The 56,467-nt window shown below is 60.1% G+C and carries 55 protein-coding genes and 1 pseudogene (2 of these 56 only partly in view); 20 read left to right on the forward strand and 36 right to left on the reverse strand.

Translation table 11 applies throughout. The features are described 5' to 3' along the window. The 3 genes from ACQY1J_RS02285 to ACQY1J_RS02295 all read right to left on the reverse strand — a co-directional run. Window positions 1-743: the beginning of a tripartite tricarboxylate transporter permease gene (locus ACQY1J_RS02285; RefSeq protein ID WP_430249974.1), read on the reverse strand. Its footprint begins 757 nt before the window's first position; the window shows 743 of its 1,500 coding nt (coding positions 1-743); the start codon lies at window positions 741-743; the stop codon falls past the left edge of the window. Window positions 744-794: 51 nt separating this feature from the next. Beyond that, a complete protein-coding gene (locus ACQY1J_RS02290) occupies window positions 795-1,274 on the reverse strand; it encodes a tripartite tricarboxylate transporter TctB family protein (RefSeq protein WP_430249198.1) in 480 nt (159 codons plus the stop codon). Between the two features lie 62 nt (window positions 1,275-1,336). Next, window positions 1,337-2,317 carry a Bug family tripartite tricarboxylate transporter substrate binding protein gene (locus tag ACQY1J_RS02295; protein ID WP_430249199.1) on the reverse strand — a complete coding sequence of 327 codons (981 nt, stop codon included), beginning with the start codon at window positions 2,315-2,317 and terminating at the stop codon, window positions 1,337-1,339. 240 nt (window positions 2,318-2,557) lie between these two features. Here ACQY1J_RS02295 and ACQY1J_RS02300 point away from each other — a divergent pair, with 240 nt between their 5' ends. Next, window positions 2,558-3,583 carry a LacI family DNA-binding transcriptional regulator gene (locus ACQY1J_RS02300; protein WP_062577739.1) on the forward strand — a complete coding sequence of 342 codons (1,026 nt, stop codon included), beginning with the start codon at window positions 2,558-2,560 and terminating at the stop codon, window positions 3,581-3,583. A gap of 11 nt (window positions 3,584-3,594) precedes the next feature. On the opposite strand, the gene ACQY1J_RS02305 is transcribed toward ACQY1J_RS02300, so the two are convergent. After that, entirely contained in the window at window positions 3,595-4,767 is a 1,173-nt protein-coding gene (locus ACQY1J_RS02305) for an L-talarate/galactarate dehydratase (protein WP_430249200.1), read from the reverse strand. A 115-nt stretch (window positions 4,768-4,882) separates the two neighbouring features. On the opposite strand from ACQY1J_RS02305, the gene ACQY1J_RS02310 reads away from it, so the two are divergent. Continuing rightward, window positions 4,883-5,782, forward strand: a complete 900-nt coding sequence (locus ACQY1J_RS02310) for a LysR family transcriptional regulator (RefSeq protein WP_430249201.1) — start codon at window positions 4,883-4,885, stop codon at window positions 5,780-5,782. Between the two features lie 210 nt (window positions 5,783-5,992). On the opposite strand, the gene ACQY1J_RS02315 is transcribed toward ACQY1J_RS02310, so the two are convergent. The 5 genes from ACQY1J_RS02315 to ACQY1J_RS02335 form a co-directional block, all read right to left on the reverse strand. Beyond that, window positions 5,993-6,874, reverse strand: coding sequence for a dihydrodipicolinate synthase family protein (locus ACQY1J_RS02315; RefSeq protein WP_430249203.1), 882 nt, complete (start codon window positions 6,872-6,874; stop codon window positions 5,993-5,995). A gap of 15 nt (window positions 6,875-6,889) precedes the next feature. Beyond that, a complete protein-coding gene (locus ACQY1J_RS02320; RefSeq protein ID WP_430249204.1) occupies window positions 6,890-8,515 on the reverse strand; it encodes an ABC transporter ATP-binding protein in 1,626 nt (541 codons plus the stop codon). Further along, window positions 8,508-9,437: an ABC transporter permease gene (locus ACQY1J_RS02325; RefSeq protein ID WP_209899967.1), complete on the reverse strand. Its 930-nt coding sequence runs from the start codon at window positions 9,435-9,437 to the stop codon at window positions 8,508-8,510. The genes ACQY1J_RS02320 and ACQY1J_RS02325 overlap by 8 nt, the downstream gene beginning before the upstream one ends. A gap of 14 nt (window positions 9,438-9,451) precedes the next feature. Continuing rightward, window positions 9,452-10,366, reverse strand: a complete 915-nt coding sequence (locus ACQY1J_RS02330) for an ABC transporter permease (protein WP_092663432.1) — start codon at window positions 10,364-10,366, stop codon at window positions 9,452-9,454. Window positions 10,367-10,463: 97 nt separating this feature from the next. Further along, a complete protein-coding gene (locus ACQY1J_RS02335; protein ID WP_430249205.1) occupies window positions 10,464-11,981 on the reverse strand; it encodes an ABC transporter substrate-binding protein in 1,518 nt (505 codons plus the stop codon). Between the two features lie 348 nt (window positions 11,982-12,329). Between ACQY1J_RS02335 and ACQY1J_RS02340 the strand changes: the two genes are divergently transcribed. From ACQY1J_RS02340 to ACQY1J_RS02350, 3 genes are read left to right on the forward strand one after another with little or no spacing between them, the layout of a single operon-like run. Continuing rightward, window positions 12,330-13,526: a sialidase family protein gene (locus tag ACQY1J_RS02340; RefSeq protein ID WP_430249206.1), complete on the forward strand. Its 1,197-nt coding sequence runs from the start codon at window positions 12,330-12,332 to the stop codon at window positions 13,524-13,526. Beyond that, window positions 13,523-14,482, forward strand: coding sequence for a 4-hydroxythreonine-4-phosphate dehydrogenase PdxA (pdxA, locus tag ACQY1J_RS02345; RefSeq protein WP_062459984.1), 960 nt, complete (start codon window positions 13,523-13,525; stop codon window positions 14,480-14,482). The genes ACQY1J_RS02340 and pdxA overlap by 4 nt, the downstream gene beginning before the upstream one ends. Further along, on the forward strand, window positions 14,479-15,600 hold the full coding sequence (locus ACQY1J_RS02350) for an iron-containing alcohol dehydrogenase (RefSeq protein WP_430249208.1): 1,122 nt from the start codon (window positions 14,479-14,481) through the stop codon (window positions 15,598-15,600). Before pdxA ends, ACQY1J_RS02350 begins: the two co-directional genes overlap by 4 nt. A 93-nt stretch (window positions 15,601-15,693) precedes the next feature. Here the strand turns inward: ACQY1J_RS02350 and ACQY1J_RS02355 are convergent, their stop codons facing one another. The 10 genes from ACQY1J_RS02355 to ACQY1J_RS02400 all read right to left on the reverse strand — a co-directional run bounded on the left by ACQY1J_RS02355 (window position 15,694) and on the right by ACQY1J_RS02400 (window position 25,633). Continuing rightward, entirely contained in the window at window positions 15,694-16,398 is a 705-nt protein-coding gene (locus ACQY1J_RS02355; protein WP_062577723.1) for a FadR/GntR family transcriptional regulator, read from the reverse strand. Window positions 16,399-16,400: 2 nt separating this feature from the next. Further along, window positions 16,401-17,429: a four-carbon acid sugar kinase family protein gene (locus ACQY1J_RS02360; protein ID WP_430249209.1), complete on the reverse strand. Its 1,029-nt coding sequence runs from the start codon at window positions 17,427-17,429 to the stop codon at window positions 16,401-16,403. A 256-nt stretch (window positions 17,430-17,685) separates the two neighbouring features. Then, window positions 17,686-17,874 carry a 4-hydroxythreonine-4-phosphate dehydrogenase PdxA gene (locus tag ACQY1J_RS02365; protein ID WP_192078556.1) on the reverse strand — a complete coding sequence of 63 codons (189 nt, stop codon included), beginning with the start codon at window positions 17,872-17,874 and terminating at the stop codon, window positions 17,686-17,688. A gap of 387 nt (window positions 17,875-18,261) precedes the next feature. Beyond that, a complete protein-coding gene (locus ACQY1J_RS02370) occupies window positions 18,262-19,314 on the reverse strand; it encodes an ABC transporter ATP-binding protein (protein ID WP_062577719.1) in 1,053 nt (350 codons plus the stop codon). Between the two features lie 63 nt (window positions 19,315-19,377). Then, the gene (locus ACQY1J_RS02375; RefSeq protein ID WP_430249211.1) at window positions 19,378-20,703 is read right to left on the reverse strand and encodes an alpha-glucosidase/alpha-galactosidase; all 1,326 of its coding nucleotides are present in this window, start codon (window positions 20,701-20,703) and stop codon (window positions 19,378-19,380) included. A gap of 58 nt (window positions 20,704-20,761) precedes the next feature. Next, entirely contained in the window at window positions 20,762-21,604 is an 843-nt protein-coding gene (locus ACQY1J_RS02380) for a carbohydrate ABC transporter permease (protein ID WP_430249213.1), read from the reverse strand. Window positions 21,605-21,616: 12 nt separating this feature from the next. Continuing rightward, window positions 21,617-22,525: a carbohydrate ABC transporter permease gene (locus ACQY1J_RS02385; RefSeq protein WP_062577712.1), complete on the reverse strand. Its 909-nt coding sequence runs from the start codon at window positions 22,523-22,525 to the stop codon at window positions 21,617-21,619. A gap of 78 nt (window positions 22,526-22,603) precedes the next feature. Continuing rightward, complete coding sequence (locus ACQY1J_RS02390) at window positions 22,604-23,890, reverse strand: extracellular solute-binding protein (RefSeq protein WP_192078334.1); 1,287 nt, start codon at window positions 23,888-23,890, stop codon at window positions 22,604-22,606. A 65-nt stretch (window positions 23,891-23,955) separates the two neighbouring features. After that, complete coding sequence (locus ACQY1J_RS02395) at window positions 23,956-25,032, reverse strand: LacI family DNA-binding transcriptional regulator (RefSeq protein WP_062577710.1); 1,077 nt, start codon at window positions 25,030-25,032, stop codon at window positions 23,956-23,958. Between the two features lie 439 nt (window positions 25,033-25,471). Next, entirely contained in the window at window positions 25,472-25,633 is a 162-nt protein-coding gene (locus ACQY1J_RS02400) for a DUF2256 domain-containing protein (RefSeq protein WP_082471754.1), read from the reverse strand. A gap of 221 nt (window positions 25,634-25,854) precedes the next feature. Here ACQY1J_RS02400 and ACQY1J_RS02405 point away from each other — a divergent pair, with 221 nt between their 5' ends. Further along, window positions 25,855-26,505 carry a DUF2461 family protein gene (locus tag ACQY1J_RS02405; protein WP_062577706.1) on the forward strand — a complete coding sequence of 217 codons (651 nt, stop codon included), beginning with the start codon at window positions 25,855-25,857 and terminating at the stop codon, window positions 26,503-26,505. 154 nt (window positions 26,506-26,659) lie between these two features. Here the strand turns inward: ACQY1J_RS02405 and ACQY1J_RS02410 are convergent, their stop codons facing one another. The 3 genes and pseudogenes from ACQY1J_RS02410 to ACQY1J_RS02420 form a co-directional block, all read right to left on the reverse strand. Beyond that, on the reverse strand, window positions 26,660-26,917 hold the full coding sequence (locus tag ACQY1J_RS02410) for a DUF3253 domain-containing protein (RefSeq protein ID WP_209899692.1): 258 nt from the start codon (window positions 26,915-26,917) through the stop codon (window positions 26,660-26,662). A 468-nt stretch (window positions 26,918-27,385) separates the two neighbouring features. Continuing rightward, window positions 27,386-27,570: pseudogene (locus ACQY1J_RS02415) on the reverse strand (ribokinase); the annotation flags it as partial. A 194-nt stretch (window positions 27,571-27,764) separates the two neighbouring features. Beyond that, a complete protein-coding gene (locus tag ACQY1J_RS02420; RefSeq protein WP_430249214.1) occupies window positions 27,765-28,787 on the reverse strand; it encodes a LacI family DNA-binding transcriptional regulator in 1,023 nt (340 codons plus the stop codon). A 314-nt stretch (window positions 28,788-29,101) separates the two neighbouring features. Here ACQY1J_RS02420 and ACQY1J_RS02425 point away from each other — a divergent pair, with 314 nt between their 5' ends. The 8 genes from ACQY1J_RS02425 to treS all read left to right on the forward strand — a co-directional run bounded on the left by ACQY1J_RS02425 (window position 29,102) and on the right by treS (window position 38,924). Continuing rightward, window positions 29,102-30,388 (forward strand): ABC transporter substrate-binding protein, encoded by a 1,287-nt coding sequence (locus tag ACQY1J_RS02425; protein ID WP_062460537.1) that lies wholly within the window; start codon window positions 29,102-29,104, stop codon window positions 30,386-30,388. Between the two features lie 211 nt (window positions 30,389-30,599). Next, on the forward strand, window positions 30,600-31,547 hold the full coding sequence (locus ACQY1J_RS02430) for a carbohydrate ABC transporter permease (protein ID WP_062460076.1): 948 nt from the start codon (window positions 30,600-30,602) through the stop codon (window positions 31,545-31,547). Beyond that, window positions 31,544-32,488, forward strand: a complete 945-nt coding sequence (locus ACQY1J_RS02435; RefSeq protein WP_062577702.1) for a carbohydrate ABC transporter permease — start codon at window positions 31,544-31,546, stop codon at window positions 32,486-32,488. Before ACQY1J_RS02430 ends, ACQY1J_RS02435 begins: the two co-directional genes overlap by 4 nt. After that, a complete protein-coding gene (locus ACQY1J_RS02440; RefSeq protein ID WP_174197835.1) occupies window positions 32,485-32,673 on the forward strand; it encodes a hypothetical protein in 189 nt (62 codons plus the stop codon). The genes ACQY1J_RS02435 and ACQY1J_RS02440 overlap by 4 nt, the downstream gene beginning before the upstream one ends. 3 nt (window positions 32,674-32,676) lie before the next feature. Next, window positions 32,677-33,774 carry an ABC transporter ATP-binding protein gene (locus ACQY1J_RS02445; RefSeq protein WP_062460083.1) on the forward strand — a complete coding sequence of 366 codons (1,098 nt, stop codon included), beginning with the start codon at window positions 32,677-32,679 and terminating at the stop codon, window positions 33,772-33,774. Then, complete coding sequence (locus ACQY1J_RS02450; protein ID WP_430249217.1) at window positions 33,767-34,762, forward strand: ABC transporter ATP-binding protein; 996 nt, start codon at window positions 33,767-33,769, stop codon at window positions 34,760-34,762. Before ACQY1J_RS02445 ends, ACQY1J_RS02450 begins: the two co-directional genes overlap by 8 nt. An 11-nt stretch (window positions 34,763-34,773) precedes the next feature. Beyond that, window positions 34,774-36,426: a dihydroxyacetone kinase subunit DhaK gene (locus ACQY1J_RS02455; RefSeq protein WP_430249219.1), complete on the forward strand. Its 1,653-nt coding sequence runs from the start codon at window positions 34,774-34,776 to the stop codon at window positions 36,424-36,426. A 431-nt stretch (window positions 36,427-36,857) separates the two neighbouring features. Beyond that, on the forward strand, window positions 36,858-38,924 hold the full coding sequence (gene treS, locus ACQY1J_RS02460) for a maltose alpha-D-glucosyltransferase (protein WP_113111334.1): 2,067 nt from the start codon (window positions 36,858-36,860) through the stop codon (window positions 38,922-38,924). A gap of 210 nt (window positions 38,925-39,134) precedes the next feature. Here the strand turns inward: treS and ACQY1J_RS02465 are convergent, their stop codons facing one another. The 7 genes from ACQY1J_RS02465 to ACQY1J_RS02495 all read right to left on the reverse strand — a co-directional run bounded on the left by ACQY1J_RS02465 (window position 39,135) and on the right by ACQY1J_RS02495 (window position 45,865). Further along, window positions 39,135-40,256: an ABC transporter ATP-binding protein gene (locus ACQY1J_RS02465; protein WP_430249220.1), complete on the reverse strand. Its 1,122-nt coding sequence runs from the start codon at window positions 40,254-40,256 to the stop codon at window positions 39,135-39,137. An 85-nt stretch (window positions 40,257-40,341) separates the two neighbouring features. Then, on the reverse strand, window positions 40,342-41,214 hold the full coding sequence (locus ACQY1J_RS02470) for a carbohydrate ABC transporter permease (protein WP_430249223.1): 873 nt from the start codon (window positions 41,212-41,214) through the stop codon (window positions 40,342-40,344). Continuing rightward, on the reverse strand, window positions 41,204-42,124 hold the full coding sequence (locus ACQY1J_RS02475) for a carbohydrate ABC transporter permease (protein ID WP_174197838.1): 921 nt from the start codon (window positions 42,122-42,124) through the stop codon (window positions 41,204-41,206). Before ACQY1J_RS02475 ends, ACQY1J_RS02470 begins: the two co-directional genes overlap by 11 nt. A 75-nt stretch (window positions 42,125-42,199) precedes the next feature. Then, window positions 42,200-42,919, reverse strand: coding sequence for a tyrosine-protein phosphatase (locus tag ACQY1J_RS02480; RefSeq protein ID WP_430245920.1), 720 nt, complete (start codon window positions 42,917-42,919; stop codon window positions 42,200-42,202). A gap of 89 nt (window positions 42,920-43,008) precedes the next feature. Further along, the gene (locus ACQY1J_RS02485; protein ID WP_184655510.1) at window positions 43,009-44,307 is read right to left on the reverse strand and encodes an ABC transporter substrate-binding protein; all 1,299 of its coding nucleotides are present in this window, start codon (window positions 44,305-44,307) and stop codon (window positions 43,009-43,011) included. Window positions 44,308-44,336: 29 nt separating this feature from the next. Further along, on the reverse strand, window positions 44,337-45,188 hold the full coding sequence (locus tag ACQY1J_RS02490; RefSeq protein WP_430249225.1) for a metallophosphoesterase: 852 nt from the start codon (window positions 45,186-45,188) through the stop codon (window positions 44,337-44,339). A 41-nt stretch (window positions 45,189-45,229) separates the two neighbouring features. After that, window positions 45,230-45,865 (reverse strand): TetR family transcriptional regulator, encoded by a 636-nt coding sequence (locus tag ACQY1J_RS02495; protein WP_430249227.1) that lies wholly within the window; start codon window positions 45,863-45,865, stop codon window positions 45,230-45,232. 1,733 nt (window positions 45,866-47,598) lie between these two features. On the opposite strand from ACQY1J_RS02495, the gene ACQY1J_RS02500 reads away from it, so the two are divergent. After that, a complete protein-coding gene (locus tag ACQY1J_RS02500; protein WP_430245997.1) occupies window positions 47,599-47,727 on the forward strand; it encodes a BA14K family protein in 129 nt (42 codons plus the stop codon). An 81-nt stretch (window positions 47,728-47,808) separates the two neighbouring features. Beyond that, complete coding sequence (locus ACQY1J_RS02505) at window positions 47,809-49,002, forward strand: patatin-like phospholipase family protein (RefSeq protein ID WP_430249229.1); 1,194 nt, start codon at window positions 47,809-47,811, stop codon at window positions 49,000-49,002. Here ACQY1J_RS02505 and ACQY1J_RS02510 read toward each other — a convergent pair. Both ACQY1J_RS02510 and ACQY1J_RS02515 read right to left on the reverse strand, forming a co-directional pair. Further along, the gene (locus ACQY1J_RS02510; protein WP_430249230.1) at window positions 48,983-49,405 is read right to left on the reverse strand and encodes a hypothetical protein; all 423 of its coding nucleotides are present in this window, start codon (window positions 49,403-49,405) and stop codon (window positions 48,983-48,985) included. The two genes, ACQY1J_RS02505 and ACQY1J_RS02510, sit on opposite strands and share 20 nt — an antisense overlap. 282 nt (window positions 49,406-49,687) lie before the next feature. After that, window positions 49,688-50,074: a hypothetical protein gene (locus tag ACQY1J_RS02515; RefSeq protein WP_062463197.1), complete on the reverse strand. Its 387-nt coding sequence runs from the start codon at window positions 50,072-50,074 to the stop codon at window positions 49,688-49,690. Between the two features lie 202 nt (window positions 50,075-50,276). Between ACQY1J_RS02515 and ACQY1J_RS02520 the strand changes: the two genes are divergently transcribed. After that, a complete protein-coding gene (locus ACQY1J_RS02520; protein WP_245341439.1) occupies window positions 50,277-50,591 on the forward strand; it encodes a hypothetical protein in 315 nt (104 codons plus the stop codon). After that, entirely contained in the window at window positions 50,588-51,211 is a 624-nt protein-coding gene (locus tag ACQY1J_RS02525; RefSeq protein ID WP_430249231.1) for an exopolysaccharide biosynthesis protein, read from the forward strand. The genes ACQY1J_RS02520 and ACQY1J_RS02525 overlap by 4 nt, the downstream gene beginning before the upstream one ends. Before the next feature lie 309 nt (window positions 51,212-51,520). On the opposite strand, the gene ACQY1J_RS02530 is transcribed toward ACQY1J_RS02525, so the two are convergent. Further along, on the reverse strand, window positions 51,521-51,838 hold the full coding sequence (locus ACQY1J_RS02530; RefSeq protein WP_430249232.1) for an FCD domain-containing protein: 318 nt from the start codon (window positions 51,836-51,838) through the stop codon (window positions 51,521-51,523). An 18-nt stretch (window positions 51,839-51,856) separates the two neighbouring features. Continuing rightward, window positions 51,857-52,195 carry a hypothetical protein gene (locus ACQY1J_RS02535; protein WP_342344782.1) on the reverse strand — a complete coding sequence of 113 codons (339 nt, stop codon included), beginning with the start codon at window positions 52,193-52,195 and terminating at the stop codon, window positions 51,857-51,859. 154 nt (window positions 52,196-52,349) lie between these two features. Between ACQY1J_RS02535 and ACQY1J_RS02540 the strand changes: the two genes are divergently transcribed. Then, window positions 52,350-53,003 carry an NAD(P)H-dependent oxidoreductase gene (locus ACQY1J_RS02540; protein WP_430249233.1) on the forward strand — a complete coding sequence of 218 codons (654 nt, stop codon included), beginning with the start codon at window positions 52,350-52,352 and terminating at the stop codon, window positions 53,001-53,003. 96 nt (window positions 53,004-53,099) lie between these two features. On the opposite strand, the gene ACQY1J_RS02545 is transcribed toward ACQY1J_RS02540, so the two are convergent. Further along, window positions 53,100-53,606, reverse strand: coding sequence for a DUF427 domain-containing protein (locus tag ACQY1J_RS02545; RefSeq protein ID WP_430249235.1), 507 nt, complete (start codon window positions 53,604-53,606; stop codon window positions 53,100-53,102). A 416-nt stretch (window positions 53,607-54,022) separates the two neighbouring features. Between ACQY1J_RS02545 and ACQY1J_RS02550 the strand changes: the two genes are divergently transcribed. After that, window positions 54,023-54,331: a hypothetical protein gene (locus ACQY1J_RS02550; RefSeq protein ID WP_192078321.1), complete on the forward strand. Its 309-nt coding sequence runs from the start codon at window positions 54,023-54,025 to the stop codon at window positions 54,329-54,331. Between the two features lie 134 nt (window positions 54,332-54,465). Here ACQY1J_RS02550 and ACQY1J_RS02555 read toward each other — a convergent pair whose 3' ends face one another. Beyond that, window positions 54,466-56,124 (reverse strand): ABC transporter ATP-binding protein, encoded by a 1,659-nt coding sequence (locus tag ACQY1J_RS02555; protein WP_430250005.1) that lies wholly within the window; start codon window positions 56,122-56,124, stop codon window positions 54,466-54,468. Between the two features lie 23 nt (window positions 56,125-56,147). Next, window positions 56,148-56,467 carry the 3' end of an acetamidase/formamidase family protein gene (locus ACQY1J_RS02560; protein WP_430249237.1) on the reverse strand. 625 nt of this gene lie beyond the right edge of the window, so only the last 320 of its 945 coding nucleotides appear in the window; its start codon lies beyond the right edge, outside the window; it ends in the stop codon at window positions 56,148-56,150.

Below are 56,467 nucleotides of genomic sequence, written 5' to 3' on the forward strand. Positions count from 1 at the left end.
CGCTTGAAATCCTCCTTGGTCAGCATCAGGCCGGTTACCTTCTTGATGCCGACCGAGCGTTCCTGCTCGCTTTCCAGATTGCGCAGGATTTCGCAGATGCCGAATATGCCCATGCTGACGGCGACGAAATTCAGTCCGTCATAGAGTTCCGGAATGTCGAAGACATAGCGCGGCGTTCCGCTCTCGACGTCTGTCCCGACCGTGCCGAGGATCAGTCCGAACACGATCATCGCGAATGCCTTGAGCAGCGATCCGCTGGCAAGCGCGACGGACGCGACGAGGCCGAGAACCATCAGCGAGAAATATTCCGCCGGCCCGAAATTGAGGGCGACGGCAGCAAGCGGCGGTGCTGCGACCGCAAGCAGGATCGTCGCGACCGTGCCGGCGAAGAAGGATCCGAGGGCCGCGGTTGCAAGCGCTGCTCCGGCGCGGCCGTTTCGGGCCATCTGGTAACCGTCGATGGCGGTGACGACGGACGAGCTTTCGCCGGGAAGGTTGATGAGCACAGCCGTCGTCGAGCCGCCATACTGGGCGCCGTAGAAGATTCCGGCCAGCATGATGAGGGCGGATTCGGGCGGCAGTCCGAAGGTGATCGGCAAAAGCATGGCGATCGTGGCCGTCGGCCCGAGACCGGGCAGCACGCCAATTGCGGTGCCCAAGAGACAGCCGACAAACCCGTAGAGCAGGTTCATCGGCATGAAGGCGGTCGAGGCGCCGAGCCAGAGGTTAGAAAAGAGATCCATATGCAATCCAATCCGGTTTCGTCGGCTGCCCTAAGGCTTCAGATGCGGGCGTCAGATGAGTTCGCCGATGAAGGGCACCCATGGGCCGAAGGCGCTGACAGGAAGCGAAAGGAGTTTTGTGAAAAGCAGAGACGAACAGACCGCGAGAAACAGCCCGAGCAGGATCGAGTGCCGCCAGTTTGCGTATCGGCTTGCGGTCGCGACCCCGACGATCATGAGGAACATCGTAGGCGCAAGACCAAGGCCCGAGAGCAACAGGCCGAAGCCGACCGGCGCCGCAATCACCAGGGCATAGGCCTTCCAGTTCCAGACCTCCGGCTCGCTCTCCTCGACGCCGACCATCATCGCCTGCACGCTGATCAGCCCACCGATCCCCATCAGGAGCAGGCTCAGCATGGTCGGGAAATAGCCGGGGCCCATCTGGAACGAGGTACCGACTGCGAGCTCGCGGCCGAACCAGATGAACAGAAGTCCGGCGCAAATCATCGTCACGCCGCCGACGAAGTCGCGGCCGTTTCTAATTTTCAGCATGGCTTGATACTCAGGTGTGAAAGATGTGCCGGCCGGAGACTAGACCCGGCCGGCAGATTGTCTCACTGCAAGGGCACGTTGGCGGTCTTGATGACTTCGGCCCACTTCGCCGTTTCCTTGTCGATGAAAGCCTGGAACTCGACCGACGTATTGCCGACAGGCGTCACGCCCATCGCTTCGAGCTTTGCCTTCATCGCGGGATCGGCAACGATCGCCTGCACTTCCTTGCTGAGCTTTTCGACGATTTCCGGCGGCGTGCCGGGAGGAGCAAAGAGCCCGTGCCACGAGGTAGCCTCGAAGCCGGGGATGACGCTTGCCATGGTCGGCACGTCAGCGAGCAGATTGGCCTTTTCCAGGCTGGTGACGGCCAACGCCTTCACCTTGCCGGCCTTTACCTGCTGTGCGGCAGTGGGAATATTGTCGAACATCATATCCACATGTCCGGCGACAACGTCCAGGATGGCCTGGCTGCTGCCCTTGTAGGGCACATGCGTGATCTTGATGCCGGTCTTTGTCGCGAGCAGCTCACCTGCAAGATGGATCGATGTGCCGACACCTGATGAAGCGTAGGTATGCTTGCCGGGCTCCGTTTTCAGGAACGCGACCAGTTCCTCGACAGTGTTCGCCTTGATCTTGTCCGGGTTGACGACGAGCACGTTTGGCAGGCTGGCGATCAGCGAAATCGGCGAAAAGCCCTTTTCCCGGTCGTAAGGAAGGTTTTTGTAAAGTGTCTGGTTGATCGCGTTTGAGCTCACTGTGCCCATGCCGATCGTGTAGCCATCGGGCTTGGAGCGGGCGAGATCGCCAAGGCCGATATTGCCTCCCGCACCTGGCTTGTTCTCAACGATGAAACGCTGGCCCAACCGCTTGTCGAGTTCTTCCGCGACGAGACGGCCGAATGTGTCAGTATTGCCGCCGGCCGCAAAGGGAACGACGACGGTCACGGTCTTTGTCGGATAGTCCTGTGCGCGGCTACCCGTCACGCCGGCCACAGATATCGCGGCCGTAGCGGCCGCCAGCGTCATCAAACGCTTGAGGTTCATAATACTTCCTCCACTTGTCCGGTATCTGGCCGGTCCCATTAAACCACTCTTCGAAATCCTCCTCCCGAAGAAATGGAAGCGCTTTCATTCTATCGTCAAAATCTCCAACCGCAACCTCGAAGAGCGAATTTTAAATTGTTTGGAATCAGATTGATACGCACCTGACAGTACAATTTATCCTATTCGCACTTGATTAGTTCTAAAATGAAAGCGTAACTCATTTTGAGAGGGACGTTCACGATGACAGACGATTTCAATAGCAAGCGCATGACGAGCAACAGCCCGGTGACACTTGCCGATATCGCGAAGCTCGCAGGGGTCTCGCCTGTCACTGTGTCCCGTGCCATCAACACGCCCGCTCTGGTCAAACCACGAACGCTGGAGGCGATCGAGAAAGTCATTGCGAGGACGGGCTATGTGCCCAATCTTCTCGCGGGCGGCCTTGCTTCCCGAAGGACCAGGCTCATCGCCGCGATCGTTCCCTCTGTGGCCAGCACCATCTTTGCCGAAACGATCGAGGGCCTCAATGCCGAACTGGTCTCTGCCGGTTATCAGCTTCTGCTCGGCCTCTCCGGCTATGAGCCAGCGCGCGAACTGGAACTGACCCGAGCCATTCTCGCTCGCCGGCCCGATGGCGTGATCCTTACCGGCATCACACATCTCAAGGAAACCCGGGCGATGCTGACGGGCGCCGGCCTACCAATCGTCGAGATCTGGGATTCGACACCCTCGCCGCTTGATACTGCCGTCGGGTTTTCGCATGCCGCTGTCGGCGCACTGGTTGCCGAGCATCTTCTCATCCGGGGATATGACCGTTACGCACAGGTCGGCGCCAACGATCCCCGCGCCGTCCAGCGCCGCGATGGTTTCGTCAGCCGCCTGAGAGGCGTCGCCGATGTCGAACTGCCGGACCTGGAAATGAATTCGCCCTCCACCTTCCGCGACGGAAGGCTGGCGATGGCGCAGCTTCTCGATCGCGGAAAGGGAACTCTCGGGGTCTTCTGCTCGTCGGACGTGGTTGCCCACGGGGCACTGGCGGAAGCTTACGCCCGCGGATGCCGCATGCCGGACGAACTTGCCATTGTCGGGTTCGGTGATTTCGACTTTGCGCCTCACACCCACCCGCCGCTGACCACCGTGCGCATCGATCGCCGCGATATCGGAACCAAAGCGGCCCAGTCGATCCTCAGAAAGATTGCTGGCGGCAAGGATGTGGAAGCGATGATCAATATCGATTTTCACATCGTTGTCCGTGGAACCGCCTGAGTCTCAGTGCCTCAGGCCCGCTTGCCGAACTCCGCCGTGCCGCGTGTCCAGTGGGCAGCCTGTTCCGAAAGCGTGATCCCGAGGCCCGGACGGTTTGGTACCAGCATGCGCCCATCTCTGATCTCGAGCCGTTCGTTGAACAGCGGATCGAGCCAGTCGAAATGCTCCACCCACGGCTCCAGCTCGTAGGCTGCGGCAAGATGCAGATGGATCTCCATGGCGAAATGCGGGGCGAGCTGGAGTTTCTTTGTCTCGGCCAGCGCACAGATCTTCAGAAACGGTGTGATGCCGCCCACTCGCGGGGCGTCCGGCTGGATGAAATCGACCGAATTGTTCTGGATCAGTGCCACATGCTCCAGCACACTTGTGAGCATCTCACCGGTGGCGATGGGCGTATCGAACTGGGCGGCAAGCGCGGCATGCCCCTCGACGTCATAGGCATCCAGCGGCTCCTCGATCCACGTCAGGTGATAGGGCTCCATCAGCCGGCCGAAGCGCATGGCGGTCGGGCGATCCCATTGCTGGTTGGCATCGACCATCATCGCCGCCCGCTCGCCGATACGCTCGTGCACGGCCGCCACACGTTTCAGATCGTTCGCCATATCCGGCTGGCCGACCTTGATCTTGATACCGCCGATACCCGCCGCGATCGACTGCTCGACATTCTCGAGAACCTCCTCGATCGGAGAAGAGAGAAATCCACCGGACGTATTGTAACACTGCACGCTATCGCGATGCGCTCCCAGCAGTTTTGCGAGGGGCAGTCCTGCGCGCTTGGCCTTGAGGTCCCACAGCGCCACATCAAAAGCCGCGATCGCCTGCACCGCAAGCCCGCTGCGCCCAACCGATGCCCCCGCCCAGCACAGCTTGTTCCACAGCTTGCCGATATCGTTCGGATCCTCGCCAATCAGCACATCGGCAATTTCCTTGGCATGCTCGTACTGGCCAGGTCCTCCGGCGCGCTTGGAATAGCTGAACCCTATACCGGAATGGCCATGCTTCGTCTCGATCTCGGCAAACAGGAACGCCACTTCGGTGAGCGGGCGTTGCCGCCCGGTCAGCACCTTCGCATCACTGATCGGTGTCTTCAGCGGCAGGAAGACCGAAGACAGCTTGATCCAGGCGATGCTATCCGCCTCAACGGCGGCCTGCGATGCAGTCTTCTTTTCCATTTGCGCGTCCATGTCTCCAACTCCTCCTGTCCTGCGCCCGCAAGGAGCGTCCTGCTTGACGAATACGCGTCCGATCCATTTAAGTCCAAACCGAAGATTGTCGCTCAGCGATACAGGAATTGAATAGATGCTCGATATGGTTCAGGTGAAATCCTTCGTCGCTGTCGCGTCGGAACTCAATTTCAGCCGCGCCGCGAGGCAGTTGAACATGACCCAGCCGCCACTCAGCCGGCAGATCAGGCTGCTGGAACAGCAACTCGACGTGACGCTCTTCGAGCGCAACAGCCGGCGCGTCACGCTGACCCCGGCGGGCCTCGCGTTTCTCGCCGAAGCGCAAAAGCTTCTGGCACAAGGTGATGCAGCAATAACGGCAACACGCCGCGCCGCCCGCGGCAGCGCCGGCTCCATCCGGATCGCTTTCGTCGGCGCCGCAACCTACGGCTTTCTGCCGCACTTCATATCAGCCGCCCGGACGCTTACGCCGCAGATCGAACTCGACCTGGTACAGATGGAAACGGCCGAACAGTTGCAGGCGATCAATCGCGGCGATGTCGACCTCGGCTTTTCCCGCCCGCTTTCCGGCACGCATCAATTGCAAAGCCTGTGCGTTGTGCGGGAACCGATGATGCTGGCCATCCCGCGGGCACACCCGCTGGCATCAAGGCGAAGGCCCACGCTGGAGGCGCTGAATGGCGAACCGATCATCATGTTCTCACCCCAGGCCCGCTATCTGCACGAAAAGCTCGCCGCATTGATGACCGACAACAACATCACGCCCCACATCGTCCAGAGCATGACCCATTCACAGGCCATCCTGTCGCTGGTCAGCGCCGGCATCGGCCTCGCCATCGTCCCCGCGGCAACCCGCCACGCATGCTTCGACAACGTCGTCTTCCGCCCGCTCGACCTCAGGCAGGAATGCATCGCGGAACTGCATGCCATATGGAGCAGCGAAAACCGCAATCCCCTATTGCCGGAGATTCGCGCTCTTGTTGGAAGCTCCGCAGTGCGTGATCTCTCCAGCTAGATCTGCAAAGGCAGTCGGTGCTCGATTTCAGGACCATCTCTCGCCAATCCAGTTCTCGGACGAGTCTTGGATGTTAATCGGGCCTCGTGCTGCCTGACTCCACTCTTCGTGGCCGAGTGCCCCAGAATAGCTGATCGCAGCATCAGGATCCGTCAGCGCTGCATGACTGCAGCACGGTTCGGTCCGGACCTTCAATATCTCAGTCGCTGCTTACAGCAGTCCGAACGTCTTCAGCGTTTCGCCGATGCGGGCATCCTGCTCGGCATTTGGCAGCAGCGCCGGCTGGCGGCTGGCGCCGACGGAGGGGTCCTGCAGGTAGAGCGCGCGCTTGACCATGGCCGGCGGGAAGCCGTGGGCGTAGAGAGCGGTGCGGAAAGCGGTGTAGATGTCCTGCTGACGTTCGGCTTCTGCGATATCGCCTGAATTGAATCCGCCGACGATGCCGGCAAGCACGTCAGGCATGGCGTTTCCGAGACCGGAAATGCAGCCCGCAGCGCCGTTCTGCAGCGCCCAGAGCACCAGATGGTCGGGTCCGGAATAGACTTCGAAACCCTCGACGTCCTTGGAGACCTGAAGATAGGCGGCGAGCGTCTCCTGCGCGCCACCGGAATCCTTGATGCCGGCGATGTTGCCGTGGGTCGCCAGTTTGCGGGCGGTTTCCGGCTCGATGTGGTTCTGGGTGCGGGCCGGGATATCGTAGAGATAGACCGGGGTGTCGACAGCGTCAGCCACCGTCGAGAAGTGGCGCACAAGGCCATCCTGCGTGCAGGCGATGAAGAAGGGCGTGATAACGGCGATGCCGGTCACGCCGATCCGGTCGAATTCCTTGGCAAGCTGCAGCGTTTCGAAAGTGGCCGGCATGCCGGCGTTCACGATGACATCGACCTTGCCTCCGACTTCATCGACCACTTCTTCGAGCAGCTTGATCTTTTCGCCGTGGGTGAGCGCCGAAAAATCACCATTGGTGCCGGCGCACATGATGTTGTTGCCGGCCGCGACCTGGCGGCGCACCTGAGCGCGAGTGGCCTCATAGTTGATCGTCTCGTCGTCGTTGAAGCACGTCACGATTGCGACGAAGGCTTTCTTGGTCATTATTCTACTCCGGGATCAAATCTGGGAAACATGTGCGAGGCGGGCGTTGCGGTTTGCGGCCTGCACATCCGGATCCGGATCGAGGCTCGCGGCAAGTAGCGCCTGCGTATAGGGCATTTGCGGATTGTCGAAGACCTGCGCGACAGTGCCGAACTCGACGACCTCGCCCTTCTGCATGACCATCACGTAATCGGCGAAATCGCGCACCAGAGGCAGGTCGTGCGCGATGAAGATGAAGGCGATGCCCATCTTCTTGCGCAACCCGTCGAGAAGCCGGATCACCTGCGCCTGGACAGAAACGTCGAGTGCCGACACGGCCTCGTCGCAGACGATCAGCTGCGGCTCGAGCGCAAGGGCGCGGGCAATGGCGATGCGCTGGCGCTGACCGCCGGAAAACTGGTGCGGATAGCGCCCCATATGCTCAGGCGACAGGCCGACCTGATCGAGCAGTTCGGCGGCACGCTCCCGCCATTTGGCTTTGGGCAGGATTTCCGGGTGGATGACCCAGGCCTCGGAGATCAGCTGATAGACCGTCATGCGCGGATTGAGCGACTGGGTCGGGTCCTGAAACACCATCTGCAGATCACGGCGCAGCTTGAACAGGTCGCCCGGCGACATCGTGAACAGGTCTTTGCCCTTCCAGCGCGCGGTGCCACCATCCGGCTCTTCGAGGCGCAACAGCACGCGGGCAAGCGTCGATTTTCCCGACCCGCTTTCGCCAACGACGGCGACGGTTTCACCCGGCTTCAGCTCGAAGGACACGCCCTTCAGCGCTTCGAAGCCCCCATAGAACTTGCGGACATCCTTGACGCTGAGGATCGATGCGCCGTGTGCGTCCGGCTCGTGCATGTCGCCCTTGCCGGGGGCGGCGGCGATCAACTTCTTGGTATAGGCGTGCTGCGGGTTGCGGTAGACGTCGCGAACCGTGCCGCTTTCGACAAGTTGGCCCTTTTCCATCACGACGACACGATCGGCAACTTCCGAGACGACGCCGAGATCGTGCGTGATGATCAGCACACCCATTCCCGTCTCGCGCTGCAACTCCTTCAAAAGTGCCAGCACCTCCGCCTGCACGGTGACATCGAGTGCAGTGGTCGGCTCGTCGGCAATCAGCAGGTCGGGTTTGAGCGCCAGCGCCATGGCGATCATGACGCGCTGACGCTGGCCGCCGGAAAACTCGTGCGGATATTTGTCGAGAGCCTGCTCAGGATCCGGCAATGCCACCCGCTTGAACAGGCGCAAGGCTTCGGCCTGCGCCTGTGTGGTGCTGATGCCGTGGGTCTTCAGAGCCTCGCGCATCTGCCATCCGACGGTATAAACCGGGTTGAGGTGGCTGAGCGGATCCTGAAAGATCATGGCGATACGTCGGCCGTTGACCGCGCGGCGCGCCTCGCCAGACATTTTCAAGAGATTCTTGCCGTCGAGCAGGATCTCGCCGGACGTGATCTTGCCCGGCGGCATGTCGATCAGGTTCATGATCGCCGCCGACGATACCGATTTGCCCGAACCGCTTTCGCCGAGGATGGCGAGCGTTTCGCCACGGTCGAGATAGTAGGAGATGTTGCGCACGGCGTGGACGGTGCCGGTCACGGTGTGAAAGTCGACGGAGAGATCGCGGACCTCGAGAAGATGATCAGCCATGTTTCGATCCTTTCATTTCCAGGCGCCAGCGCTGGACCGGGTCGAGCGCAATACGCAGCCAGTTGGAGAGAAGGTTGAGCGACAGCGTGGTCAGAATGATTGCAAGACCGGGCCAGAAGGACAGCCACCAGGCATTGGTGAGGTATTGGCGCCCCTGGGCAATCATCAGGCCCCAGGTGATTTCCGGCGGCTGGATGCCGATGCCGAGGAAGGAAAGCGCGCTTTCGGCCAGCATCACATAGGCAAAATCGAGCGTGGCAAGCGTCATCAGCGTCGGAAAGACGACGGGCAGGATGTGTCGGAAGAGTATGCGCTTGGACGATGCGCCCATGACGCGGGCGGCCTGCACGAACATGCGGCTCTTAATTTCGAGAACTTCCGCTCGGGTGGTGCGCAGATAGACCGGGATACGGGTGATCGACAGGACCAGCATCAGGTTGAGGATCGATGAGCCGAGAATATAAAGCACGATCACCGCAACCAGCAGCGACGGGAAGGACATGATGACGTCGGCGATACGCATGATGATCTGGCTGGTCCGCTCCGACGCGAAGCCGGCGATCAGGCCAAGCAGCGTGCCGATGACAGCGGAGATCAGCACGGCGCCGGCCGCGACCATGATCGTGTTTTGCGTGGCGACAATGATGCGCGGCCAGAGCGGGCGACCCAGCGCATCGGCTCCGAGCCACATAAACCAGTCGCGGCTGAAATCGAACGGCGCAAGGTTGCGGCCGCGCAGGTTCTGCTTGGTGGCGAGATCATCGAGAAGGGTCGGGCCGATGATCGCCATCACAATGACGAACACCAGAAATATCGCGGCGCAGAGCGCGAACTTGTCGGCCCACAGCATACGCGCCATGCGGACGAAGAAGCCCGGCTCGGCGGCAATGGCATTTTCGGGCGCGGGGGATGGGACGGCCATGGTCATGTCGATCCTCAGTAGCGGATGCGTGGATCAAGCAGAGCATAGGCAAGGTCGATCACGAGGTTCATGAGGAAGATGGCGAAAGCGGTGACAAGGATCGCCGCCAGCACGACGTTGAAGTCTCGCTGCAGGATGCTGTCGATCATCAGCTTGCCGACGCCCGGGAAACCGAAGATGGTTTCGACGATGACCGCGCCGTTGAGAAGGCTGGCAGCCTGATCGCCGATCACGGTTATGACCGGCAGCATGGCGTTGCGCAGGGCGTGGATAAAGATGATCGGCCCTGATTTCACGCCCTTGGCGCGAGCCGTCTTCACATAAGCCGAAGACAGCGCCGAAATCATCGAGCCGCGCACCACCTGGACGATGATACCGAATGGGCGCACGAACAGCACGCAGATCGGCAGGATCCAGTGCGAAAGCGTGCCCGTGCCCGAGGTCGGCAACCAGGACAGCTGGATGGCAAACACCACGATCGCGACGATCGCGAGCCAGAAATCCGGGACGGAAGCGCCGATCAGCGACACCATCGAGGAAAACCGGTCGAAGAAGCCGCCGGTGCGAAACGCGGCAAGCGAGCCGACGACGATGGCCGCGATGGTGACCAGCGTCATGGTGATGACGGCAAGCCACAGCGTCCAGGTGAAGGCTTCGAGAACGACATCGAGTGCCGGGCGCGCCTTGCGCAGGCTTTCGCCGAGGTCACCGGTTACGACATTGCCGACATACTGGCCGAACTGCACGAGAAGCGGCTGATCGAGGCCGTGCAGTGCACGGAACTCGGCCTTCATTTCGGCCGATGCTTCGACGGGGAGAAAAAGGGAAGCCGGGTCGCCTGTCAGGCGCGACAGGAAAAACACCATGACCAGCAACCCGACGAGCGAGATGAGGCTGGCAAAGGCGCGCTTGCGAACGAAAGTGAGCATGGTGACCTCGATCTTGCTGGAATGGACGGCGGCAGGAGCGCCGCCCATTTCACTTCGATTGGGACGATCAGAATACGTCCTCGGAGTATGGTCCGCGTTAGTTCTTGATGCCGATCTCGGAGAGCTGCAGCATCGAGTTGGTGGCGATGCTCGGCTTGAAGTCGAGACGTTCGGACACGCGGGAATAACCAACCATGTGGAAGAGCAGAACGTCAGCGACGAGATCGTCGTGGACGTAGGCGATCAGCTCCGACCACAGCTTTGCACGTTCATCACCAGTGGCAGCGGAGGCGCGGGACACGAGGTCATCGACCTTCGGATCGGAATAACCCGACTGGGTGCCCTTCGAGTCGTATTTGAAGAACATGGTGAAGGACGGATCACCCTTGGAATTGTCGTGCATGGCGGCAACGATCTGCGGACCGCGACCTTCCTTGAACGGCTTCGAGTAGTAAACCTCGTGCTCGGCTACTTCGACAAACCGGAGGTCGATCTTGAAGCCGACATCCTGCAACTGAGCCTGGATGGCTTCCATGATTTCCGTCACGTTCGGGAAATTGGCCGTCCGCGCGACGACGGTGATCGGCGTGTCGACTGCAACACCGTCAGCTCTTGCCTCATCGAGCAGCTTCTTCGCCTCGTCCGGATCGTACGGGAAAACTTTCACATCCGGATTCCAGCCGAGTGTCGTCGGCGGCACAAGCGCCGTTGCGAGAACCGCGTCCTGCGGCACGAGCGTGCCGATAAAGGCCTCCCGGTCGATGGCGAGGTTCAGCGCCTTGCGGACGCGGACGTCATTGAGCGGCGCGATATTGCCATCGATGCGAAGGTAGACGGTTTCGCTGTCGAGATAGGAGAAGTCCGTCTTCTCGTTGGTCGCTTCGACCTGCGAGATCGACGGAGCGAGATCTGCTTCTCCGGTCTGAACCATGGCGGCGCGCACGGCCGGATCTGAACGGAAGAGATAGGTCGCCTTGGTAACCGCTGGCTTCTTGCCCCAGTAGTCATCACGCGCGTCGAGCACGATCTGCTGGCCCGGCGTCCAGTTGGACAGCTTGTAAGGGCCGGTGCCGACGGGCTCGCGGATGAATTCGAGCGGCGTGCCCTCGGGAACGATGGTCACAAGCGACAGCAGCAGCGGCAGGATCGGCTGAACCGGATCGACCTTGAAATCGATGGTGGTGTCGTCGACGATCTTAACGTCGAACTTCATGCCGCCGAAGTAACGGCGGGATTCGCAGATGTTCTTGTCGCTGAAAATACGATCGAAGCTGTATTTGACGTCCTTGGCGCCGAAGGCTTTGCCGTCGGAGAATGTCACGCCCTGGCGGAGATGGAAGCGCCAGGTGCCGTCGCCGGTCTGCTCCCACTTTTCAGCAAGTCGCGGCATCACGCCCTGCTTGCCGCGCACATCGAGCTCGGTCAGCGTTTCGCTGACATTCTCCATGATGACGCGGCCGATATTGGAGCGCGTCGCCATGCAGGGCTCAAGCAGGTCGGCTTCCTCAGGCAAGACGATTTTGATGTCGCTCGACGCAGCCTGCGCCGGAGAAAAACCGGTACCAAGTGCAAGGACAGAGCACAGAAAGGCTCCAAATAGATGCGAAGTTTTCATGTCATTCTCCTCCCTCTAGCTGCGGATCGCACTGGTCAGTGCTCATCTTGCGATGGTCTCCCGACTGTGCGCTTCAGGCATTCCTCCGTGTGGCCCTGTGCGTCGGTCGGGATGCCTCCGTCCGTTTCGTCGCCATAAGCGGGCTGACGCAGACCATCTGATGTCTGACCAAGTTTGTCAAATTAATTATTCCGCTATAGGATTTGGACAAACTTTCGTGAGGATAAATCCATTTATTATCATGATGATGAGGCTGAAGAACTGGCCTCAATCTTCAAATTTCAACGTCCTTCAAACTTGACAACTTTGTTTTTTTGGTGATTTTCACGGTGGCCAGAGGAGACGCCGATGACGCCTGAACAGATTGCAACCGTCATGACCGGCACGGTGAAAGCCGTCGGAAATGGACGACACGAGGCCATGCTGGCTTCCCCGATGATCCAGAACCACGCCTCATTCCTGCACCTCGCCGAAGACGGCGCGCTGATCTGCGCCTGGTTCGGCGGCACGCTGGAAGGCAAGTCGGATATCTCGATCTTTGCTTCCGTTCTGGCGCCGGGGTCTGACACATGGGGCGAGCCGCAGCGGTTGAGTTTCGACCCCGCCCATTCCGAACAGAACCCGGTTCTGTTTGCGGCACCTGAAGGCGGCCTGCTCCTGTTCCACACGTCTCAGCCTTCAGGCAATCAGGACGAATGCCGTATCCGCATGGCGGAGGTAAATCGCGATGCCGGTGACGCGACCAAACTGACGGTCAGCGATGGACGCTATCTCGATTTGCCGCGCGGCTGCTTCGTTCGAGCACCGCTGACCGTTCGCGACGATGGAGCCTGGCTATTGCCGATCTTCCGCTGCATCCAGCGTCCTGGCCAGAAATGGAACGGCAGCCATGATCGCGCAGCCCTCGGCATTTCCGAAGATCACGGCAAAACTTGGCGTCTGGACGACCTCGATCAGTCGACCGGCTGCGTCCATATGAGCCCGGTGTCCATAGGAGACAACAAGTACGCCGCCGTGTTCCGCCGCAGGCAGGCCGATTTCGTCTATCGCACCGAGAGTGTCGACGGCGGCCGTACATGGTCCGCGCCCGAAGCGACCGACGTTCCCAACAACAATTCATCGATCGCCGCAACCCGCCTGCAGGATGGCCGTATCGCGATGATCTGCAACCCGACCAATGCGGACATGTCCACAGACCGCCGCGCCTCGCTTTACGACGAGTTGGGCGAAGGCGACGACCGGCCGGATGCCAATCCGGATGGCGGCTGCGTGCCGATCTGGGGTGTGCCCCGTGCGCCGGTTGCCGTCTGCATTTCCGACGACGGAGCAAAAAGCTTCTCGCAGCGGATCATCATCGAGGATGGTCCCGGCACCTGCCTGTCGAATAATTCGGTCGACGGTCACAACAAGGAAATGTCCTATCCGTCGCTGCTTGAGGGTAACGACGGCAGTCTTCATATCGCCTACACCTATTACAGGCGCGCCATCAAATACGTTCGTCTGGCGCCAGGCTGGGCCAGTTCAGCAGCGGGAGAACAAGCATGAGCAACATCATCGGCATCACCATGGGTGACCCCTGCGGCGTCGGACCCGAGATCACGGTACGGGCGCTTGCCGAAATGAGCGACGCGGATCGTGCCGTCACCCGCATCTACGGAAACCTGCCGACGCTGGAAGCCGCCCGCAAGGCGCTGAACGTCGAGATCGATCTTGCGGCCTATGTCGTTGACCTGCCGATCGAAGGGGCACCGCTACCCTGGGGGCAGCTTTCACCGGTCGCCGGCGATGCAGCTTTCCGCTTTATCGAAAAGGCCGTGCGCGATTCCGAAGCCGGCGTGATCGGCTGCATCGTGACCGCCCCAATCAACAAGGAAGCCCTCAACCTTGCCGGCCATCATTACGACGGCCATACCGGCATGCTGCGCAGCCTGACGAAATCGGCAGCCGCCTATATGCTGCTCGCTTCAGAAAAGCTGAAGGTCATCCACGTTTCCACCCATGTCTCGCTGCAGGAAGCGATCCGCCGCGCCACCACCGAACGGGTGCTGGCCACCATCAAGGCCGGCAACAATCACCTGAAGCGCACCGGTTACGAGCGTCCGCGCATCGCGGTCGCCGGTATCAATCCGCATTGCGGTGAAAACGGCCTGTTCGGCACCGAGGATGACGACCAGATCGCGCCGGCTGTGGCTGCCGCCCGCGCCGAAGGCATCGACGCCTACGGCCCGATCTCGGCAGACACCGTGTTCCACCGTGCCTATTCCGGCGGCTTCGACCTGGTCGTCGCGCAATACCACGATCAGGGCCATATCCCGATCAAGCTCGTCGCTTTCGATACGGCCGTAAACGTCTCTGTCGATCTCACGATCGACCGCACATCCGTCGACCACGGCACAGCCTTCGACATTGCCGGCAAGGGCATTGCCAACCACGGCAACATGCTGTCGGCCATCGCCTATGCCCGCAAGCTGGTAGCCGGCGGCAAGGGAGAGCAGACATGAGCAGCGCTCCATTAATCGTCTTGCATCAACCAAAACGACTTGTCATCGGCGCCGGTAGCGTCGGCGAGGTCGGCAACTGGGCTGGAGCGGTTTCCTCCGCGCTGGTAATCGCAACACCGATTACCGCTGGTTTCGTCGACCGGTTGAAACTGCCGGGCAAGGTTACCCTGTTCGACGCCATTCCAGGCGAGCCGGAGATCGAAACGCTTGATGCCGCACTGGCGGCAGCGCGCGCCGCAAAGCCGGATCTCGTCGTCGGCCTCGGCGGCGGTTCCGTCATGGACGTCGCCAAGCTTGTCGCGGCCCTTTGGGATAGCGAGCAGACCCTGTCCGATGTCGCAGGACCCAACAAAGTGGCGGGGCGCAGCACGCGCCTGGCGCAGGTTGCCACCACGGCTGGAACAGGCTCCGAAGCCGGCATCCGCTCGCTGATCACCGATCCCGTAAAGGGCGCGAAGATTGCCGTCGAATCCCCTCACCTGATCGCCGATCTTGCAGTGCTAGACCCGGAACTCACCTACTCGGTTCCGCCGGCGGTCACCGCTGCAACCGGAGTCGATGCGATGGCGCATTGCGTCGAGGCCTTCACCAGCAAGCGTTCGCATCCGATGATCGACGGTTTTGCGCGCATGGGCATTCACCTCGTCGGCAAGTTCTTGGGCCGCGCGGTCAAGGACGGCGCAGATCGTGAGGCCCGCGAAGGGCTGATGCTGGCGTCCTACTACGGCGGCATCTGCCTCGGGCCTGTCAATACCGCGGCAGGCCATGCCATCGCCTATCCGCTCGGCACGCTGCTGCATCTGCCGCATGGACTGGCCAATGCCATCGTGTTTCCCCACGTCTTGGCGTTCAACGCGCCAGTGGCAAAGGACAAGACTGCGGAAGTAGCACAGGCGCTGGGGCTAGGCCAAAATCTCTCGCAGGCCGACCTGTCCGCGCAGGCCTATGGCTTCTGTGCTGATCTCGGCATCGAGATGTCATTGGCAAAACATGGCGCGACCGAATCCGATCTTCCGCGCTTTGTCGCAGATGCGCATGCCATCCGTCGCCTCATGGACAACAACCCGGCCGATATGAGCGTGGATGACGTTCTGGCGATCTATCGCGCGAGCTTCTGAGAACCTCGCTCCAGTGAAAAAGGCGGTGCCGCCAAGCACCGCCTTTTGCGTACTATACCGAAGTCAAATCGCTCGCGATCCTTAAGATCCAGGCTAGAGATGCGACGACTGAAAGAGCCTCTCCCGCGATCCCTTCAGATGCTCGAACATCAGACGGCGCGCATCATCCTCGTTGCTGTTGCCGATCGCCGTCGCAATCGCTTCATGCTCGCCAAATACGCGCGACAGGCCGGACGCTTCCCGCTTGATCGAGGCGCCGTGAAATTTCATGCCGACAGCAATATGATCCTTCAGGGCTTCCATGGCGGTGGTAAAATAATTGTTCTGCGCGGCGCGGGCGATGGCGAGGTGGAACTGAAAGTCGGCATCCTCGCGGTGTGACTGACGGTTCGTCGCATCGCGCAGCAGTTCGAGCGCCTGGCGGATCGCCTTCAGACTGTCGGCATCGTGACGGGCGGCAGCGGCAGCGGCGGCAGCCGGCTCCATCGTCAGGCGGAATTCGTAACAGTTGAGAAGGTCTGCGACGTTTTCCAATTGGCCGAAACCGAGGGGATTGCGCAAGCCCACCGAGCGGACGAAACTGCCGGCACCGCGCCTTGAATAGATCAGGCTCTGGTCGCGCAGCCGTTTCAGTGCTTCGCGGATGACGGGTCGGGACACCTCGAATTCGGCGGCCAGATCGTGTTCCGTCGGCAGGCGCTCGTCGGGCTTGTACGCACCGGACTTGATTGCGCGCAACATCCGCTCGAACACGATATCCGCAAGGCCCTTGCGGGCGGTTCCCGTTTCCAGTCCCATCGTCAACCTGCCTTTCGCAGGACCATGTCTGCAATTTGCTTCAACGTATGGGGATGACCGAAGCCACCCGATTTTGCAATGATGCAGCGACCCTGCGCCGATGCAAGACCAAGACCCGGCAGGCATTCGCCATGCAGACGCAGCCTCGACAGGCCCAGCCCACGCAGCACCGCCTCGGCCGTCGCCCCGCCGGAGAGAAGCAGCGTTCCATCGTGACCGGCAAGGTATTCTTTCAATCCGTCAGCCAGAGCTTCCGCCACAAGCTGCGCATCGACCTCTTCCTCACCCGGTGTCGCCTGCACGAGCATCAGATCAGGTCTTGTCCCACTTTCCGCGTCCAGCCGGCCGTTCGGCGCAGGCAGATACGTCAGGCTGTGGCCGTTGCGCAGGGCATCGATCTGCGCAAGCGTGATCGGATCGCGCGATCCGATGACAAATGTGATCGGACCGGACGGGATGGTCGCTGCCTGCGCATCGACCTTGTTCGTCATGCGACGGGCGAGCGCTTCTGCAAGACCGCGAGCGCCGATCAGCAGATCGGTCCCGTTGTTCTCAGCGACGTCGAGCGCAACGTCCATGTCGGCGGCTGAGCTAGCGTCAGGGATATGGGCACGAGCTGTGTGCGCACCGAGCCTGTCGGCGATCACGATCGGAGCGTCGATACCAAAGCCGGTGACACATCCGTTCGCAACCACCCGAACGAACTCTGGTATCCCAGGCGCAACGAGGGCACGTGTGAAAGGGATGGCGTCCAGTTCGGCAACGATATTTCCCTTGAGGCGGGAATCGACCTTCTTGAACAGCCGCGTTCCCGGCGGCAGCAAGGTGATTGTCGCAGCCGTGGCGGCACGTGCTTCGCCGGCACTTGTTTCGCGGGTGTTGAGGTTGATGGACAGAACGTCGGGGCGATCGGCGACGATCCCCGTAATTGCATCAAGGTTGAGCGCCACGTCGGTGCGAATACCTCGCCCGGCAAAAGGCGCCGCCGAGTCGAGCGCACCGGTCAGGTCGTCGGCAAGAATGACTAACATACTCCTCCACCTACTTATGTTGTAAGCTTTATACCACGGAAAAGTGCTTATAAGTCAACATGGGTATGGAGTGAAATGACAAATGTAAGGTATTGAGCTCGGTTGGGGCAACAGTGTTAAATTTCAGAGAGGTTGGCATGAATGACATCGTCGTCGACGACTAATCGCGATGGCGTGATCCGTGATCATCATTCGAGACGACCAGCCGTCAAAGTCCCCAAAAGTGTTTCTGGGAACCATGCCATTCTCGACCAGATCAGCGCGCTTGAATGCGTCCGTGACAATGTTGTCGGCTTTCGCTCGCATACGGATTGTATCCGGCGACCACGACCCTAGGCTGGTCGATGCCCGCAGCCTTCAGGCAGGCTCGCGTCAACTCGATTTCGCCGACAATGCGCTCGACCGAGAGACAGCTTGCAACGGCCGTTAGCGGGATATGCGAGATGGCGCGTGCATTTCAATCATTTTCAGCACGTTGAACTCGCGCATCTTGAGTTTGAACGACAGGGCATCTGGCAAGAAGATGGCGTCATCACTATAGCCGGGATCGGCTAGGTACATCGTCGACTTATCAAACACCCAGCGCTTTGCAGGTATCGCGCGCGCTCGGTGGTTACGTCGACATCTGGCGCGATATAGGCCTTTCCTTGAAACCGGCGAGCTTAAGCAGGCCGCCGGTCAGTTCCGGGCTAATACCCGCCGGATCGCCCGTCGCCAACGAGACGATCGGACGGTCATCGTGTTGCATATCGGTGGACAGAGTTTCTTTCGATTGAAGGCCGGTCATAGAACCGTGACGGCTTTGCCATGCTGATTGATGATAATCCTTTCCTTAGTTGAGGCGCAAGCCGGCGTCGTTGTCGAAGAGGTGCAGCTTTTGAACATCCGGTATGACGCGGATGATCTCGCCGGGCCGCGCCGTGATACGATCCCGGAAGAGGCAGGTAATTTCAGTATTGTTCGCCCGCGCGACAACCTGGGTCTCCGATCCGGTCGGCTCGACGACGACAATCTCCATCGGCATACCCTCGCCGGACATGATCAAGTGCTCGGGACGGAAGCCATACCGTGCCGGCCGGCCCGAGGAGCCCGACGGCGCATTGGCGATCGGGAACGTTAGGTCGCCGAAGGCGAAACCGGAGGATTCGATGCGGCCTTCCAGAACGTTCATGGAAGGCGAGCCGATGAAGCCGGCAACGAACAAATTGGCCGGCCGGTCATAAAGCTCGAGCGGTGCGCCGACCTGTTCGATGATGCCACCATGCATGACGACGATCTTGTCTGCCATGGTCATCGCTTCGATCTGGTCATGGGTGACGTAAATCGTCGTGGTTTTCAGGCGCTGGTGCATCGCCTTAATCTCGGTGCGCATCTGCACGCGTAGCTTTGCATCGAGATTGGAGAGTGGCTCGTCGAACAGGAAGACCTGCGGATCCCGAACGATGGCGCGGCCCATGGCTACGCGCTGGCGCTGGCCGCCGGAAAGCTGGCGCGGATGGCGTTCGAGTAGCTTGTCGAGGCTAAGGATCTCGGCAGCCTTTTTGACCTTCTCGGCAATCTCAGCTTTGGGCAGGCCCTTGAGCTGAAGTGAAAAACCCATGTTTTCGGCCACCGTCATATGCGGGTACAGCGCATAGTTCTGGAAGACCATGGCAATGTCTCGGTCTTTCGGCGGCACATTGTTTACCACTCGGCCACCGATGCTGATATCGCCGCCGGTGATGCTTTCCAGCCCGGCGATCATGCGCAGCAGAGTCGACTTTCCGCAGCCCGAAGGGCCGACGAGCGTGACGAACTCCCCGTCCTCGACGTCGACCGAGATCCCGTGGATCGCCGCGACCGCGCCATACGATTTCTTGACATTGCGAATGCTGACGTCAGCCATGATCTACTCCCATTATTGCAGTCGAAATGGCGGCGACACGGCATCGCGTCCGCCGCCCTCTCCTCAAGCGGATTTGCGCAGTGTGGTGGCGGTCCGACCGCGGATGCCTGCCGGCATCGCATCGCCGTGGGCCTCGATCAGTTCGTCGACCATGGCGCGGATGTCCTTGATTGACAGCACGCTTGTCGCATGGCGGTCGAGCATGGCGGCGCGATGCACTTGGTCACGATCGCCGTTGAGCGCTGCCTTTACGGTCAGGTCCTGAACGTAGACATGTGGGGCGCAGTACCCGGCAAGCTCAGGCGGCAACGAGCCGGCATTGCAGGCGCGCATGCCGCTCTTGTCGACGACGACTGGAACCTCGACGCAGCATCCGTTCGGAAGGTTGTCGATCAGGCCATCGTTGCGGACGTTGCCGTAGATCAACTGCGGTTTGCCGGTCGCCATCGCATGAATGATCAGCGAACCGTATTCGCGCGAGCGCTCCAGCGGGAAGGTCTCTCCCGCCAAGAGCTTGCGGCGGGTCTCGGCATAGCGACCAAGGTTGCGAACGCTACGACGGATGTACTCATCAACTGGAACGTCGTACGCGGCGATATCTGCTTCGCTCTTCAGGAAATAGGGCGTGTATTCCGCATTGTGCTCGCTGGACTCGCTGATGAAGCGGCCGAAGGAACGCATCAGTTCGAAGCGGACCTTGTCCTTGGCAAAGATTTCCGGATTCTCCATGGCCGCCCAGAGCCGGGGATAGGCATCCTCGTCGTCGATCTTGAGTTTCAGGAACCAGGTCATGTGGTTGATGCCGGCGCAATCGTAGGACAAGCTTTCGACCGGGACGTCGAGATAGGATGCGAGCTCATGCGCGGTGTTCTGCACGTTGTGGCAGAGGCCAATCACCTTCTGCTCCGGATAGGCTTCGTAGACGGCCTGGGTCAGGATGCTCATCGGGTTGGTGTAGTTGAGCAGGACCGCGTCCGGGCAGAGTTCGCGCATGTCGGCGACGAGATCCAGCATGAACGGAATGGTGCGCAGGCCGCGGAACATGCCGCCGATGCCGAGGCTGTCTGCGATGGTCTGCTTGAGGCCGTATTTGCGCGGGATTTCGAAATCCAGCAGCGTCGCCTCGTGCATGCCGATCTGTACCATGTTGATGACGAAATCCGCATCCTTCAATGCAGCCCGCCGGTCGAGATGTTCTTCGATGACCGGGTTCGCATCGAACTGCGCCGCCGTCCAGCGGGTCATCATGCCCGCCGTCTCCAGCCGCTCCTGGTCGATGTCGTGGAGCGTGATGGTGACATCGCGGAGTTCCGGGAAATCAAGAATGTCGGTCAGCAGATTCTTGACGAAGACGACGCTGCCGGCGCCGATCATGGCAACTTTCAACATAGGTAGTCCTTTCACGTAGAATTCAAATTTGCATCGCCACCAAGTCTTGTGAGCCGGCTTACTTGAGGCCCGTTCCGGCAATGCCTTGGATCAGTTGGCGCTGGAAAAACACGAAAATGACGAGCATCGGCACTAGGGACAAAAGCGCGATGGACATGATGTCCGTCCATTCGGTGTTGTACTGGCCCTTGAGCAGGTTGAGGCCGAGTTGGACGGTGTACATCTCCTGATCAGTGAGCATGACCAAGGGCATTACGAAGTCGTTCCACCGCCACATGAAGGTGAAGATGATCAGCACCGCGATAATCGGCTTGGACAACGGCAGGACGATCTTGCGAAAGATCGTGAGCTCGCTGGCGCCATCAAGCCGCGCGGCCTCGATCAACTCGTCCGGGATCGACACCATGAACTGGCGTACCATGAAGATGCCGAAAGCTTCGGCAGCACGCGGCAGGATCACGCCCCAGTAGGAATTAAGCAGCCCAAGCTCGGACACGACGAAGAAAAGCGGGACGATGATGACCTGGACCGGTATCATCAGGGCGCTCAGCACCGCCAGAAACAGCACGTCGCGTCCGGCGAACCTGAACTTTGCGAAAGCATAACCGCACAGCAGGTTGATGGTGACGGTGATCGCCACTGCCACCACGGCGATGACGGTCGAGTTCCAGAACCAATGCAGGAACGGCATATGCGCCAGCGCGTCGGCGAAGTTCTGCCAGACCCATCCCGTGGGCATTAGGTTGACGTCAGGGATGAAAATCTGATCCTTTGGCCTGACTGCCGTCACGAACATCCAGTAGATCGGAAAGATCATGATGACGGCGCCAAACGCCATGAGAACCCAAAGACCGATCGTTTCCAGCCGCTTTTTCATCGGAGTAGTAGTGGTGACCATCATGGCCGTGGTCTCCTACACAAATTCTTCGGTCCGCTTGTTCACGCGCCACTGCAGCAGAGTGAACAGGAGGATCAGAAGGAAGAGGACGATACCCATGGCGCTCGCATAACCCATTTCGGATGTCGCGAATGCCGACTGGTAGATGTATTGGACGATCATCGTCGTCGAGAAACCTGGACCACCACCCGTCATCACGAAGATCAGGTCGAAGACCTGGAAGGAATGGATGACGTTGAGGATGAGCAGCAGGAATGTCGTGGGACGCAGGAGCGGCCATGTGACGTGGCGAAACTGCTGAAGGCGGGTGGCGCCGTCGATTGACGCGGCCTCGTAATAGGTCGGCGAAATCGACTGCAGCGCCGCCAGATAGACGACCATACAGAATCCAACGCGCGTCCACAGCGTCGTGATGATGATCGACGGCAGGGCCCAGCTTGTGGTCGAGAGCCAGGCGACCGGCTGGATCCCAACGAGCTTCAGCAAAGCGTTGATGACGCCGTAATGGTCGTTGAACAGCCAGGCTGCGATGATCGCCGTCGCAACGCTCGACACGACGACGGGGAGAAAGTAGATGCTGCGCAAGAACGTGCGGGCATAGAGATCACGGTTGAGGCCGACGGCGAGCAACAGGCCAATGGCGAGGCTCGTCGGCACGGTTGCCACAGAATAGATGACGGTATTCTTTATCGCCTGCCAGAACTGGTAGTCGGTCAGGAGGCGAGTGTAGTTTTCCGCGCCGATATAGAACGGTTCATCGATCAGGGACCATTCGTGCACGCTGATGAAAGCCGCATAGAGAAGCGGAAAGAAGATGAAGACCGAAAATAGAACGAGATTGGGCGCGATGAACAGATAAGGCGTCAGTCGCGGCCGGAAGGATGCCCACCAGCCGGAAAACCGGCTGGTGGCAGTCTCGTTCATTGCCTTCTCAAGGGATATTGAGGTGGGGGCCATGACCTGCATTCGCTTTGATAAGATTTCAGGGGTTTAACGATTCGTTCAGGCCCGCAGCAGAAGCCGCTCGATATGGGCTTGGATATTCTCGGCTGTCTGCTCCGCAGACTGGCCGGATGTAAAAGCCAGATCGAGCTCGTCGGCCATCTTGGGGTTGAACCTGCCCCAGTTGGGATGGATGACCGTACTGACGAGATGTTCGGGAATGGTCTTCGTCTGCTCTACGAAGACCTTCATCTCATTCGGCCGTAGAGAGAACTCGATCCCCTTGTCCACAATCGACGTGCGCACCGGCAGAAGCTGGGCCGTATTGACGAAGCTGCGCATGTTTTCCTCGTTGACGAGGAATTTGACAAACTCGGCGGCCAATTCTGGCGTCTTGCTATCGCGGGAAACCGCGACGCAGGTGCCGCCAAGATCGTCGGCCATTGCGACGTCACGCGGCAGGTAGGTGACGCCCCATTTGGCCTTCATCTGCTGCTCGACGAAGGGAATCTGCCAATTGCCATTCAGCATCATGGCGATCGTGCCGTTGGCGAACAGGTTCTGCACCTTCTCGGCGCTCTTGACCGAGGTGCTGGGCGGAACCAGTCCTTCGGTGAACCAGCTCTGTGTCCATGCAATCGTCTCGATGCCGGCCTTCTCGGTGATGCGGGAGGCCGTCAGGTCCTCGCTCAGCAAGCGCCCGCCATGCTGGTAGAGATAGAACATCCAGCGATGCACGGCGCCGTTCTGCCAGCTCATGGCGAACGGATAGGATGAGCCGCCCTGCGTCTTGAGCTTTTTGGCGTTGTCGATGAACGCCGCCCATGTCCAAGCTTCGTCGAGGCTGGACGGTACCGCGATATTGGCCTTTTCCAACAGTTCCTCGTTGTAGAACAGGGCAAACGTATCGGTGTGATGCGGCAGCGCGTAGGGAGTGCCCTTGACGTTGACGGCGCTCCAGACGGCAGGTGTGAAGCCCTTGCCGAAGTCCTTCTCGAGATACTGCGTAAGGTCGATGGCGGCCTTGTTGCTCGCGTATCGCCCGATCTGCTGATAGGTCACGCGGAAGAGGTCGGGCGCCTGGCGGCCCGCAAGGCGCGTATCGACCTGCTGGTAGAATTGCGCGAACGGCATCACATCAAGCTTGACCTTGACGCCGGGATTGGCGCTTTCAAATTTGGCGATCACGTTCCTGTAGCCAGCAACTTCTGAATCGCCGCCCCAGACGGCAAATGTCAGCTGTTTTTCCTGTGCAAGCGCCGGCATGCCGAGCGCGCCGGTCACAAGCCCCGCGCCGAGACCCGCGCCGGTCTTCAAAATGGTACGTCGATTGATAAATTGCGTCATGTCTTCCTCCCATGAGTGTCAATTTCCAACGCCTCCCTCGACACACATGCCGGGAAGGCACGTTTTCAGTTGTGCGGCATTCCCTCCGAATCGACCTCCGTTCCACCGCACGATTCGCGCACAAGTAGCCTGACGGGCAGCAGATGATCCTGCCGCCCTTCCTTCTTATCGATTGCATCTATGACCGCTTGCATTGCCAGCTTCCCGAGCTCCTCCCGGGAGCTGTCGACTGTTGTCAACGTCGGGGCAGTAAAGCCACCGAAGGCAATGCCATCGAAACCGACGACGGCGAAATCATCCGGCACCCTCAGCCCGCGCTTGCGCAATCCATGCAAAGCGCCGATCGCGAGCCGGTCGTTATAGGCGAAGAGAGCCGTCGGCGGGACGTCAAGCGCCAGGATGCGGTCAAGGGCGAGGACACCGCCTGACAGCGAATTCTCGGTCACCACAACGAGATCTTCATCGAATGGCAGACCAGCCTCGGAAAGCGCATGCATATAGCCATCGATACGGTCGTGCCCGCCATGCGAACTTCGCAACGCCTGGGTAAAGTGTGCGATGCGCCGATGTCCAAGCGAAATGAGGTGGCGGGTGGCGATATATCCACCTCTCTCAAGATCGACGCGGACGCTTTGAATTCCCGGTGCGGGGCTAGGCTCCTGCAGCACGACAACGCCGACACCGCGCTTTACGAGAGCAGGTAGTTCCGGAGCAGCGCAGTTATTGTGTCCTGCGACGATGATCCCGTCGTAAGCCGCCCCTTGCAACAAGAGCGCAGTGTGAAACTCGCTCAGTTCGTTGCGGGACGAAATGATCGTGACCGAATATCCGCGCAAACTGGCTTCCGCTTGCGCCGCACTCGCGATCTCTAGGAAGTACGGATTCTCCAAGGTCGGCAGAATGAAAGTGATGATCTTGGTGCTGCGCTGCCGCAGGCTTCTGGCGGCATGATTGGGCGTGTAGCCCAACTGGGCAGCGGCGGACATCACGCGTTCCCGTGTCTCCGGAGAAATGCGCACGGCACTATCCCGGCCATTGAGCACGAGGGAAATGGTCGCTTGGGAGACACCCGCGAGGCGTGCGACATCAGCGCTTGTCGGTGCAGCGGCGGCCGAATGTTCACCCGTGGACTTGCGGTTCATCGCGGACCCTACACTTGCTAAATCGTATTAGCTAATACGTATTAGCTCGAGCGACGGGCTGTCAAGCCCTCACATGGAGGCGAAATCAATCGCATCGTCGCGTCCTTTCTGGAAGGGAATAGGTGACCGTCCGAGGTAGCTTTTGTTACCTTCAGCGTATGGGAGATCCGCTTCACGGTCTCGCCTACAGCGGGATGCTGAGGAGGCTCCGGACCCAATGGCTTTGCATGATCTTGAAAAGGCCGTCCCCAGTAAGTGGCTCCTTCAAATCGAGAGCTATATGGTAGGGTCACTTGCAGCTGGGAGGATCGACGAGCAAACGTTCCTCGCCTCCGTTGCTGCGGCCACGTTCAGGTTTCTGCGAGGGCGCGATACGCTCGTGCGCCAACACACCCACCGTTCGACGGGTCTTGCACGATTTATTGTGCTAGCAACGTGATCATGACGTGGGTAATGGCTTGAGCTTAGAGCGGCGGCAGCGTTCAGAACAGTACTTCACGTCGCTCCAGTTCTTGGCCCACTTCAGCCTCCATGCAAAAGGTTTTCCGCATGTCGCACACGTTTTTATCGGCAGATCCGCTTTCTTGACCATTCTCGCCATATGGATCCTCTCCTATTCAACGTGTTTACGAAATGCGAACGAACCATTCGCCGCTCAGTTACCGAAGTGGCAATTCCACGAGCCCTACCCTATCTGGGGAAGCACTCAGCGATTGGAAGCACCCGACTTCAACCTCTTTTCATGTCCGCTCGAGCTATTTCTGTTCACTTTACGTTCCGCCTGCCCTATGACAGGCGGGTTTGCCATGTTTGAGACAGTGGATGATCAACCGATCGACTTTTGAATTTCTAGAGGAAGCCTCCAGTAATCACGGCGCCGAGTGGCTCGACGACAACCGAGCTAGACTTGATTGCGCGCGCCGCGACTTAATTGAATTCACCCTAGCGTTAGCTAATAGCACAGGGTCGATCGACAAGCGCGTAGATGAGGCCAACCGAGATCCCCGCAAATGTTTGAGTGCCGCGTCTATCTCGAAAGGCACCTGCTGCATCACGTTGCGAGTTTCGCCTTCGAAGAACGCAGCCGCGACATATTACATGCAAATCTCTCCGCACAGCTCATACAGCGGAGGCGGAGCGCTGCTACCCCCGCCACGGCTTGCCCGCATTTTGCGGCAAACAATCGCAAGCCACACCGGCAAATGGAGAGGGATCGTCGAGGGTCCATTATTTCGGACATATTTCCCAAATGGTCTGACGGGCGGTCATGATTTGAGCGCCAGCGGGTACGTCAGAAATCACGACGCGCTCGACTTTTTCAATCTCAAAAACTTCGGAGCCTGTCGCAACGTTTCTGACGAGATGCTCGTGTCCTCCAATCTTGTCGAGGAAATAGTAAAATCATTCGCCGCTGCCCGCGCGCTGGTCGATTACATCAATCGGGCAACGACTAAGCTCCCCGAGTCTCGATAACCGGAAGGCTCTTACGCGCAAACTTACTGACCCGAAGCTTATAGAGATGAAAAAGTAGGCTCGCGACTATCAGCACGGTCGGGATGTGCTTGATCGGTTTCCTGTCATTGAGATTGTTTAGGACGCTAACAAGGTGGCCGCAGACGTCTCGGCATTAGAGATTTTGCTTGCGAGCACTTATACGGTAGGGACCGGCTCTCTCCCCCATTACGACAGATTTCCAGGAAAGGGTGATCTCTCGTCGCGCAATCAAGGCATCAACCGCTTCATGGACGGCTGGCATGTAGTCACGCCACTCAAGCGGAGCGTTGTGATCATTTGCAAGGCTGCGCGCAACTTCGCTCGGGCACGTCGTCCCATCAGGTCGACTGACGACAAAACTTAAAATGGTCGATTCCGCATTCGCTCGCATGGCTCGTCCCCATTTAACTGAACTGTCTCGCGGGTCATTTGACAGTTACATTGTCTCAGCAAAGCATCAGGCAAGACCATCTCTGCGCAATATGTCTTACAGCGGTGGTGTTGCGCTGGACGGCTCCGTTTTGAATAAGCGAGAGAGCTACTTCGTTCAGGCAAAGCGATATGGAAAACCGTTCAACCCTGCGGCGGCTTTTGACGCTGTCTCAGTTGCCGGGAAACGCAGCGGATCGTTACTCAAGATCTAACCGATGCGCCACCCCGTCATCGCAGAGGCTTTGGAGGCGCCATTGATTGTCAGCTTGGGATACTTGAGCCACTGCTCGATAGCAACAGTGGTGACGAACCTGAAGGCGTCATAGATGGTATTGCTGATCGGACTTGAGGCGAAAACCCGCGTCCGCGTCGCAGGCATCACGACCGGGACGCCGCTGCAGATCTCGACGTTGTCCGAATACGGGGTTGCCGAGCGCACGCCGGCCTTGGCTGCGGAAACCGCTCGGTTGCCGCCCCTGCCGCAACATGCCGGGTTCCAGGCGGAGCCGGTGACTGTTTCGCCTTTGCGCGGCGGTGCCGGACCGGACATTTGACGATGATGTCGTAATGCAGACTGCCGGAAACGACGACAGCGGGGCAGGATGCGGTCATAGAAATTTGTCTTTCCGTCTGGAGGCGACGGCCGCCATAGTCTTTTCTGGATTTTCCCAAAATTACCTATTGCACATCACCGGTCTCCGAAGTCCCGCCGCCAGGCGCAAGTAAATGTAAACGCTCGTTTATTTGCTCCGCATCCGGCCAAATCAAAGCCTCTGACCAATCGCGCGCGCCGCCCTTCATATGGCTCAAAGGTTTTCCTTGAGTAGAATTTCGATGCGGATCTTTTCCTGTGCGGCGAGCGGCTCGCGGGCATCCGAGCGGGCGCGCATGATGCGAATTGCACTGCGCACCGCATGGCCCGGATCCTGTGCGATCACGGCATCGATACGGTCGTCCCGGAGCGCCTGTTCGGTGAAGGGAGTTCGCTCGTGGACAACCACGGCAATGCCGCCGAGATCGACGTTTCCGGCAGCAGCCAGGATCGGCACGCGAGCCTCTGCGCTCAGCACGTAGATTCCGGAAACATCGCGATTGCCGGCCAACACGCGGGCCATCACCTGCTGGCTACGTGCCTCGTCGGCGTGGGTTTCGATGGACGGCAGACAGGTCAGATGCGGAAAGGCGCTGTTGATCACGTGGTCGAAGCCAAGGCGGCGCTGGATGCTGTCGAGCGACTGCATGGTTTCCGCGATCACCATGACCTTTCCCGGATGGGAACCCGCAAGCATGCCCATCAGCTTGCCCGCACTCGCACCCGCCGCAAAGTTGTCGATACCGACGAAATCAGCCTCTGGCAGCTTTTCCTGACCGGACAGGAATTGCACCACCTTGATGTTGCGCTGGAGAAGCCGCGCCATGGCGTCTCGCACCTGAGGCGATTCGGGCGCCATGACAGCCACGCCATCGACCTCCTCCTTGTCGAGGCTGGAGAGCAGCTTTGCCACGCCATGCGCATCGTCGATCCCGATCTGGCGGTAGGCAATCTCGGTGAGGTCGCCCTTGAGCGCATCAGTCAGCTCTTCAACGTGCCGCAGGAGCTCCTTGAGGTATAGATCGCCGCTTGCCGGAAGCAGGAAGAGAAAACGGTACACCTTGTTGCGGGCAAGGCTGACAGCCGCCGGATTTCGAACGAAGCCGATCCGCTCGATTGCGTCATTGACCAGCCGGGCGGCCTTCAGGCTCACATTCGGTCGTTCGTTCAAGACACGATCGACCGTTGCAAGGCTGACGCCTGCAGCCTCGGCCAGATCCTTCGCTGTTGGACGCATGACGACTTCCCATGATTTCCGCCTTCCAGAGCTTTCCTTCAAAACATCAGCAAACGCAAGAATTGATGTGCGCACCTCAAAAACCACTTGCTTTGAGGTGCGCACATCAATTAGCCTCCATCTGGGTTCGGGAGAGGCATCCATTACACCCCGTTCCGCTGGAGGAGGCCGGCCAGAGATTAGGGTCCGGAGCCGGCATTTGGCCCGCAAGGGCGTTTCGCCATCCGCAGGAGACCGGACGGCGCTGGGAGGATGACATGATGAAATCGCTTTACGTGAAAGGTCTGCTTACTGCCGGAACGGTCGCCTGTTCGATGGGTTTCGGCACTATGATGGCGCATGCCGACGAAAAAGAACTGACGCTCTGCTGGGCAGCATGGGACCCGGCAAACGCACTCGTCGAACTCAGCAAGGGCTTCGAGGCGTCGTCCGGCATCAAGATGAAATTCGAGTTCGTCCCGTGGCCGAACTTCGCCGACCGCATGCTCAACGAACTCAACTCGGGCGGAAAGCTCTGCGATCTGATGATCGGCGACAGCCAGTGGATCGGCGGCGCCGCCGAGAACGGTTGGTATGTGAAGCTCAACGAGTTCTTCGACAAGGAAGGCATCAAGATGGATGCCTTCGTTCCGGCAACCGTCACGGGTTATTCCGAATGGCCGAAGAACACCCCGAACTACTGGTCGCTGCCAGCCTTCGGGGACGTGGTCGGCTGGACCTACCGCAAGGACTGGTTCGAGCGGCCCGAAATTAAGACCGCCTTCAAGGAAAAGTTCGGTCGCGACCTGACGCCGCCCGCAACCTTCGACGAACTGAAGCAGGTCGCCGAATTCTTCCAGGGCCGCAAGATCGATGGCAAGACCGTCTACGGCGCCTCGATCTACACCGAACGTGGCTCTGAAGGCATCACGATGGGCGTGATGGACGTGCTTTACAGCTATGGCTTCAAGTACGAAAACCCGAAGAAGCCCTATGACATGAAAGGCTTCGTCGATTCCGCAGGCGCCGTGAAGGGTCTCGAATTCTACAAGTCGCTCTATGATTGCTGCGTCGCACCGGGCACATCCAACACCTACATGGGCGAAGGCATCGACGCCTACAAATCGGGCCAGGTCGCCATGCAGATGAACTTCGCCTTTACCTGGCCGGGGTTCGAGGCTGATCCGAATGTCGGGGGCGGAAAGACTGGTTATCTCGTCAATCCCGCAGGGCCCGGTGGCGAGAAGTTCGCCCAGCTCGGCGGCCAGGGCATTTCGGTCGTCGCCAATACAGACAACATGGACGGCGCACTGGGCTACATCAAATGGTTCGCCCAGAAGGATGTACAGGACAAATGGTGGTCCATGGGCGGCTTCTCGTGCCTTCGCGCCGTTGTCGAAGACCCGAACTTTACCAAGAGCCAGCCCTATGCACAGACCTTCCTCGACAGCATGGCGATCGTGAAGGACTTCTGGGCCGAGCCGTCCTATGCGACGCTGCTGCAGGCATCGCAGAAGCGGTTCCACGACTATGTCGTCGCTGGCAATGGCACCGCGAAGGAAGCTCTGGACGGGTTGATTGCCGACTGGACGGAAACGTTCGAGGACGAAGGCAAGCTCTGACACAAGAAGATCTTGGCTCCTGGATCTGATCCTGGCGCAGTGTCTCTAATCTTTCCCCCGGTAATGCCGGGGGAAAGCCAAAGCCAAGCGTTGCCGCCTGCACATCTTTAGAAACCCAGCCTGCCGGCACAACCCGAGCTTTGCCTTGTTGCCTCACCGGCCACGGCACCGCATGCGGTTGCCCTTTGGAAACGCCACACGGATCCGGACGATGACCGACACACCCGCAGACCGCCTCGCCCGTGCGACGCCACAACCGGTTGCCAGACGCATCCGGGGCTTAAGCGACAGGGCCATCGCCTGGATCTTCGTAGCACCCACGATCTTCCTGCTTCTGTCGGTCAACATATTTCCGCTGATCTGGACGATCCGCCTGTCCTTCACGAACTTTGCCGCGAACAAGCCGAACGCGGAGGTGAAATGGGTCGGATTGCGCAACTACACGCGCATCCTCACCGACGCCGACACCTGGGCGAACATGCAGACGACCGCCCATTTCCTCATCTGGACGATCACCTTCCAGGTGCTGATCGGCTTCTCCCTGGCATGGCTGATCAACCGCAAGTTCAAGGGCAACGACCTGGTGACGACACTAATCGTCATCCCGATGATGCTCTCGCCCGCCGTGGTCGGCAACTTCTGGACCTTCCTTTACCAGCCGCAGATCGGCCTCGTGAACTACGCCGTCGAATTCCTGACCGGCATTCCCGCCGACAGCTTCTCGATGCTTGGCCCCGGTGGCTGGGCGCGCTGGGCGATCGTCATCGTCGACACCTGGATGTGGACGCCCTTCGTCATGCTGATCTGCCTCGCCGGACTGCGCTCCATCCCCGATTACATCTATGAAGCAGCGGAAGTCGACCGCGCATCGAAGTGGCGGCAGTTCTGGACGATCACGCTGCCAATGGCACTGCCATTCCTAATGCTTGCAGTCCTGTTCCGCGGCATCGAGAACTTCCGGATGTTCGACCTGGTGGTCCTCCTCACCGGCGGCGGGCCGGGGGACGAGACGCTGCTCGCCTCGATCGACCTCAAGCGCGAGGCCTTCGAGAAATGGCGGACCGGCTATTCCAGCGCCTATGCAATTGTCCTGTTCGTCACGGTATTCGGCCTCGCCTCCATCTACGTGAAGGCCCTGAACAAGGTTAAGGAACGATGAGCGCCCATTCCGTCACCGAACCGTCGCCTGCCTCGAAGTGGATTGCCGGCATCTTGGTCGGACTATATGCGGTGATCACGCTGATCCCGCTCATCTGGATCATTTCGACGAGCTTCAAGTCCGGCCCGGATTCGATCAGCTATCCGCCGAAGGTCGTCTTCGAGCCGACGCTTGAAGGCTACGTAAACCTCTTCACGACACAGTCGCGCCCCTCGGCGGAAGACCTCGCCAAACTGCCGGCACCCACCACGTGGTATGACAAGATCACACGGGAAAGGGGCATGATCATTTCGGGCCCGTCGCGCTTCGGGCAACGATTCCTGAACTCGGTCATCATCGGCTTTGGCTCGACATTCCTGTCGATCTTCCTCGGGACGCTGGCAGCCTACGCCTTCAGCCGCTTCAAGGTGCCGCTCAAGGATGACCTCCTGTTCTTCATCCTGTCGACACGCATGATGCCTCCAATCGCCGTCGCGATCCCGATTTACCTGATGTTCCGTCAACTGGGGCTTTCGGATACGCACCTCGGGATGATCCTGCTTTATACGGCGGTCAACCTGTCGCTGTCGGTCTGGCTGCTCAAGGGATTTATTGACGAAATCCCGCGCGAATACGAAGAAGCGGCACTGATCGATGGCTATACCCGCTTCCAGGCCTTCTACAAAGTCGTCCTGCCGCAGGCGGCAACAGGCATCGCCTCGACCGCGATCTTCTGCCTGATCTTCGCCTGGAACGAATATGCTTTCGCAGTCCTGTTGACGAGCGGCAATGCCCAGACGGCGCCCCCCTTCATCCCGACCATCCTGTCGGTTGGCGGCGGTATCGACTGGCCGGCCGTTGCGGCTGCAGCGACACTGTTCCTGCTGCCCGTGATCATCTTCACCGTGCTGCTGCGCAAGCATCTGCTGCGCGGCATCACCTTCGGAGCCGTGCGCAAATGATGAACTTCCTTGCCCGCCTGCGCCGGTTCCGGCGACCCGAATGGGAGATGTTCGCCTCGGCGCTGATCGCGCTCGGCGTGATCATGCTCATGCAGCCGCTTTCGCTGACACTCTTTACCTTCTCCTTTCCGGTGACGCTGATCGGAACCGTCATGTTCATCGTCGTCAGTCATTTTCCGGAGTAAGTCATGGCCCAGATTCGCGTTGAAAACCTGCGCAAGGACTTCGGTGCCTTCAATGCGGTGAAGTCGTCCAGCTTCACCGTCGAGGATGGAGAGTTCTTCATGCTGCTCGGCCCGTCCGGCTGCGGCAAGACGACGACGCTGCGGATGATGGCCGGCCTTGAACTGCCGACCAGTGGCGAGATCTATATCGGCGGCGAAGAGGTCGGCATGAAGCGCGCGAGCGAGCGCGACATCGCCTTCGTCTTTCAGATGTTTGCGCTTTATCCGCACATGAACGTGCGCAAGAACATCTCCTATCCCCTGGTCAGCCAGGGCATAGCGCGCTCGGAAGTCGATCGCCGCGTGGCGGAAGTCGTCCGTATCCTGCAGATTGAATCCATCCTCGACAAACCGGTCGGCGGGCTTTCGGGCGGCGACCGCCAGCGCGTCGCACTCGGCCGTGCGATCGTGCGCCAGCCGAAGGCCTTCTTCATGGATGAGCCCCTCGGGGCGCTCGATGCGGAGTTCCGTGAGCATATGGCGGAGGAGCTGCGCGCCCTGCATGACCGCATGGGGGCGACCACCGTTTATGTCACCCACGACCAGCTGGAAGCCATGCAGATGGGCGACAAGATTGTCGTCATGAACCATGGCGTGATCGAGCAATTCGGCAAGCCCCAGCAGATCTATGACTGGCCGGCAACCAAGTTCGTGGCGAAATTCATCGGCTCGCCGCCGATGTCGTTCCTGGAATTCGAAGGTGCGATCGACGACGGGGGCAACGCGGTGACGATCGGTGTATCCCGCATCGAGGTTCCAAAGTCCCGCGAAGGCCGCAAGGGTGCGCTCACGCTCGGCGTCAGGCCGGAACATGTCCACCTGTCGGACGAAGCCGGTCTTCGCGGACGGGTGGCAGCCGTCGAATATCTCGGCACCACACAGATCGTCACGATCGAGACGGCCCATGGAGAGATCAAGGCGCGGACGGCGTCGAGCGATGCCATCCGGACGGATGTTCCCGTCGGGCTTGAATTCGATCGCCGCTCACTCACCCTGTTTGATGCGAACAGCGGGATCGCACTGGTGTCCGAAGCCAATGAAGGAGTTCTCACCCGTGGCTGAAGTCGTCCTTTCCAGCATCCGCAAGTCGTTTGGCGCCACCCGCGCGCTCGACGACGTGGTGATGACCGTACCGGACGGCGCCTTCGTGGTGCTTCTCGGTCCGACCGGAGCCGGCAAGAGCACGCTGCTGCGCCTGGTCTCGGGCCTCGACACGCAGGACAGCGGCGACATCAGGATTGCCGGACAGTCCATGGCCGGGCTGACGCCGGCACAGCGCAATGTCGCGATGGTCTTCCAGCAATATTCCCTCTACCCGCACATGACGGTGCGGCAGAACCTCGAATTTCCGCTGAAGTCGCCGCTGTTGCGCACGCCGCAGGCGGTGATCGACCAGAAGGTGAAGGCAATCGCCGAGGTCCTGCAGATCGCCCACAAGCTGGACAACCGGGCAACGGCCCTTTCGGGCGGCGAGATGCAGCGCGTGTCGATCGGCCGGGCGCTGGTCCGCAATCCGCAGATCTATCTCATGGATGAGCCGCTGAGCTCGCTCGATGCGAAACTCCGCGCCGACCTTCGGGTCGAACTGAAGAACATCCAGGCCCGGTCCGGCGCCACCTTCCTCTACGTGACGCATGACCAGATCGAGGCGATGACCATGGCAACCCATGTCGGCGTGCTCAAGGAAGGACGCCTCGTGCAGTTCGGTTCGCCGCGCGAGATCTACGAAGCGCCGGTCAGCATCTATGCCGCGACCCGGCTTGGCCAGCCGCGCATCAACGTGCTCCCCGCACACCTCTTCCCCGGAGCAGTGGCGGGGGCCCATACGATCGGGCTTCGGCCCGAGCATATTCTCCAGGGAGAAGGGCAGGAAGCCAAGGTGGTCCGGGTGGAACATCTCGGCGACCAGACGCGTCTTCATCTCACACTTGGAGAATATCCGATCATCACCGTCACCGATGCCCACACCGCCCTGAAGGGCGGCGACATCATCAAAATCCAGCCGCAGGAGCCGATCTATTTCGATGCGGCCGGAATGCGTCTCGTCTAAGGGAGGGTCTCATGTCTCAATTCCTCAACAGCCGCGAAAATGCCGTCACCGAGGCGATCGACGGCATGCTCATGGCCTCGGCTGGAGCGCTGAGCCGCCTCGACGGCTATCCGCACATCCGCGTCGTGTTGCGATCCGACTGGGACAAGTCGAAGGTCGCGATTGTCTCGGGCGGCGGATCCGGCCATGAACCGGCCCATGCCGGTTTCGTCGGTCGCGGCATGCTGACAGCCGCCGTCTGTGGTGATGTCTTCGCCTCGCCGAGCGTTGACGCTATTCTAACCGCGATCCTCGCGGTGACTGGCCCGCTCGGTTGCCTGCTGATCGTCAAGAACTATACAGGCGACCGGCTGAACTTCGGCCTTGCGGCCGAACGCGCCCGTGCCTTCGGGCTGAATGTCGGCATGGTGATCGTGGATGATGACATCGCGCTCCCCGATCTGCCGCAGTCCCGCGGTGTGGCGGGCACGCTCTTCGTCCACAAGATCGCCGGTGCGATGGCGGAAAACGGCGCAAGTCTTGATGCCGTCATCGACACTGCGCGGCGGGTGATCGCCAATACCCGCTCGATCGGCATTGCACTCGACACCTGTACCGTGCCGGGCTCGCCGAAGGAAAAACGCATTCCCGAAGGTCACGCCGAACTCGGCCTTGGCATCCACGGTGAGGCGGGTGTGGAGCAGATCGAGTATGACGGCGTGCGCGGCGCCGTGGCCGCCATGGTGGACCGGCTTGCGGCGGGCATGGAGGACAAGCCGCATGTCGTACTTGTCAACAATCTCGGCGGCACCTCCGTGCTGGAAATGGCCGTGGTCGTCAACGAACTGGTTCAATCGGCGATCGGCGCGCGCCTGTCGCATATCGTCGGGCCTGCTGCGATGATGACCTCGCTCGACATGCAGGGCTTTTCGATCTCCGTATTGCCGGCGGAAAAGGCCGATCTCGACTTGCTGGCCAAGCCGGTCGGCCTTGCAGCATGGCCAGGCGTGACGGCGATGCGACCCGTCAACGTCATCGCCCTGCCCGATGGACTGACCCCGATCGCGCCGCTTGCCTCGCAGCATCTGCCCACCCGTCAATTCCTCACAGAGTGCTGCAAGCTCCTGATCGAGGCGGAAAAACACCTTAACGCGCTCGATGCCAAATCCGGCGACGGTGACACCGGCTCGACCCTTGCAAGCGCCGCGCGTGCCCTGATCGAGGCCCTCGATCGGCTACCGCTTGCAGATCACACCCAGCTCTTTCGCGCCATGGGCCAGGAACTCAGCCAGACCATGGGCGGCTCTTCCGGCGTCTTGCTCGCCATCTTCTTTGCCGCGGCAGGCGATGGGGCCTCGAGTGGGCTTGGCATGCGCGACGCGCTCAAAGCCGGCCTTGCCCGCATGCAGGAAATCGGCGGCGCAGAGCTCGGCGACCGCACCATGGTCGATGCGCTCTCGCCTGCACTGGACGCCTATGACAAGGGTTTTGCAGCAGCGGCCAGTGCAGCCCGCGCCGGCGCCAACCTGACCGCAACCTATCTCAGCGCACGCGCAGGCCGGGCGGCTTACATAAATGCCCGGCAGCTCGAAGGTCACATCGATCCCGGCGCGGAGGCCGTCGCGCGTCTCTTCGAGTTTCTTTCCCTTCGACATAGCAGGTCGGAGGGCAAACCCGCGGAGTGACGGCGTGAGCCAGGGATCGGCGCGGCGGGAGCCATCCTGGGCGAGGTCCGCCGCAACGCAAAACACCCGCAGCTTAGAGCTACGGGTGCTTTTTGATGATTTGGTTGCGGGGGCCTGATGGCGCAGCGATCTGAAAACTCGACCGCCTTAAACCCAAAGCAACCATCGGCTCGGTACTTACGCGGTTTGCGGAGTGGGTGTGCCGGCAGCTTCGCTCTTTACTGGGCACCGCGAAACCTGGATTTGAGGATGTCGCGCTATCGGTGTTCGGACGCTTTGGGTGTGAGGAAAGCAAGAAGTCTGTTGGTAGAACCGACAACTCCGGGGTAAGTGAGGATGCAGTTTCCAATAGGCAGGCTCTTTTCGGGAGGCTTGCTACCTGCATCGGCCTGCAATAATCCCTGTACTCCCGCTCCGGCTTCGAGGCATTAATGACGCTACCAAGCAATGAATCAATCGAAGAGCTCGTCGCTTTGTCGATGTTGCAACAAGCACGTACATTTGCCGAGGCCTACGGCGGGCAGTCGCGCCTATGGCAGCGGCCCTATGCAGAGGCGCGGCCTCGTGTCGCTTCATCGATCGCATCGGTATGGATGACGGCCTATCCCCCTTCGGTAATCCCGTTGCCCGGCGAATCCGTTCTCAAGACCCTTGGCGACGCACATCTGTGGTCAGCCCTTTCGGCGATCGGCGTACGCGGTATTCACACGGGACCGATGAAACGTGCCGGCAGTATGAAAGACGGCGTCTACAGCCCGACGATCGACGGCAATTTCGACAGAATAAGCTTCGACATCGATCCGACTTTCGGCACGAACGAGGAATTCGTTGCCATCAGCCGCATGGCGGCGGCACACAACGCCATTGTCATTGACGATGTCATTCCTTCACACACGGGCAAGGGTCCGGATTTCCGGCTCGCCGAAATGAATCATTCGACCTACCCTGGTCTCTACCACATGGTCGAAATTCCAGAGGAAGAATGGCAGCGTCTTCCGGACGTGCCGGAGGGCCGGGAGGCGGTCAACCTGCCTGCCGATACCGTTGACTACCTGAGGGATCGTGGCTTGATTGTCGGCCAGCTCCAGCGGGTCATTTTCTTCGAGCCCGGCGTGAAAGAGACGGACTGGAGTGCGACCGGCCCGATTACCGGCGTCGACGGCAAGGAGCGCCGCTGGGTTTACCTGCACTACTTCAAGGAGGGGCAGCCGAGCCTGAACTGGCTGGATCCATCATTTGCCGCGCAGCAGATGATCATCGGCGATGCGTTGCATTCGATCGACCAGATGGGCGCCCGTGGCCTGCGGTTGGATGCGAATGGATTTCTCGGCGTCGAGCGTCGAGTGGAGGGCCCGGCATGGTCGGAAAGCCATCCGCTTTCCGTGACGGGCAACGCACTGCTCGCTGGCATGATCCGCAAGGCCGGCGGGTTTTCGTTTCAGGAGCTTAACCTGACGATCGATGATATTGCCGCGATGTCAAAGGGTGGAGCGGATCTGTCCTACGATTTCATCACGCGCCCGGCCTATCATCACGCGCTGTTGACAGGCAATACCGAGTTCTTGCGCATGATGCTGCGGATGGTCCATGAATTTGGCATCGACCCTGCGTCGCTTATTCATGCGCTCCAGAATCATGATGAACTGACGACGGAACTCGTGCATTTCTGGACCTTGCATGCAGACGATATTTACACCTTTGCCGGCCAGACCTGGCAGGGGCGTACGCTGCGCATGCATATTCGCGACGTAATACGCGAGCGCCTTTCGGGACCCAACGCCCCCTATAACCTTCCCTTTGTCACCAACGGAATCGCCTGCACGACAGCGAGCGTCATTACCGCAGCCCTCGACATTGCCGACCTGGAAAGCATCGATGATGAGACGACGAAGCTGATTCAGAAAATTCACCTTCTGCTGGTGATGTACAACGCTTTTCAGCCGGGCGTATTCGCGCTTTCCGGATGGGATCTGGTCGGCGCTTTGCCATTAACGCCGGCTCAGGTGCATCACCTGATGGCCGACGGCGACACCCGCTGGATCGAACGCGGCGCCTATGATCTGACGGGTCAGAACTCTGGCGAGGAGTTTTCCGCCGACGGCATGCCGCGTGCCCGCGCCCTATACGGCCCGATCAGCGAGCAGCTCGCGCAGCCGGACTCGTTTGCCTCGCAGCTCAAACGCCTGCTGGCCGTTCGGGAAGCTTATGGGATCGCGGCCAGTCGACAAGTCTCGATACCTGATACCACCGCCCCAGGTTTGCTCATCATGGTCCACGAACTTCCGGATCTACGAGGCACGCAGGTGACCGCCCTGAATTTCAGCTCCTCGGCGATCTCCGAAGTCGTGATCTTGCAGAACGTCAGGCCAGGACCTGTCGTCGACATGATTGCGGAATCAATCGAAGGCGACCTTACAGAAGATGGCGCATTGACTATCAATCTGGAGCCCTACGAGGGTCTATCCCTCAGAGTTGTTGGAACGCTCCCGACGCTCTAAATGTCACGCGCATATCTCTGCAAATAGCCGCGCTTGTGCGTTCGCTTGCGGGTCTACGACCCGCTTGCGGACGTGATACATGACGGGATTTTACACGCCTTGGCCGGCGGTGATCCAACGATACGGGATCTCTGACGCCTACACCTGCTGTCGAGTGGCAACCGATCGCAGGACCACGCGGGCGACATTAAGCTGCCTCCATGCATGACATCACATGGACAGCTCGAAAGCGCTCGGGATGCTGCTCCTGGCGGCATGGACCGGCACGTCGATGCGTTGTCCTGTGGTCCGGTCGTAGAGGTGCAGTGCCTCTGGCGGCAGGGTCAGCCAGACGGGCCGGCCTTCCAGTTGCTGGTCGCCGGGTGGCAGGGTCGCTGCGATCTCCCGGTCGCCAAGGGTGCAATAGGCGACACGCGAGCCACCCAGTTCCTCGACAAAGTCGACCGTCGCCGGAAGGCCGGCTCCGGCAGTTTCACTCAGCAGGAGGTTTTCCGGCCTGACGCCGACGGTGACCGGAGTGCCTTCGGCAAGGCTTGTCCGGCCGATGCCGACCCCGCCAGCTGGCGCATCGATGACGAGAGCACCGCCTGCCCCGATGGCGGCCGGGAAAAGGTTCATGGCCGGCGCCCCCATGAACCCGGCGACGAAGACCGAGGCAGGCTTTCGGTAGACCTCGGCAGGCGATCCGATCTGCTCGACGCGACCGGCATTCATCACGATCAGCGTGTCGGCAAGCGTCATCGCTTCGACCTGATCATGCGTCACGAACACCGACGTCGCCTTGAGGCGCCGGTGCAGCTTCTTGATCTCGATGCGCATCTGGACGCGCAGCAGTGCATCGAGATTGGACAGCGGTTCGTCGAACAGAAAGACGTCGGGTTCGCGCACCATCGCGCGGCCCATGGCCACGCGTTGCCGCTGCCCGCCGGAGAGCTGCGCCGGGCGCCGGTCGAGATACTCCGTCAGGTTCAGGATCTTCGCCACAGCCTCGACCTTGCTGTCGCGCTCGGCCCGCGGCAGCTTGGCGATCCGAAGCGGATAGGCGATGTTCTGGCGCACGGTCATGTGCGGATAGAGTGCATAGTTCTGGAACACCATGGCACAGCCACGATCGGCCGGCTCGATGTCGTTCATCACCGTTTCACCGATGGAAATCGTGCCTGACGTGACCTCCTCCAGTCCCGCGATCATACGCAGGAGGGTCGACTTGCCGCAGCCCGATGGACCGACGATGACGACGAAATGGCCATCGGGGATGGTGATGTCGACGCCATGCAGGACCGGCTTGCCGTCGTAGGATTTTTTCAGGTTTGAGAGTGTCAGATCAGCCATCAGATGTCTCCCGGACGACGGTTGTGCAGGTGTGCAATCGTGGACGTGTCGCGGCCGATGCCTGCGAGAATGGGTCTGCCGCGCATCAGCGGATACCGGATTTCATGAAGGACTGGACGACCTGGCGCTGCAGGAGGACGTAGATGACGAGGACCGGCAGGCTTGCGAGCGTCGAGGCTGCCATCAGTGGTCCCCACTGGTTGCCCTCGGCCGTCATGAACATCTGGATGCCGATCTGGATGACGGAGTTTTCGGCCGTGCGGCTGAGCAGTAGTGGCCAGAAATACTCGTTCCAGGTCGAGATGAAGATGAGGATGGCAAGCGAGGCAATCGTGCCGCGCAGATTGGGCACCATCACCTCCCAGAGAATCCGCCAATTGCGTGCGCCGTCCATCCGCGCCGCCTCGATGACTTCCCGGGGGAAGCTGCGCATGGCCTGGGCAAGAAGCAGGATCGCAAGCGCCGAGACAAGGTTCGGCAGGATCAGCGCCACGATGCTATCGAGCAGACCCATCTGGGCAATCAGCAGATAGTTCGGGATCATCACCACCTGAAAGGGTACCAGCCAGGTCAACGCCACGGCGCTATACACCAGCTTGTCGAGCGCGAATGTCCAGCGGGCGAAGGCGAAGGCGGCAAGAAGCCCGGTCAGAAGCTGAAAGGCCGTGGAGACGACGGAAAAGACCAGCGTGTTGACCAGCATGCGGCCGATCGGGATGGCCTCCAGCGCCTGCCGGTAATTGTCGAGCGACATGCTCGTCGGCCATAGGCTCGTCTCGAACATGGCATTGGCGGGACGCAGCGAACTCGCCAGCATCCAGTAGACCGGGAAAAGGCACAGGATCGACAGGAGGACCATGAGAACATGACCAGCCGCGGTGTCGAGGCCGGATTTGTCCGAGATGCGGCGAAGCGGGCGCGCCATCGGGCGGGGCGCGCGCAGGACGTCAGTTGTCATGGAAAGTATACCTGTCGATCAGGCGGAATAGCACAAAGGCCACTGCGCCGAAGCCGAGGAAAAGGATGACGGCCGCAGCCGAGCCCCAGCCCACCGACATGGTGGAGAAGCCGAAATCCCAAAGGAGATAGTAGATGTTGGAGGTGGAGCCGAGCGGGCCGCCGCCTGTCAGCACGTTGATGTAGGTGAAACTCCACTGCGCGCCGAGCAGGATCGTCATGACGACCAGAAACAGGGCCGTGGAACTGAGCAGCGGCAGGCGGATGTCGCGGATGATCTCCCATTTGCTGGCGCCGTCCATGCGGGCGGCCTCCACCAGGGAGGGGTTGATGTTGGCATTGGCGGCAGACAGGATCAGCGTCGAAAACCCGATCAGCTTCCAGCCGGTGATCAGGATGACGGTCCAGATGGCGGTGTTGGGATCGGAGAGGAACTTCACGGGCTTGAAGCCGATGCCCTGGAGCATCTGGTTGACTAGGCCGTAGCCGGGATCGAGCAGCCAGCGCCAGACGGCGGCGGCCACCACCGGCGCGATGATCATCGGCACGAAGATGATGGCGCGGTAGATGTTGCGCGAGCGCTCGGGAAGGTCATGCGTATAGATGGCGATCGCCAGCGGGATCAGCACGGCGAGCGGCAAAAGGCCGAAAATGTAGATCCCGGTATTGCGCAGCGACTGCCAGAATTTGGGCAGGGCAAAGATGCGCGTGTAGTTGTTCCAGCCGACATAGATCTGCGGCGAATTGGGCAGCATGTTCCACTGGTAGAAGCTCAGACGCAGCGCATCGACCAGCGGCCAGTAGATCCAAACCACAAGCAGGATGATGGCCGGAGACAGGTAGAGCCAGGGTGCCCAGCGCGACTGGGTCATCCGTCTGCGGCGGGTCGGTGCTTGTGTGGCCAGGGCCATTCTACGCTCCAGTGGGTTTGAAAGGCGTTGGCCTTTTCCGTCGGTCCGGTCGTGGCAATTCGGGCGACGGGTGTGTCACGCGCACAGACGGTCCGTCAGCGCTTCGATCTCCGCGGGCGTGAGGCCGATCCGTTGGAGATAGGCCGCGATCCCGCCATGCCCCGCATCGAGACAGTCAAGGAAGGCTTCCATCGTTACGGCGTCGCTGGCGAGCATCCGCTCGACATGGTCGGCATCGATGCCGGCCGCAAGCGAACGGGCGCGAAGCTGCGCGATCAGGCCCTCGGCGGAGGCGGTGAGCGCATAGTCGGCCACGATGTCGGCATGCGAGACGCCGGCGGTGGCCAGAAGCATGGCAGCGACGACGCCGGTGCGGTCCTTGCCGGCCGTGCAGTGGAACAGCACCATCCCCGGCCGGGCTTGCCCGATGGCGCGAAAGACCGTGGCGAACTGCGCGCCACAATGATCCAGCGCGCTGCAATAGCGCTCCGCCATGTCGAAGGGCTGCCGCACCATTGCGATCGGCGCCAGCGCGTCGAAGAGCACGATATTGCGGTAGGACACCGTCTCGTGGCCGATGAAGGGGTGGTCTGTGACCGCAGTCTCGTGCGGCCCGCGCAGGTCGATGACGAGCGAGAGATCATCGGCGACAAGCGTCGCCAGGCTCTCGCCATTGAGCGGGTGCAGCGCTTCCCCGCGCAGGATCCGGCGCCACTGCGTGGTGCCGCCGGCCTGCCGATTGTAGCCGCCAAGGTCGCGGATGTTGTGGGTGTCGGGCAGCGTCCAGTGACGCATGGCGGCCTCCTGCTGTGCTTCGGTCTGTTCGTCTTGGTACAAATGCGGGCGCGCGTCGTCGCGGATGCAACGCCCCCACTCGCGCGTGGTCAGGGCATCAGCGCCTGGGCATTGGCCTGCGCCTCGGTCAGCGTCTTCACCACGTCATTGGGACCGAGCACGGCCTCCGAGACGGCTTCCTTCATCATCGCTTCGGCCTGGCGATAGTTCGGGCCGGGGAAGGCGACATTGGGGGTAAGACGCGACAGCTGTTCGAGGTTCGGACGGATCAGCGGGTGCGTCGCTGTCCAGGGACCGAGCAGCTTCGGATCGTCGACGATGTTGAGGCGAAGCGGCAGATAGCCGATCTTCGAGGTGATGATTGTGTAGCCGTAGTCGGAGGTGAGGAACTTCATCAACTCGTAGGCGGCGCGCTGCTTGACCGGATCCTGCGAGAAGGCATAGAGCGCCGAGCCCGAATTGGTGGGCGCGGTCGGCTTGGTCCCGAAGGCCGGCATGCCGGTCACGCGCAGTTCCCACTTGCCGTCGGCGGATTTGGACAGGGAGTTCTGCAGGGCGCTGGTGTAGAGATACATGCCCAGCCGGCCGGCGGCAAAAGCCTCCTGCGGATTGGCCGGGTCGAGGCGGGCATGGGCGCCGCTGTCGACCATGTCGCGCAGCATCTGCACCGCTTCAATGCCATTCTTGTCGGCGAAGGTCAGCGTGTTGCCATCGCGGACCTTGCCGCCATTCGACATCAGGATCGCCTGATAGACGAAGGTGCCGTCTGTCGGGCCATAGGCGCCGGGAAAGAAGCCGTCCACGCCGGTCTTGGCGACGATGGCTTCGGCTGCCGTCTTCACCTCGGCCCAGGTCTTGGGTGGCGTCTCGGGATCGAGGCCGGCTTTGCGGAAGAGATCAGCGTTGTAGTAGAGGATCGGCGTCGAGAACGTATAGGCAAGCCCATAGGTCTTGCCGTTGATCTTGCCGAGGTCGACGCCACGCGGGATCAGTCCGTCGGTAAGGGCAGCGTAGCCCTTGGCCCCGGCCATGTCCTCGAGCGGCTGTGCACCCAGATCGGAGGCAAGATAGATGAGGTCGCGAAACACCAGCTGGGCAACGTCGGGCTGCATGCCGGCGGCCATATCGGCCTGCAGGCGCGTGATGATGTCGTTGGAGGGAACTCCGACAGTCTTCACCTTGATCAGCGGGTTTTCCTGCTCGAACTTGGCGATCATCTCGCGGGTGGCGTCGGCACCGGCGCTCGCCGTGGCGAGGTTGTAGTTGTAGAAGGTGATGGTCACCGGCTTGGTGATCTCGGCAGCCATCTCGGCATGCGCGGCGCCGGTTGTTCCGGCGGCACCGAGGACTGCGGCGACCGCAAGGCCGAGGAAGGTGCGTTTTCTCATCGCGGGAAGCTCCTGTTGGGAGAAGTTGGTCATTCGGTGGCGCCCGCCATGGCCGCATCCTGTTTGTGGCGCAGCAGGGACAGGTCGTAGCGGTTGAGTTCGTTGCGGGTCTGCGGCAGGGGAACGAGCGCCATGGTCAGGCCCGAGGTACGAATGGTGCCGATCCCGAAGGAGGCGCCTTCGACCATGCGCAGTATGTCTGTCGTCAGAATATCGGTTGCTGCATGCTGGCCCATGCCGACGATGACGGGGATGCCATGCCATGAGGAGAACCGGTCGTGATGGATATGACCGGAGAGGATCCCGAGGATGTTGCGGCCCTTGAGCACGCCGGCCAGCTGCTGGCTTTGGCTGAACTCGATCGTGCGCCAGTGGTCCCACGGAACAGCGTCGCCCAGCACCGGGGCATGGTGGGCAACGATCAGCTTGGGCAGATCGCCGTGCCGGTCGAGCGCCTGAGCGAGCCAGGCGAATTGCGCGGGCGTCAGGCTGCCGCCGATCTCGCCAGGGGTCGTGGTATCGAGCGTGACGATATGGATGCCGCCGATCACCTGGTCGTGGTCATAGGGAGCATCGAGATCACTGGTTCGGTCAAGCATGGCTTGGTAGAAACCGGCGCGCGTGTCGTGATTGCCGATCGCGTAGACGACCGGCACGTCGGTGGCCGCCATCAGCGACCGCAGCTGGCGGTAGCTCTCGACATCGCCGCGATTGGTGAGATCGCCGCTGGCGATAATGAACTGCGGCTTCTGATCCATCGATCCGATCAGCGCGAGAACGCGCGAAAGCGTCGCCGAGGTATCGCTGAACAGATGGCTATCGGCGACGGAAGGATTGCCGACATGCAGATCGGTGATGTGGATGAACGTCGTTTCGACCATGGAGAGCTCCTGCGTTGGAGCCTGTCTAGGCGCTTCCCGTCTCAGCGGGATGACGGCTTTGAAACGCTGTTTGAAATCGGCGTGGTAAACATCGGCTCCGTTGCTGCAACAACGAGGGCAATGATGCTGCTGGCATTGCCAAGATCGAGCTGGTGGTCCGTCAGTTCGTCGGTGCGGCCGCGGCTTCTCGTCATCTGCGTGCGCACCCCGAGAAGGCGCGAGATGCGGAATCCGACATCGACCTCGCTCAGCCATGGCGCGATTTTTCTGAAATGCGGGACGAACTGGCGATGATGCTCGATATCCTCGACCATCGGCCGGAATATTTCCGGGTCGTCGCTGGATTGTGCAAGCGTCGTCAGATGGCGGAGCACCCCGTAACTGGAATGGGGATCGAGGCTCCAGCGGATGGATGGCCCGACAAGCGCTGCGATAAGATCGCCGGCGCAGGCAGGTGCCGGATCGGCCCGTTGAACCGCCGCCTGAAGCAATGCCAGGCGCTCCGCATTGAGGCGGAGATAGACGCGCTCGGCAGCCGAAAAAATCAGATGCTGAAGGGTTCCAAAATGATAGTTGACCGCCGCCACATTGGTGCCCGCAAGACAGGTGATCGTCCGCACCGTCACGGCATCGGGGTGCCGAGCCGCCGACAGCAGTTGCTCGCACGCAGTGCGCAATTTCTCTCGCGTATGGCTTGCTATCATACGGTTGCGTAGCGCAATTCCTGTGACATCCGAGTGAAGGTCAAGGAGAAGGCTGGCGCGGAGACCACGCCTCTCGCGCAAATCGGGTCGGGCAGGCCCGCGAGAACGCCCGTCTCCTGAAAGGGGCTACCGGCGACCGCGCCAGAGAAGCGATGAGGTTTGTCGCAACACGCCGAGCCGGTTGGGACTTTCAGTGAAAAGAGGCCACTCGAGACCAGATATACGTGCGTCGCCAAAGCGGCGGACCTTCCGCAGGTACGTAATGAAGGCGGTGAAGAACCGGAACACGCTAAGCGAAGTAGCTGTACCGGGAGGGGGCAGGAAAACAGGCCATCCCTTCGTACAACGACGTTAACGCCAGCCGCGTCGAAGCTGTCCCCTCATTGAGGTAGTGACCATTCACCTCCTCGTGCTCGGCGAAACGGACGTCATGATCCCATAAGAGGCCAAAATTACTCCTATCTACGCGCGCAATCCCTCGGACCAGACAGATGTGCGTATCGAGCTGCAGATCGAACTTTGTCAGGACTTTAGCAAGACCCGCGGCTGGCGTCTGCTCGAACCCTACTCACACAAGGCGATCAGCGGGACGGACTATAATGGTGGGTCAGCATGTGCTGTCGCGCCAACTTTCAGGCAACCTTGGCAATCAGCCCAGAACGCGAAAGCTGCTCAGCGATCATGCCGAGGAGCTTTTAGTAGAGTTTTCCCGAGTAGGAGGATTTACAAGTTTTATTGGTTTCAGGGCGTAATTGCGCCGCGACCTGTAAAATCGGCCACCTTGAACGGGTTCGAACCTCCGACTCTGTTATATTAGAACTAACGCGATGAAACTGCTCAACAGAGAACGTCGGTTTGTCGTATGGAGAACGACCGATATAGGGCCGTGCGGGGGCAGTCCGCTCCTAGCGACGGTACCACGGAAGCGGACATATCTGCTCAATGAGCCAGCGGTGCCAGACGCGGGGCTGAACAAATCTTCGCCGCTAGCTCAAGCCCATTTCCGATGTAGACATGCACGGCTTAGGCCGTGTTTGATAGATCATGGCGCTATGGTCCCAGGGAACACGGCTTTTGAGCAAGGCCCTGTTTTGGCCCAAAGCGTTTTCATTCAAAAAAGCATCCACTACAAAATCCATCAGAACGCGGACACGTCGCGGCAACTGTCCGCGGGTAAGATAGACGAGTTGCACCGCGGCGCCGAACTCGTCCTAGCCGGTCAAGACCTGTACCAGAGGGCTTATTCCCCGAGTTGTCTAATCTGTTGTTAAGATAATTACGACTTCAGTAAAGCAGAGTAAATAAGACGCTATCACACAGTAATCGCTCGATTTTTGCCATAGTGTGCCGACTTTGGTTCTCGCGTTAACGAGAGAACAACAATGAATAAATTATCGATTGCACTTCTGTCAGTGTCCGTCGTCATCGCCTCGCCGGCCTGGGCACAATTCTTCCCGCCTGTTAATGAGGCCCCCAAATCCATCATTGTCGCGCAGAATGGGCCCGGTTTTTTGAACGGCTATCGCGGCGAACCTGAGCCGAGAGGCGGGTTACGTCGTGGCCCCGATGGATGGTGGTACCCACTGTCGGCGTTTGCGGCCGGCTCGATAGTTGGCGGAGCGATCGCCGCGCAGGATGATGGTCCGCCACCTCCACCTCCGGGTTACGAGCCGCCACCACCAGGATACAGACCACCTGGCCACCGCATGCGTCAGGATTTGCCACCGGAACATTTCGCTTGGTGCGCGAAGCGTTACCGATCCTATGTCGCATCTGACAACAGCTATGTTCCGCGACCAGGAATACGCGCGCATTGCATGTCACCCTACAGCTAACGCGTAGTGTGAGAGCCGTCCTGATCGCGAAGAGCTTTCGTGATCAGGATAACGTTGAAGCGCTAATCAAGGCCTGCAAAATTGGCGTCACCCTTCCGTGCGGCTTTGATTCCGCTGCCAACGTTCTGCTTAAGAGGCGTGCTTAGCAGCCTCATCATCGCTCTGGGTTTGTTCGGCTGTACATCGGCAAGAGAGCCTTACTCTCGAGACGATGCGCGTGGCGCCGAGATTCCCGGATTTGCGAATGTGCGCACGCCTTTGGACGGCGAAGTCGGACTATTTGCCAAGAAAAGAGTACCGCGGACACCATCTCCATTGCGGCATAAATATCTGGCAATTTCTGGCGGCGGCGCTGGCGGTGCGTTCTCTGTGGGCGCTCTCAAAGGGTGGTCGCACCGCGGCGACCGTCCAACATTCGACGTTGTCAGTGGCGTCAGCACGGGAGCACTCATCGCCCCGTTTGCGTTTCTCGGCCCTGACTACGACGATACGCTGGAGCATCTATACACGAGTGGAGTCGCTGAAGATCTGCTCCAACGCAGACCAATTATTTCTGGGCTTCTCGGCGAGAGCCTATACTACCAGAAGCCTTTAATGAACATGGTCGAGCAACACGTAACGCAAGAAGTACTCGACCGAATTGCAGTGGAATACCGAAAAGGCAGAGATCTTTTTGTCCTGACGACCAATCTCGATACTCAGCGCGGTATGCTCTGGGACATGGGCGCGATTGCCGCTAGCTCGCGCCCGGATGCGCTTAATCTGTTCCGCAATGTATTGGTGGCATCTGCCAGTATTCCCGGCGCTTTTCCAGCGGTAAAGATCATTGCTACGATCGATGGTCGAACGATTTCCGAGCTTCATTCAGATGGAGCCCCGTCTTCCCAGATCGTGACTGTTCCCGAAGCGATGTTGTCGGATACGAATGTCTCGTTGCCCGCAGTCATTCGCGGGGCGGACATGTATTTCTTAATCAACAATACACTGATGCCTGAGTTTTCTGTCACGTCCAATTCGACCGTACCCGTAGTGACGCGGGCTTACGCAAGCTTGGTTAAATCTCAGACACGGCAGTCTCTCTACGCGGCCTACGAGTATTGCAGGCGTACCGGAGTAAACTTCCACATGGCAGTCATTGACGCCCCTGTCCCCTACAATTTCAGTCAACCCTTCGGCAATGTGTACATGAGGGCGGTGTTCAAGATCGGTTACGATCGCATGGAACAGGGCCGGATATGGCGACAAAAGCCTATTTTCACTCCCGGCGTACCCTAAGCCCTTTCCGGTGCAAGATAGCTGTCTCGTTTGGCGACACGAGCATGATCGCAGCTGACGAGATCGCCCGGTCGAAAATTGAACCTCTCCAGATGGCGGCGACGCTACCGAGACCGAGCGCCAGCGGAATGGTGATCGCCATGGTGATGGCAGCGAGTGTGAGCGAGTTCGGCAGGCGTTCGGCGACGAGGTTGGCAACCGGCCGGTCAGAGACATGCGAGTAACCGAGATCACCGGTCAGCAGCCCAAAAATCCACTCGAAATAACGCAGGATTGCCGGACGATCGAGACCGAGCGTTTCGCGAAGCTGGGATGCGGCTTCCGTCGTCACGGCTTGGCCAAGCAGTTCTTGTGAGGTATCGCCGGGCAACAACTCCGTGATGAAGAAGACCGCCAGCGACACGAGGAACAGCGACAGTCACTTCCAACGCATCGTGAATCCCGTCAAAGCACCACCGAGCACTTCCGCAAGGCGACCGACATCGGCTGTCGAAATCATCCCTCTGCGATTTTCTTCGAAGGGCAGGATGCCTAACCATGCTTGCAGCAAAAAAAAGCTGCTTGCTGAAAGCGCTGTGGCGCATGGCTAATTCAACGGTTGCGGCGGTGACGCTTCCAGTCCGAACGATCCCCTCAAGGAACAGTAGCAGCTCTTCTCAACTGTCTTCCGGAAGTTTCCCTTGGCTCATCCATGAGTGCGATCAAATAAAGCCATGATGACCAGCCCCGCTGTTACGCCGGCTGCAAACAGGCTCAATCCTAGAATAACACTCCTGGCTGACAGGACAGGCCGCTTGGAGACATTTGCATCGGCTTGATTGACGCCTGAGGCCTCAAGCACGATGTCTTGCTGGATCCGTTTCGGGGATGATCGAGGATCTTGCGCAGTCGGTTGCGCGGCTCCCCATGCAGGGACGTTGGCAACCGTCACCTGCCGGATCGTCTCTTCATCGTGTTTGACGGTGAATCTCACGGCGGAATCCGACTTCAACTTCGTGAGGACTTTCCGAGCGGCTTCAACTTCATCCGCACCCTCCACGAGCGACGTCTGGGTGACGAGGTAATATGGCATGCAGCATTGCTTTCTGTTCACGCGATTGCAGTGTGATCGACCAGGCCGACTTGCGCCGTCAAGGCCCCACAGCCTTGAACACTCCCACTCCTCTTCCCAAATCATGTTCGACCCGCTGGTCCGGGCCCCTCTGGTGAAAGTCTTCGGCGCTTTCACGATGTCGGACCCCATACCGACAGATGCCGTAAGACACGGGACCAGGATGATGATCGCAGACATTGCCGCATGGATTTTTACGCTATTCGTTATCGATCCGCTGCATGCCGAGATGCGGCAACATCTCGATAACGCTAACGCGCCGGTAGAGCTTGTGCAGCAGTCGCGCCAATGCCTCGCTATTGAGGTTCCACGCCTCATCGACAAGGCCGGCAATGAGCCGGGCTGGGCGACGGCTACAGCGATCGGCATCTCGATTGGGTGGATGTCACCTGAACGGGTGTTTGATGGTGCCGATCCGAGCTGCGGCGCGTTGCGCGCACTGATCAGCATTAAAAATACGCGCGAGGCGGAAGGTTGACCCTGGCAGGGCCCGACGGCGAGCACGATACCGGCACAGCGTCCAAGACCTTGTCACATCTTGTAGCAAACGCACGCACCCGGGACGGCCTGACGATTGCCGACGCTCTCGAGCTCATAGGGAGGTCCGGCTTCGGTTTCGTGATGCTTCTTCTGGCACTGCCGGCGCTGATCCCGATCCCCGGTCCTTTCGGGATGATATTCGGCTCCGCGCTCGCAATTGTTTCGCTTCAATTCGCGATCGGACTGGAATCCCTATGGCTTCCGTCGCTGCTAGCCAATCGACGCATATCGGCAAAGGCATTCGAAGCGTTGGAGCGGTATGCATCGCCGTTGGTCCGACGGATCGAACAATTTGTCCGGCCGGGTCGGATGAAGGCATTTGCCGGACCACGCATGCCCTACCTGCTTGCGCTTCCGGTCTTCTGCCTTGCAGTCGCCGTCGCTCTGCCAATCCCGTTTGGAAACCTTGCCCCCGTTGCGGCACTCTGTGCGATCGCCATCGGTCTGATCGAGCGCGACGGGCTCGTGGTTCTTGTCGGGCTTAGTATGACGGCCATCGCGCTCGGCATCACGGGAGCGCTCCTTTTCATGGCGGCTGGCGCCATCCCGTGGCTTTGACGTTCGCCCTCCCGGACATGAAGTGCGAACGTCATGGGGGCTGAAAGAATGGAGCAGACGTCAGCCACATTTCTCGCAGTCCACCCAGATATCCGTGACTGCAACTTCGAAGGCGTCCAGGATGCAAAGCCGTTCAAACTCGACTGTCCGGTGAGACAAGGATCGCAGACACTCGACAAGCTGATGTATTGCCTGAACGGATCTGAACCCAAAACACCATGTGAAACCGGCGCAAATCGTTGATACGCCGTTCAACCGGAATCTTTTGCTGTGGATGAATTCACATGGTGATTCCTCTCTCCCTTCCCATCATATGATCTTGCGCACTTCGACCTCGAAACTCAGGACGTGGTTCATCGACGGCTTTTCGGCATCCTCGCCAGGGCCGGCGCAGACGGCTTGGAGCATTGCGATCTGCTCGCGCAGAACGTCCTCCAGGCGTGGCACGAGAACGGGGAAGCGTTTCATTGCGACGTAGAGTATTCGCAGGGACAGGTTGTGATAGTGCTCGAGTGTCGTGAGAAGATATGGATTTTTCGCCGCCCGATAGATGAAACGGTGCACCCGGCGGTCAAGAGCGAGGATGTCGCTCAGCTCCCATCGGACCTTCCGTGCGCTGCAACTCATCGACCAGCGCTAGGGCCTCTACGCGCTCATATTCGCGCAGACGTTCTGCTGCCAGCCGGGTGGCGTAGGATTCAATGCGTGCCCGTGCCTCATAGACTGCGGTGAGATCGGTAATATCGACCTTGCTGACAAACGTGCCCCGGCGAGCGCCGACGACCACGAACCCGTCGTGCTGTAATCGTTGCAGGGCCTCCCGGACAGGGTCCTGCCGCTTTCAAGACTCTCCATCAGCTCGGCCTCACGCAGCAACGTGCCGGGAGGCAGTTGCGTGGTGATGATCTCTTCGCGCAGCCGAACATAGGTTCGATCGGCAAGTGTCAGCTCCGGCTCGGCATATCCTGGTTCTGTTACCAGCATTTCTTCATTCCCTTTCGACCAACCAAGCCGCTTTGGCTAAGATCGGCTCATAAATTAGGAGCCAAGGGATCAGGATGCGGGGACAAACGGCGCGGAAGTTTTCGAACTGGAACCCCGACCGCTGATGCGGCGGGCAACGACTTGGAGCTTTGACATGCGCGTACTCGTCCTCCACTCCCATCCCCTCGAAGAAAGCTTCGGCCGGGCGCTCTGCAAGCTCACCTGCGAGAGCTTGGAAAATGCCGGCCACGAGGTGGACGGCTGCAATCTCTACGAGGAGGGTTTCGATCCGGTCCTCTCCGCCCATGACCGCCGCGTCTATCACGACATTCCCGACAATCTCTCCCTCGTTCAGCCCTATGTCGAGCGCCTGAGGAAGGCGGGAGCACTTGTCATCGTCTCCCCCGTCTGGAATTTCGGTTTTCCCGCCATGCTGAAGGGCTATTTCGACCGCGTCTGGCTACCGGGCGTCTCCTTTGACCTCGTGGATGGCAAACTGACTCCGACGCTGCGCCACATCAGGAAGCTCGCAGCCGTCATGACCTACGGCGCCACCCCGATGCGCGCCTTCCTCGCCGGCAATCCGCCGAAAAAGATCGTCAAGCGCGTGATCCGCGGCCAGATCAAGATCGGAGCCCCAGTGAAGTATCTCGCCGATTACGACATGAACAACTGCACCGAACAAACCCGCTCCGCCTTCATGGCCAGGGTCCGCTGCGCGATAGAAAACTTCCGAGAGGAACGCAGCCGGTCAGACCACCGTGCCCGCCGTCACATCGACTTCTACGAGGAATTCCGGGGACGTTGAACGGAAGGCCCAAGGTCTTCTAAGCTAACTCCGCCGTCTATCGGTCTGCAGCGTCGCTGGTACATCGCAAGCCCATTGAACGTTATCTGGCCCCATTCACCAACGCTCTGTCCCAGGCGGACCTTTGAACGGGCCAGCAATGGCTGAGGTGATCCAGCCGCCGTAGAACGTCCCGGCTTGGGGCACAACGGCCTCGTCGTCTACGAGGCACAAGTCCATGGCCTTTGGGTAGAAGGCTATGAAACTCTTAATCAGGGCAAAGGATGTCGTGGGATGCGCATAGGCCCAGGCTGCGTTCCTGCTCGTTTTGTCGCCCGATTGAATATCGAAATAGCGCGCCTGTCCTTTCCACTCGCAGATCGACCTGCTGCTGCTCTCAAGCAGCATAGAGAGATCTACGTCGGCGGGCGGAAAATAATAGGTCGGCGGATGGCTTGTTTCGATCGTGCGCACTGCGGCCGTCGTCTCCGCGAGAACGCGGCCGTTGTAGATGATTTTCAAATGATTGCGCACAGGCTGGGCGATGCTCGGCCTCGGGAAAGACCAGACACTCTCCTGCCCGGGCAGGCATGGGTCTGGAACGGGATAAGTAAGTGTAGCCATGATGTCCTCCAGTCCGTGCCAGGATGCATCAGCGACGGTAATTTACAAGGGCGGAAGGGTGACATGGCTGGTCCTCGCAATCGGCCGTCTCAACAAACATTCAACCTGCGCCGCAGCCGCCGGCGCATTTCAACAAGATGCTGGGCGAGCGCGCCGACACATCAGCTGATGAGAAGGTTATTATCAACGACATTGCTCACATACAGGCTAAAACAAACCCGGTCGTCGCTCAGATAATCTCTATTGTCCGCAACGGGAACAGTGCAGACGCTTAAGTCCTGCTGATGCAAAAGGCCCGCCCATACTTCGTGGAATGGCTGGCCGCAATCAACCGCTTCATCGACTAACAGGAGACACAGAACAAGACGATCGGTGCTGATGTCTCGGAGGCTGCCGGCAGCTTTCCCTACCTGCAGATGATCGGACTTGGATCTGCACTGGTTCTCGCCGCCCTCTCAATCTGGGCCGTCATCGCCAGCGTCACCGTCCCCCTCAACGCGATTGCAAAGGCAATAGGCTCGCTTGCGCACCGCAACGTCGATTTCTTGATATATAGCGAAGGCAGATCAGACGAAATCGGCGCGATGGCCTCAACCGTCGCGATCTTCCGCGACAAGGCCCGCGAACGCAGTCGTCTCGAAGAAGAGGCCTCCGCGAACCGCCCCATGTCGGAACAGGAGAGAATGGAGCGGGAGAAGCGCCGAGCGGTTCAAAGCGACTTCTGAGACCGTAGGGCGTTGGTGCGCGGATCAGCAAATATGCGAAAGTCGAGGTTAGATGAGGCGATTGCCTGGTTGCTCCGTCAAGGGTTGGCAACGGACCCGCATCGAGGTCAGGCAATCCACGAATACGCGTCGCCTTAACCGTGATGGCGACGCGCAGCGGGATCGGGGATCGGGACGGCAGCCATCAACGCCCGCGTATAGTCGTCCTTCGGCTGTTCGAAGACGTCGCGGCGGCGGCCCATCTCGACGATCGACCCACCGCGCATCACGGCCACATTGTGAGACATGCGCTCGATCACCGCCATGTCGTGGCTGATGAACAGATAGGCGATGCCCATCGTCTCCTGCAGTTCCAGCATCAGGTCCAGCACGCGTGCACGCACCGAGACGTCGAGCGCCGCAACGCTTTCGTCGGCGACGATGAGCTTGGGTTCGAGAGCCAGCGCCCGGGCGATGCAGATGCGCTGGCGCTGGCCGCCTGAAAACTCGTGCGGATAACGGCTGGTGGCCTCCGGCGGCAGCCCGACGCGGCGAAGCAGGTCTGCGACACGGTCCTGCCGCTCGGTTCTGTTGCCGATACCGTGGATGACCAAGGGTTCGGCGATCGCCCGACCGACAGCCATGCGCGGATCGAGCGAGGCATAGGGATCCTGGAAGATCATCTGCGCCGACCGGCGCACAGCCTGCATATCGCGCTGGCTAAGCATGCCGATCTCGCGGCCGTCGATCATCACATGGCCGGTGAAGGGAATAAGGCCGAGGACCGCCTTTCCGGTGGTCGATTTGCCCGATCCGCTTTCGCCGACCAAACCCAGCGTCTCGCCGGGCAGGATATCGAAGGCGACGTCGCTGACCGCATTCACCGGCGGCTTGCCCTTGAAAATCCGGCCGGCGACGCTGCCATAGCTGACGCCGAGATCGCGGACATTGAGGACAGGCGACCGATCGGGCGCGGGAAGCGGCTGCTTCGGTTCGGCCGAGACACGCGGCGGACCGTCGGTTCCCGCATGCGCACCAAGGATCGGCACGGCGGCCAGCAACTGCTGCGTATAGGCCGCCTGCGGCCGGTGGAAGATATCGATGACACCGCCCTGCTCGACGATCCCGCCGTTCTGCAGGATGACGACGCGGTCGGCCATTTCCGCCACAACACCCATGTCGTGGGTGATCATAATGATCGAGGTGTCGAACTCGCGCTTCAATTCGCGCATCAGCTTCAGGATCTGCGCCTGCACCGTCACATCGAGCGCGGTTGTCGGCTCGTCGGCGATCAGCACTTTCGGCCGGCAGGACAGCGCCATGGCGATCATCACCCGCTGCCGCATGCCGCCGGAAAGCTCGTGCGGAAACTGCTTCATCCGGCGTGCCGGTTCGGTCATATGCACCGCATCGAGCATCTGCAGCGCCACGGCGTCGGCATTGTCGCGGCCCTGATGCTCGCGGATCGCTTCGGTCAGCTGCGCGCCGATCGAGATCACGGGATTGAGCGACGTCATCGGCTCCTGGAAGATCATCGCGATATCGCCGCCCCGCACCGCGCGCATCGCCCGATCGGAAAGCGATGTCAGGTCGCGATCGCCGAGCAGAATCTTGCCCGCGGTGACAGTGAGAGAGGCCTTCGGCAACAGTCCCATGATCGACAGCGATGTGACGGATTTGCCCGACCCGGATTCGCCCGCGATGCAGAGCGTTTCGCCCGCCGCCAGATCGAAGCTCACGTTTCGCAGAACCGGCTTGCGCCCCTCGGGCGTTCGCGCATCGACATCGAGATCGCGGACGCTGAGGATCGGCATTGCAGCTGTGGCGGAATGCTCGTTCACGCGAAGACGATCCGCGGGAAGTAGAACGACACCACCCAGTTCGGCGCATCGACGATCTCGCTGATCCTGAGATCGCCGCAGACGGAACAAAGCATATAGGCATCGACCGGGTTCAACCCGTGCTCGACGGTCAAAAGATCGATCATCCGCATGACACTTTCGCGCGCACCGGTCATCAGGTCCGGCCCGATACCGGTCGTGACTTCGTATCCGGCGCCGTCGAGATGGCGGGTCACGGGCTCGGTAACCGTAAAGCGCGGCGACTGGAGCTTCGCATCCTTGACCAGCTCGATCGTCGCCTCGACATTCATCTGGC

The sequence above is a fragment of the Neorhizobium sp. DAR64860/K0K1 genome, assembly GCF_050500205.1.
GTDB classification, from domain to species: Bacteria; Pseudomonadota; Alphaproteobacteria; order Rhizobiales; family Rhizobiaceae; genus Neorhizobium; species Neorhizobium soli.

Bases quoted from the DNA above. Each gene is read 5' to 3' on its own strand.
- ACQY1J_RS02290 (WP_430249198.1), bottom strand. From the start codon at position 1,274: ATGCTGAAAATTAGAAACGGCCGCGACTTCGTCGGCGGCGTGACGATG.
- ACQY1J_RS02295 (WP_430249199.1), bottom strand. From the start codon at position 2,317: ATGAACCTCAAGCGTTTGATGACGCTGGCGGCCGCTACGGCCGCGATA.
- ACQY1J_RS02300 (WP_062577739.1), top strand. From the start codon at position 2,558: ATGACAGACGATTTCAATAGCAAGCGCATGACGAGCAACAGCCCGGTG.
- ACQY1J_RS02305 (WP_430249200.1), bottom strand. From the start codon at position 4,767: ATGGACGCGCAAATGGAAAAGAAGACTGCATCGCAGGCCGCCGTTGAG.
- ACQY1J_RS02310 (WP_430249201.1), top strand. From the start codon at position 4,883: ATGCTCGATATGGTTCAGGTGAAATCCTTCGTCGCTGTCGCGTCGGAA.
- ACQY1J_RS02315 (WP_430249203.1), bottom strand. From the start codon at position 6,874: ATGACCAAGAAAGCCTTCGTCGCAATCGTGACGTGCTTCAACGACGAC.
- ACQY1J_RS02320 (WP_430249204.1), bottom strand. From the start codon at position 8,515: ATGGCTGATCATCTTCTCGAGGTCCGCGATCTCTCCGTCGACTTTCAC.
- ACQY1J_RS02325 (WP_209899967.1), bottom strand. From the start codon at position 9,437: ATGGCCGTCCCATCCCCCGCGCCCGAAAATGCCATTGCCGCCGAGCCG.
- ACQY1J_RS02330 (WP_092663432.1), bottom strand. From the start codon at position 10,366: ATGCTCACTTTCGTTCGCAAGCGCGCCTTTGCCAGCCTCATCTCGCTC.
- ACQY1J_RS02335 (WP_430249205.1), bottom strand. From the start codon at position 11,981: ATGAAAACTTCGCATCTATTTGGAGCCTTTCTGTGCTCTGTCCTTGCA.
- ACQY1J_RS02340 (WP_430249206.1), top strand. From the start codon at position 12,330: ATGACGCCTGAACAGATTGCAACCGTCATGACCGGCACGGTGAAAGCC.
- pdxA (WP_062459984.1), top strand. From the start codon at position 13,523: ATGAGCAACATCATCGGCATCACCATGGGTGACCCCTGCGGCGTCGGA.
- ACQY1J_RS02350 (WP_430249208.1), top strand. From the start codon at position 14,479: ATGAGCAGCGCTCCATTAATCGTCTTGCATCAACCAAAACGACTTGTC.
- ACQY1J_RS02355 (WP_062577723.1), bottom strand. From the start codon at position 16,398: ATGGGACTGGAAACGGGAACCGCCCGCAAGGGCCTTGCGGATATCGTG.
- ACQY1J_RS02360 (WP_430249209.1), bottom strand. From the start codon at position 17,429: ATGTTAGTCATTCTTGCCGACGACCTGACCGGTGCGCTCGACTCGGCG.
- ACQY1J_RS02370 (WP_062577719.1), bottom strand. From the start codon at position 19,314: ATGGCTGACGTCAGCATTCGCAATGTCAAGAAATCGTATGGCGCGGTC.
- ACQY1J_RS02375 (WP_430249211.1), bottom strand. From the start codon at position 20,703: ATGTTGAAAGTTGCCATGATCGGCGCCGGCAGCGTCGTCTTCGTCAAG.
- ACQY1J_RS02380 (WP_430249213.1), bottom strand. From the start codon at position 21,604: ATGATGGTCACCACTACTACTCCGATGAAAAAGCGGCTGGAAACGATC.
- ACQY1J_RS02385 (WP_062577712.1), bottom strand. From the start codon at position 22,525: ATGAACGAGACTGCCACCAGCCGGTTTTCCGGCTGGTGGGCATCCTTC.
- ACQY1J_RS02390 (WP_192078334.1), bottom strand. From the start codon at position 23,890: ATGACGCAATTTATCAATCGACGTACCATTTTGAAGACCGGCGCGGGT.
- ACQY1J_RS02395 (WP_062577710.1), bottom strand. From the start codon at position 25,032: ATGAACCGCAAGTCCACGGGTGAACATTCGGCCGCCGCTGCACCGACA.
- ACQY1J_RS02400 (WP_082471754.1), bottom strand. From the start codon at position 25,633: ATGGCGAGAATGGTCAAGAAAGCGGATCTGCCGATAAAAACGTGTGCG.
- ACQY1J_RS02405 (WP_062577706.1), top strand. From the start codon at position 25,855: ATGATCAACCGATCGACTTTTGAATTTCTAGAGGAAGCCTCCAGTAAT.
- ACQY1J_RS02410 (WP_209899692.1), bottom strand. From the start codon at position 26,917: ATGCGAGCGAATGCGGAATCGACCATTTTAAGTTTTGTCGTCAGTCGA.
- ACQY1J_RS02420 (WP_430249214.1), bottom strand. From the start codon at position 28,787: ATGCGTCCAACAGCGAAGGATCTGGCCGAGGCTGCAGGCGTCAGCCTT.
- ACQY1J_RS02425 (WP_062460537.1), top strand. From the start codon at position 29,102: ATGGGTTTCGGCACTATGATGGCGCATGCCGACGAAAAAGAACTGACG.
- ACQY1J_RS02430 (WP_062460076.1), top strand. From the start codon at position 30,600: ATGACCGACACACCCGCAGACCGCCTCGCCCGTGCGACGCCACAACCG.
- ACQY1J_RS02435 (WP_062577702.1), top strand. From the start codon at position 31,544: ATGAGCGCCCATTCCGTCACCGAACCGTCGCCTGCCTCGAAGTGGATT.
- ACQY1J_RS02440 (WP_174197835.1), top strand. From the start codon at position 32,485: ATGATGAACTTCCTTGCCCGCCTGCGCCGGTTCCGGCGACCCGAATGG.
- ACQY1J_RS02445 (WP_062460083.1), top strand. From the start codon at position 32,677: ATGGCCCAGATTCGCGTTGAAAACCTGCGCAAGGACTTCGGTGCCTTC.
- ACQY1J_RS02455 (WP_430249219.1), top strand. From the start codon at position 34,774: ATGTCTCAATTCCTCAACAGCCGCGAAAATGCCGTCACCGAGGCGATC.
- treS (WP_113111334.1), top strand. From the start codon at position 36,858: ATGACGCTACCAAGCAATGAATCAATCGAAGAGCTCGTCGCTTTGTCG.
- ACQY1J_RS02465 (WP_430249220.1), bottom strand. From the start codon at position 40,256: ATGGCTGATCTGACACTCTCAAACCTGAAAAAATCCTACGACGGCAAG.
- ACQY1J_RS02470 (WP_430249223.1), bottom strand. From the start codon at position 41,214: ATGACAACTGACGTCCTGCGCGCGCCCCGCCCGATGGCGCGCCCGCTT.
- ACQY1J_RS02475 (WP_174197838.1), bottom strand. From the start codon at position 42,124: ATGGCCCTGGCCACACAAGCACCGACCCGCCGCAGACGGATGACCCAG.
- ACQY1J_RS02480 (WP_430245920.1), bottom strand. From the start codon at position 42,919: ATGCGTCACTGGACGCTGCCCGACACCCACAACATCCGCGACCTTGGC.
- ACQY1J_RS02485 (WP_184655510.1), bottom strand. From the start codon at position 44,307: ATGAGAAAACGCACCTTCCTCGGCCTTGCGGTCGCCGCAGTCCTCGGT.
- ACQY1J_RS02490 (WP_430249225.1), bottom strand. From the start codon at position 45,188: ATGGTCGAAACGACGTTCATCCACATCACCGATCTGCATGTCGGCAAT.
- ACQY1J_RS02500 (WP_430245997.1), top strand. From the start codon at position 47,599: ATGCGTCAGGATTTGCCACCGGAACATTTCGCTTGGTGCGCGAAGCGT.
- ACQY1J_RS02515 (WP_062463197.1), bottom strand. From the start codon at position 50,074: ATGCCATATTACCTCGTCACCCAGACGTCGCTCGTGGAGGGTGCGGAT.
- ACQY1J_RS02520 (WP_245341439.1), top strand. From the start codon at position 50,277: ATGATGATCGCAGACATTGCCGCATGGATTTTTACGCTATTCGTTATC.
- ACQY1J_RS02530 (WP_430249232.1), bottom strand. From the start codon at position 51,838: ATGAGTTGCAGCGCACGGAAGGTCCGATGGGAGCTGAGCGACATCCTC.
- ACQY1J_RS02535 (WP_342344782.1), bottom strand. From the start codon at position 52,195: ATGCTGGTAACAGAACCAGGATATGCCGAGCCGGAGCTGACACTTGCC.
- ACQY1J_RS02540 (WP_430249233.1), top strand. From the start codon at position 52,350: ATGCGCGTACTCGTCCTCCACTCCCATCCCCTCGAAGAAAGCTTCGGC.
- ACQY1J_RS02545 (WP_430249235.1), bottom strand. From the start codon at position 53,606: ATGGCTACACTTACTTATCCCGTTCCAGACCCATGCCTGCCCGGGCAG.
- ACQY1J_RS02550 (WP_192078321.1), top strand. From the start codon at position 54,023: ATGATCGGACTTGGATCTGCACTGGTTCTCGCCGCCCTCTCAATCTGG.
- ACQY1J_RS02555 (WP_430250005.1), bottom strand. From the start codon at position 56,124: ATGCCGATCCTCAGCGTCCGCGATCTCGATGTCGATGCGCGAACGCCC.